The 57671-nt window shown below is 29.7% G+C and carries 52 protein-coding genes (2 of these 52 only partly in view); 21 read left to right on the top strand and 31 right to left on the bottom strand.

What is annotated here, in order from left to right; genetic code table 11:
* From CXF68_RS01060 to CXF68_RS01040, 5 genes are all read right to left on the bottom strand, one after another.
* On the bottom strand, positions 1 to 1171 hold the 5' portion of the coding sequence (locus CXF68_RS01060) for a M3 family metallopeptidase (protein WP_101042515.1). It extends 848 nt beyond the left edge of the window; only the first 1171 of its 2019 coding nucleotides appear in the window; its start codon is at positions 1169 to 1171; its stop codon lies off the left edge, out of view.
* A 175-nt stretch (positions 1172 to 1346) separates the two neighbouring features.
* The gene (purE, locus tag CXF68_RS01055; protein ID WP_101042514.1) at positions 1347 to 1826 is read right to left on the bottom strand and encodes a 5-(carboxyamino)imidazole ribonucleotide mutase; all 480 of its coding nucleotides are present in this window, start codon (positions 1824 to 1826) and stop codon (positions 1347 to 1349) included.
* Positions 1827 to 1851: 25 nt separating this feature from the next.
* Positions 1852 to 2472 (bottom strand): hypothetical protein, encoded by a 621-nt coding sequence (locus tag CXF68_RS01050; protein WP_101042513.1) that lies wholly within the window; start codon positions 2470 to 2472, stop codon positions 1852 to 1854.
* Between the two features lie 13 nt (positions 2473 to 2485).
* Entirely contained in the window at positions 2486 to 3643 is a 1158-nt protein-coding gene (locus tag CXF68_RS01045) for a 5-(carboxyamino)imidazole ribonucleotide synthase (RefSeq protein WP_101042512.1), read from the bottom strand.
* Positions 3644 to 3708: 65 nt separating this feature from the next.
* Positions 3709 to 4134, bottom strand: a complete 426-nt coding sequence (locus tag CXF68_RS01040; protein ID WP_101042511.1) for a hypothetical protein — start codon at positions 4132 to 4134, stop codon at positions 3709 to 3711.
* Positions 4135 to 4242: 108 nt separating this feature from the next.
* On the opposite strand from CXF68_RS01040, the gene greA reads away from it, so the two are divergent.
* From greA to CXF68_RS01025, 3 genes are all read left to right on the top strand, one after another.
* Positions 4243 to 4716 carry a transcription elongation factor GreA gene (gene greA, locus CXF68_RS01035; protein ID WP_101042510.1) on the top strand — a complete coding sequence of 158 codons (474 nt, stop codon included), beginning with the start codon at positions 4243 to 4245 and terminating at the stop codon, positions 4714 to 4716.
* A gap of 80 nt (positions 4717 to 4796) precedes the next feature.
* The gene (locus tag CXF68_RS01030) at positions 4797 to 5189 is read left to right on the top strand and encodes an HIT family protein (protein ID WP_101047278.1); all 393 of its coding nucleotides are present in this window, start codon (positions 4797 to 4799) and stop codon (positions 5187 to 5189) included.
* Between the two features lie 66 nt (positions 5190 to 5255).
* Complete coding sequence (locus CXF68_RS01025; RefSeq protein ID WP_198553737.1) at positions 5256 to 5669, top strand: cupin domain-containing protein; 414 nt, start codon at positions 5256 to 5258, stop codon at positions 5667 to 5669.
* Between the two features lie 28 nt (positions 5670 to 5697).
* Here CXF68_RS01025 and CXF68_RS01020 read toward each other — a convergent pair whose 3' ends face one another.
* The gene (locus CXF68_RS01020) at positions 5698 to 6846 is read right to left on the bottom strand and encodes a HAMP domain-containing sensor histidine kinase (protein ID WP_101042509.1); all 1149 of its coding nucleotides are present in this window, start codon (positions 6844 to 6846) and stop codon (positions 5698 to 5700) included.
* 75 nt (positions 6847 to 6921) lie between these two features.
* On the opposite strand from CXF68_RS01020, the gene CXF68_RS01015 reads away from it, so the two are divergent.
* Positions 6922 to 7782 (top strand): flavin reductase family protein, encoded by an 861-nt coding sequence (locus CXF68_RS01015; protein ID WP_101042508.1) that lies wholly within the window; start codon positions 6922 to 6924, stop codon positions 7780 to 7782.
* An 8-nt stretch (positions 7783 to 7790) separates the two neighbouring features.
* The gene (locus CXF68_RS01010; RefSeq protein ID WP_101042507.1) at positions 7791 to 8156 is read left to right on the top strand and encodes a DUF3127 domain-containing protein; all 366 of its coding nucleotides are present in this window, start codon (positions 7791 to 7793) and stop codon (positions 8154 to 8156) included.
* Between the two features lie 206 nt (positions 8157 to 8362).
* Here CXF68_RS01010 and CXF68_RS01005 read toward each other — a convergent pair whose 3' ends face one another.
* The 3 genes from CXF68_RS01005 to CXF68_RS00995 form a co-directional block, all read right to left on the bottom strand.
* A complete protein-coding gene (locus CXF68_RS01005) occupies positions 8363 to 8617 on the bottom strand; it encodes a DUF1456 family protein (protein WP_101042506.1) in 255 nt (84 codons plus the stop codon).
* Between the two features lie 24 nt (positions 8618 to 8641).
* Complete coding sequence (locus CXF68_RS01000; protein WP_101042505.1) at positions 8642 to 9265, bottom strand: YqaA family protein; 624 nt, start codon at positions 9263 to 9265, stop codon at positions 8642 to 8644.
* Between the two features lie 84 nt (positions 9266 to 9349).
* Positions 9350 to 10906, bottom strand: coding sequence for an NAD(P)/FAD-dependent oxidoreductase (locus CXF68_RS00995; RefSeq protein ID WP_101042504.1), 1557 nt, complete (start codon positions 10904 to 10906; stop codon positions 9350 to 9352).
* Positions 10907 to 11042: 136 nt separating this feature from the next.
* Here CXF68_RS00995 and aat point away from each other — a divergent pair, with 136 nt between their 5' ends.
* On the top strand, positions 11043 to 11666 hold the full coding sequence (gene aat, locus CXF68_RS00990; protein WP_101042503.1) for a leucyl/phenylalanyl-tRNA--protein transferase: 624 nt from the start codon (positions 11043 to 11045) through the stop codon (positions 11664 to 11666).
* Between the two features lie 132 nt (positions 11667 to 11798).
* Here the strand turns inward: aat and CXF68_RS00985 are convergent, their stop codons facing one another.
* The 7 genes from CXF68_RS00985 to CXF68_RS00955 form a co-directional block, all read right to left on the bottom strand.
* Positions 11799 to 12116 carry a hypothetical protein gene (locus tag CXF68_RS00985; protein ID WP_101042502.1) on the bottom strand — a complete coding sequence of 106 codons (318 nt, stop codon included), beginning with the start codon at positions 12114 to 12116 and terminating at the stop codon, positions 11799 to 11801.
* Positions 12117 to 12151: 35 nt separating this feature from the next.
* On the bottom strand, positions 12152 to 12397 hold the full coding sequence (locus CXF68_RS00980; RefSeq protein ID WP_101042501.1) for a hypothetical protein: 246 nt from the start codon (positions 12395 to 12397) through the stop codon (positions 12152 to 12154).
* A 240-nt stretch (positions 12398 to 12637) separates the two neighbouring features.
* Entirely contained in the window at positions 12638 to 13417 is a 780-nt protein-coding gene (locus CXF68_RS00975) for a hypothetical protein (protein ID WP_101042500.1), read from the bottom strand.
* A 295-nt stretch (positions 13418 to 13712) separates the two neighbouring features.
* Positions 13713 to 14630, bottom strand: a complete 918-nt coding sequence (locus CXF68_RS00970) for an alpha/beta fold hydrolase (protein WP_101042499.1) — start codon at positions 14628 to 14630, stop codon at positions 13713 to 13715.
* 231 nt (positions 14631 to 14861) lie between these two features.
* The gene (locus tag CXF68_RS00965) at positions 14862 to 15722 is read right to left on the bottom strand and encodes a DUF3667 domain-containing protein (RefSeq protein WP_101042498.1); all 861 of its coding nucleotides are present in this window, start codon (positions 15720 to 15722) and stop codon (positions 14862 to 14864) included.
* A gap of 5 nt (positions 15723 to 15727) precedes the next feature.
* Positions 15728 to 17668 (bottom strand): CocE/NonD family hydrolase, encoded by a 1941-nt coding sequence (locus CXF68_RS00960; protein ID WP_101042497.1) that lies wholly within the window; start codon positions 17666 to 17668, stop codon positions 15728 to 15730.
* Between the two features lie 131 nt (positions 17669 to 17799).
* Entirely contained in the window at positions 17800 to 20298 is a 2499-nt protein-coding gene (locus CXF68_RS00955) for a zinc-dependent metalloprotease (protein WP_101042496.1), read from the bottom strand.
* 144 nt (positions 20299 to 20442) lie between these two features.
* On the opposite strand from CXF68_RS00955, the gene CXF68_RS00950 reads away from it, so the two are divergent.
* Entirely contained in the window at positions 20443 to 21165 is a 723-nt protein-coding gene (locus CXF68_RS00950; protein WP_101042495.1) for a DJ-1/PfpI family protein, read from the top strand.
* Positions 21166 to 21342: 177 nt separating this feature from the next.
* Here the strand turns inward: CXF68_RS00950 and CXF68_RS00945 are convergent, their stop codons facing one another.
* The 8 genes from CXF68_RS00945 to pelF all read right to left on the bottom strand — a co-directional run bounded on the left by CXF68_RS00945 (position 21343) and on the right by pelF (position 33152).
* Positions 21343 to 21942: a hypothetical protein gene (locus tag CXF68_RS00945; protein ID WP_101042494.1), complete on the bottom strand. Its 600-nt coding sequence runs from the start codon at positions 21940 to 21942 to the stop codon at positions 21343 to 21345.
* Positions 21943 to 21972: 30 nt separating this feature from the next.
* On the bottom strand, positions 21973 to 22374 hold the full coding sequence (locus CXF68_RS00940; protein WP_101042493.1) for an MFS transporter: 402 nt from the start codon (positions 22372 to 22374) through the stop codon (positions 21973 to 21975).
* 8 nt (positions 22375 to 22382) lie between these two features.
* The gene (locus tag CXF68_RS00935; protein ID WP_101042492.1) at positions 22383 to 23510 is read right to left on the bottom strand and encodes a DegT/DnrJ/EryC1/StrS aminotransferase family protein; all 1128 of its coding nucleotides are present in this window, start codon (positions 23508 to 23510) and stop codon (positions 22383 to 22385) included.
* A 50-nt stretch (positions 23511 to 23560) separates the two neighbouring features.
* A complete protein-coding gene (locus tag CXF68_RS00930; protein ID WP_101042491.1) occupies positions 23561 to 27310 on the bottom strand; it encodes a DUF2194 domain-containing protein in 3750 nt (1249 codons plus the stop codon).
* Positions 27307 to 28833 (bottom strand): hypothetical protein, encoded by a 1527-nt coding sequence (locus tag CXF68_RS00925; RefSeq protein ID WP_101042490.1) that lies wholly within the window; start codon positions 28831 to 28833, stop codon positions 27307 to 27309. The genes CXF68_RS00930 and CXF68_RS00925 overlap by 4 nt, the downstream gene beginning before the upstream one ends.
* Positions 28834 to 29277: 444 nt before the next feature.
* Entirely contained in the window at positions 29278 to 29946 is a 669-nt protein-coding gene (locus CXF68_RS00915) for an endo alpha-1,4 polygalactosaminidase (protein WP_255398703.1), read from the bottom strand.
* A gap of 124 nt (positions 29947 to 30070) precedes the next feature.
* On the bottom strand, positions 30071 to 31663 hold the full coding sequence (locus tag CXF68_RS00910; protein ID WP_101042487.1) for a hypothetical protein: 1593 nt from the start codon (positions 31661 to 31663) through the stop codon (positions 30071 to 30073).
* Positions 31644 to 33152, bottom strand: coding sequence for a GT4 family glycosyltransferase PelF (gene pelF / locus CXF68_RS00905; protein WP_101042486.1), 1509 nt, complete (start codon positions 33150 to 33152; stop codon positions 31644 to 31646). The genes CXF68_RS00910 and pelF overlap by 20 nt, the downstream gene beginning before the upstream one ends.
* A gap of 290 nt (positions 33153 to 33442) precedes the next feature.
* On the opposite strand from pelF, the gene CXF68_RS00900 reads away from it, so the two are divergent.
* On the top strand, positions 33443 to 35869 hold the full coding sequence (locus CXF68_RS00900) for an ATP-binding protein (RefSeq protein ID WP_101042485.1): 2427 nt from the start codon (positions 33443 to 33445) through the stop codon (positions 35867 to 35869).
* Here the strand turns inward: CXF68_RS00900 and CXF68_RS00895 are convergent.
* Both CXF68_RS00895 and CXF68_RS00890 read right to left on the bottom strand, forming a co-directional pair.
* Positions 35862 to 37199: a sigma-54 dependent transcriptional regulator gene (locus CXF68_RS00895; protein ID WP_101042484.1), complete on the bottom strand. Its 1338-nt coding sequence runs from the start codon at positions 37197 to 37199 to the stop codon at positions 35862 to 35864. The genes CXF68_RS00900 and CXF68_RS00895 overlap by 8 nt on opposite strands.
* Before the next feature lie 102 nt (positions 37200 to 37301).
* Positions 37302 to 37619, bottom strand: a complete 318-nt coding sequence (locus CXF68_RS00890; protein WP_101042483.1) for a hypothetical protein — start codon at positions 37617 to 37619, stop codon at positions 37302 to 37304.
* Between the two features lie 253 nt (positions 37620 to 37872).
* Here CXF68_RS00890 and CXF68_RS00885 point away from each other — a divergent pair, with 253 nt between their 5' ends.
* Positions 37873 to 40257 carry a penicillin acylase family protein gene (locus CXF68_RS00885; protein WP_101042482.1) on the top strand — a complete coding sequence of 795 codons (2385 nt, stop codon included), beginning with the start codon at positions 37873 to 37875 and terminating at the stop codon, positions 40255 to 40257.
* A gap of 112 nt (positions 40258 to 40369) precedes the next feature.
* Here the strand turns inward: CXF68_RS00885 and CXF68_RS00880 are convergent, their stop codons facing one another.
* The 5 genes from CXF68_RS00880 to CXF68_RS00860 are packed head-to-tail and all read right to left on the bottom strand — an operon-like array spanning position 40370 to position 44692.
* Positions 40370 to 41101 (bottom strand): nitroreductase family protein, encoded by a 732-nt coding sequence (locus CXF68_RS00880; protein ID WP_101042481.1) that lies wholly within the window; start codon positions 41099 to 41101, stop codon positions 40370 to 40372.
* Positions 41102 to 41135: 34 nt separating this feature from the next.
* Entirely contained in the window at positions 41136 to 42509 is a 1374-nt protein-coding gene (locus CXF68_RS00875; RefSeq protein ID WP_101042480.1) for an aldehyde dehydrogenase, read from the bottom strand.
* Between the two features lie 60 nt (positions 42510 to 42569).
* Entirely contained in the window at positions 42570 to 43256 is a 687-nt protein-coding gene (locus tag CXF68_RS00870) for an RluA family pseudouridine synthase (protein ID WP_101042479.1), read from the bottom strand.
* A gap of 33 nt (positions 43257 to 43289) precedes the next feature.
* Positions 43290 to 43901, bottom strand: coding sequence for a ribosome biogenesis GTP-binding protein YihA/YsxC (yihA, locus tag CXF68_RS00865; protein WP_101042478.1), 612 nt, complete (start codon positions 43899 to 43901; stop codon positions 43290 to 43292).
* A gap of 26 nt (positions 43902 to 43927) precedes the next feature.
* Positions 43928 to 44692, bottom strand: a complete 765-nt coding sequence (locus CXF68_RS00860) for an alpha/beta fold hydrolase (protein WP_101042477.1) — start codon at positions 44690 to 44692, stop codon at positions 43928 to 43930.
* Between the two features lie 203 nt (positions 44693 to 44895).
* Between CXF68_RS00860 and mraZ the strand changes: the two genes are divergently transcribed.
* The 12 genes in view from mraZ to ftsA are tightly spaced (at most 16 nt apart) and all read left to right on the top strand, a layout consistent with a single transcriptional unit that may run on beyond the window.
* Positions 44896 to 45363, top strand: a complete 468-nt coding sequence (gene mraZ / locus CXF68_RS00855; RefSeq protein ID WP_101042476.1) for a division/cell wall cluster transcriptional repressor MraZ — start codon at positions 44896 to 44898, stop codon at positions 45361 to 45363.
* Entirely contained in the window at positions 45350 to 46246 is an 897-nt protein-coding gene (gene rsmH, locus CXF68_RS00850) for a 16S rRNA (cytosine(1402)-N(4))-methyltransferase RsmH (RefSeq protein ID WP_101042475.1), read from the top strand. The genes mraZ and rsmH overlap by 14 nt, the downstream gene beginning before the upstream one ends.
* Positions 46246 to 46575 carry an FtsL-like putative cell division protein gene (locus CXF68_RS00845; RefSeq protein WP_101042474.1) on the top strand — a complete coding sequence of 110 codons (330 nt, stop codon included), beginning with the start codon at positions 46246 to 46248 and terminating at the stop codon, positions 46573 to 46575. Before rsmH ends, CXF68_RS00845 begins: the two co-directional genes overlap by 1 nt.
* 6 nt (positions 46576 to 46581) lie before the next feature.
* Positions 46582 to 48597 (top strand): penicillin-binding protein, encoded by a 2016-nt coding sequence (locus tag CXF68_RS00840; protein WP_232771591.1) that lies wholly within the window; start codon positions 46582 to 46584, stop codon positions 48595 to 48597.
* Positions 48598 to 50064 carry a UDP-N-acetylmuramoyl-L-alanyl-D-glutamate--2,6-diaminopimelate ligase gene (locus tag CXF68_RS00835; RefSeq protein WP_101042472.1) on the top strand — a complete coding sequence of 489 codons (1467 nt, stop codon included), beginning with the start codon at positions 48598 to 48600 and terminating at the stop codon, positions 50062 to 50064. It abuts the gene before it with no gap.
* A gap of 1 nt (position 50065) precedes the next feature.
* Positions 50066 to 51292 (top strand): phospho-N-acetylmuramoyl-pentapeptide-transferase, encoded by a 1227-nt coding sequence (gene mraY / locus CXF68_RS00830; protein WP_101042471.1) that lies wholly within the window; start codon positions 50066 to 50068, stop codon positions 51290 to 51292.
* Between the two features lies 1 nt (position 51293).
* Positions 51294 to 52628, top strand: a complete 1335-nt coding sequence (gene murD, locus CXF68_RS00825) for a UDP-N-acetylmuramoyl-L-alanine--D-glutamate ligase (RefSeq protein WP_101042470.1) — start codon at positions 51294 to 51296, stop codon at positions 52626 to 52628.
* Between the two features lie 16 nt (positions 52629 to 52644).
* The gene (locus CXF68_RS00820) at positions 52645 to 53835 is read left to right on the top strand and encodes an FtsW/RodA/SpoVE family cell cycle protein (RefSeq protein ID WP_101042469.1); all 1191 of its coding nucleotides are present in this window, start codon (positions 52645 to 52647) and stop codon (positions 53833 to 53835) included.
* Positions 53819 to 54910 (top strand): undecaprenyldiphospho-muramoylpentapeptide beta-N-acetylglucosaminyltransferase, encoded by a 1092-nt coding sequence (gene murG / locus CXF68_RS00815; RefSeq protein WP_101042468.1) that lies wholly within the window; start codon positions 53819 to 53821, stop codon positions 54908 to 54910. The genes CXF68_RS00820 and murG overlap by 17 nt, the downstream gene beginning before the upstream one ends.
* Positions 54910 to 56256 carry a UDP-N-acetylmuramate--L-alanine ligase gene (gene murC, locus CXF68_RS00810; protein WP_101042467.1) on the top strand — a complete coding sequence of 449 codons (1347 nt, stop codon included), beginning with the start codon at positions 54910 to 54912 and terminating at the stop codon, positions 56254 to 56256. The genes murG and murC overlap by 1 nt, the downstream gene beginning before the upstream one ends.
* A gap of 2 nt (positions 56257 to 56258) precedes the next feature.
* Complete coding sequence (locus tag CXF68_RS00805) at positions 56259 to 56999, top strand: cell division protein FtsQ/DivIB (RefSeq protein WP_101042466.1); 741 nt, start codon at positions 56259 to 56261, stop codon at positions 56997 to 56999.
* Positions 56986 to 57671, top strand: partial view of a cell division protein FtsA gene (gene ftsA, locus CXF68_RS00800; RefSeq protein ID WP_101042465.1) — the 5' portion only. 664 nt of this gene lie beyond the right edge of the window; only the first 686 of its 1350 coding nucleotides appear in the window; it begins with the start codon at positions 56986 to 56988; its stop codon lies off the right edge, out of view. Before CXF68_RS00805 ends, ftsA begins: the two co-directional genes overlap by 14 nt.

Genomic DNA, 57671 nt, shown 5'->3' with positions numbered 1-57671 from the left:
CTGAGTATGTTTTTACATCTTCATGGTATTTATCTATAGAAGTAATTTCTTCAAACTGTAGGTCAAACAATCTACTTGCTATTTCAAAAACACCGTCAATTACGTTTTCTAATTTAAAATAAGGCTTTAGTAGTTCTTGGTCTAAAGAAAAAAGTTCTTTCTTTAGTTTTTCTGAATAGTAAGCGCCATCCCATTTTTGAAGTTGATCTATTCCATCTAACTTCTTAGCGTAAGTTTCTAAATTAGTAAACTCACGTTGTGCAGCTGGTTTGGCTTTTGCTAATAAATCATTAGAAAACGATAAAACTTTATCGGGTGTTTCAGCCATTCGTTCTTCTAAAACAAAATGAGCATGCGTTTTATACCCTAATAAATTAGCTCTTTTATAACGAAGCTTTACAATATCTAAAACAATTTGTTCATTATTGTATTTGTTATCTTGAAAGGCTTTTTTACCAGCCGATATAGCGAAGCTCTTACGTAATTCTCTATTATCAGCATAGGTCATAAAAGGAATATAACTTGGGTAATCTAAAGTAAATACCCAGCCTTCTTTTTCTTTTGATTTTGCTACTTCTTTTGCCGCTTCTTTTACGCTTTCTGGTAATCCTGATAAATCATTTTCGTTAGTTAAGTGCATTTCAAAAGCATTGGTTTCTGCCAATACATTTTCACCAAATTGTAAAGAAAGTTTAGATAAGGCTGCATCTATTTTACGTAATTCAATTTTATCAGTATCATTTAAATTAGCACCATTTCTAGCAAAACTTTTATATTGCTTTTCTAACAACATCGTTTGCTCTGGTGATAAATTTAAGCTGTTTTTAGTATTGTAAACTGTTTTTACTCTTTTAAACAATGCTTCATTTAAAATCATATCATTACTAAATTCACTTAGCCAAGGAGAAACTTCTTTTGCTATTTCTTGAATTTCATCATTAGTTTCTGCTGAGTTTAAATTGAAGAAAATTGATGTAATTTTATTTAATTTTTCACCTGTAAAGTCTAAAGCAACAGTGGTATTTTTAAAAGTTGAATCTTCAGAATTGTTTACAATTGCATCAATTTCTGATTTTGCTATTTTTATTCCTTCTTCAATCGCTGGTTTAAAATCAGCATTTGTAATTTTAGAAAAAGGAGGCGTATTAAAATCTTGTAGTAATGGATTCATTAAATAGGTGCGTTTTAAAATGAATAAAAAAGTAAAAATAATGAAAAATTTAGCAATATAAAGCTGAATTTATTTCAGTTTTACATAAAAACAGATAGCGAAGTGGTTAATCGGATTAAAAAAACCTCGTCAATATTAAAATTGATGAGGTTTGATGATTTTTTAGTGTTCGGTTTTATTTACGAACTCTTTCTGAAGCTTTTTCAACCTTTAGTTTTAAACCTTCCTTGTATGCAATGATTTTATCTAATACAGATTTATTAGAAGCTCCAATAATTTGAGCAGCTAAAATACCTGCATTTTTTGCGCCATCTAAAGCAACTGTAGCTACTGGAACACCTCCTGGCATTTGTAATATTGATAAAACAGAATCCCACCCATCAATAGAATTTCTACTTTTTACTGGTACTCCAATTATAGGTAATGGACTCATACTTGCTACCATTCCTGGTAAGTGAGCAGCTCCACCAGCACCCGCGATAATTACTTTTAAACCACGAGTATGTGCGTTTTTAGAATACTCAACTAATTTTTCAGGTGTTCTGTGTGCAGAAACAATATCTACTTCAATTTGAATATCAAAACTTTCTAAAATATCAATTGCTTCTTGCATGATTGGAAGATCTGAATCGCTTCCCATTATAATTCCTACCATAATTATGTGTTGTTGTGTATGTTTTTTATTTATTTAAATAATTTTTAATACCAAATTCAGGGCTTGAAAAAATTTCTATACCTAAATTTAAAAGATGCTTTTTTACTCCTTCCATTGACGCTTGCGCTAAAAATACAACATCCGCTTTTGTTGCTACTTTTTTTATTTTAGAAGCAATCGTCTTTTCGTATTTTTCAAAATTATTATTCTCAAAATGAATCCAAGATTCAGAACAATCGCAAATTAGTATTTCTATTTCTTTGTTTTTATCATTAGCAATACGTTGTATTAAATTGCTGCTTACTCTCTCGGTAGAACTAGCAGTATAAACGAGTGCTATTTTTTTATATTTTGAAACTAAGTAATTTGTAATAGGGAAATCTATTCTCTTAATATCATTACTGTTATCACATTCTTCACCGTAAGTAGAACATGTGCAAATAATAAGATTTGGATTTATTTTTTTTATATTTTGTAATTCTTTTTTAAAACCTTCAGAATCTAATTGACTATTTTTTAAAGCATAATTAAGTAATTTTTCATTTACATAATGCTTTGTTTGAATGTTTTTATCAAACTTTTTCACTAAATTTTCAAATCTTTCAATATGAACATTCGAAGTATGTAAAAATGCAATTGTGATCAATTTCTTAAGGATTTTACTTAGAAATAACTTTTAATGTTTCTTTAACTTGTTGTGCTATTTTTCGAGCCTCGTTTATATCTTGATTAACGATTGTTACATGTCCCATTTTACGAAAAGGTTTGGTTGTCTTTTTTCCGTAAATATGTGGTGTAACTCCATTAATTTTTAAAACTTCGTTCATGTTCTGGTAAACAACATCTCCTGTGTAACCTTCTTCTCCAACTAAATTTACCATAATACCTGCAACCTTACTTTCGGTATTTCCTAAAGGAAGATCTAAGATGCTTCGTAAATGTTGTTCGAATTGGCTAGTATAACTAGCTTCAATAGAGTAATGGCCAGAATTATGTGTTCTAGGAGCTACTTCGTTAACTAAAATTTCATCAGTTGAAGTTTGAAACATTTCTACAGCTAATAATCCGACGAAGTCTAAAGTGTCAGCTACTTTTAAAGCCACTTCTTGTGCTTTTTTAGCTACCGAATCATTAATTCTTGCAGGACAAATTACATATTCAACTTGGTTTGCTTCTGGATGAAACTCCATTTCAACAACAGGGTATGTTTTAATTTCTCCGCTAGGATTTCTAGCAACAATTACTGCAAGTTCATTTTTAAAAGGAATTAGCTTTTCAGTAATACACTCTACAGCTGGTAAACTATTTAAATCGTTTATGTTTCTAACAATTTTTACACCTGTACCATCATAACCAAATCGTGCCGCTTTCCAAACAAAAGGGAACTCGATACTATTATTCTCGTATGAATGTTTTAATTCTTCTAGGAAAGCATAATGAGAAAAATCAGCAGTAGGAATATTGTTGCTGCTATAAAATTTTTTCTGAAGTGCTTTGTTTTGAATTACTCTTAAGTTAGAAGGTTTTGGGTAAATAGTTAAACCCTCAGCTTCTAGCTTGTCCAGCGCATCAATATTTACATTTTCTATTTCGATAGTTAATACATCTACTTTTTTTCCGAAGTTGTAAACAGTATCAAAATCAAATAAATCTCCTTGATGAAATTCATTACAAATTTGTGCGCAAGGAGCTTCAGCGTTACTGTCTAGAATAACAGTATAAATATCAAATTTTTGTGTTTCAGTAAGTAGCATTCTACCTAATTGCCCGCCACCAAGAACGCCCAATTTAAAGTCAGAAGAAAAATAATTTTTCAAGATAAATATTTTAATGTGTTGTTGTTACCGCAAAAATAAGAATCTAAAGTATAGTATAAATACAATTAACGAGATATTCTTAATTGTGAATTACTAATTTTAGTAACAAAGTACATTAGGGCAGCACAACCTTTATTGTCAATTGGTGCACCATTGGCTAAATAATTATACTTTTTATTATCACATGGTTCACTATCGCAAGGTGTTGTAATATAAATACCGTCAAAAATCATTAAACCGCTACAATTAGCTTCAGGACATTGTCTGTCAAAAGCTTTGTAGCTATTATTACCTGTTCTAAAAAGATAAACATTTCTTCCTTGAATTGTGTTTTTAGAACTTCCGTTAGGAACTAATAACCCTTGAAATTCAGGTAGTGTTAAATCTACAATAGCATTCATTTCTATTCCTCTAAAACAGTCGTTAACAGTTGTGTTGTCACTACAGCTTAAAGCTGTAACTAAACTTAATAAATAAAGTATTTTTCTCATTGTTTTAAAATAGAGTTATATCTCTAACGCTACGAATTTACAAATATTTTGTATATTTGTAAAGCAATCTCATTCCTATCGGTATGAGATTTTTAAAGTTAAAAAATTATGAGTGAAGTATCATATTATAGTGTAGAAGGATTAAAAAAATTAAAAGATGAATTATCACATTTAGAGCATACTGAAAGACCAAGGGTATCTCAAGAGATAGGTGATGCTATAGATAAAGGAGATTTAAGTGAAAATGCAGAGTATCATGCAGCAAAAGAAGAGCAGTCTTTATTAGAAACTAAAATAGCTAAACTTAAAAATGTAGTTGCGAGTGCACGTATTATTGATGAGAGTCAGTTAGATACCTCTAAAATATTAATCCACTCTATTGTGAAATTAAAAAATACAACTAATGGGATGGAGTTTACATATACTTTAGTTGCAGATTCTGAGACTGATATTAAAAATGGAAAACTGTCAGTAAATTCTCCAATAGGAAAAGGTTTATTAGGAAAGAGTTTAGGTGATATTACAGAAATTAAAGTGCCAAACGGAGTTATGAAGTTTGAAGTTATGAATATTTCTCGCTAATATTTTTGAAAATATTTTTAGATAAAAGCGTTGCATTTGCAACGCTTTTTTTATTTTTACTAAACGATAAAACAAGAAACATGGCAAGTATTTTTACTAAAATAATTTCAGGAGAAATTCCTTCATATAAAATAGCAGAAAACGATAATTTTATTGCTTTTTTAGATATTAATCCGAATGCAAAAGGGCATACGTTGGTTGTTCCTAAAAGAGAAGAAAACAAAATCTTTGATTTATCGAAAGAAGAATATAGTAAGTTGATGTCTTTTTCTTACCGAGTAGCAAAAGCTATCGAAAAAACAATTCCATGCAAGCGTGTTGGTATGAGTGTAATAGGATTAGAAGTGCCGCATGTACATGTGCATTTAATTCCTTTAAATACAATGGCAGATATTCAGTTTATAGAAAAAGTAAAATTATCTAATGAAGAATTTATTGAAGTAACTAAAGCAATTTCTAGTAATTTTGAATAATGTATTAAGCCCTTTTTGATGTGAAGTTTAATAAATAGGTAAGGTAAATTTATTTAAAAACAAGAAATGAATACTAAAATTATACTATTATGTTTTACAGCAATCTATTTATTAGGGTGTAAAACAAAATCAACGAAAATAGAAGTAGTAACATTAGTTAAGACATCTAATAGTTGGAATGGAGATACACTTCCGAAATACCTTGAAGGTAAACCAGAAATTACTATTTTAAAGATAACAATTCCAGCTAAAACAAAATTAGAATTACATAAACATTCTGAGATTAATGCAGGTGTTTTATTAAAAGGGAAGCTAAAGGTTATTAGTGAAAGTAAGGATACATTATATTTAAATGCTGGTGATCCAATTGTTGAGTTAGTAGATAAATGGCATTATGGAGAAAATAATGAAAATGAGTCTGCTGAAATAATTGTTTTTTATGCAGGTATTAAAGGTACTCCTATTACTACAATTAAATAAAGGTATAAATGATTAAAAAATAAGTTATTTATATTTTATTCAATTGAATTTCAAAAGAAGTTCCTTTTCCTAAATCTGATTTTTGTACGAATATTTTTCCACTGTGATAATCTTCAATAATACGTTTAGAAAGTGATAAACCTAATCCCCAACCACGTTTTTTTGTAGTAAACCCAGGTTTGAATATTTGTTTAAATTGCGATTTGTTAATTCCTTTACCAGAATCGGTAACAGTAATTTTTACAAGTTTATTTGTTTCTTTAATAGTCAAACTAATGCTACCTTTTCCTTGCATAGCATCAATAGCATTTTTAATTAAATTTTCTATAACCCAACCATACAGTTCAATATTTAGCAGTGTTGAAAGTTCTATTTTATCCGAAGAGAAAGAGAATTTAATTTGTTTAGAACTTCTTGATTTTAAATAATTAAAAGCTAATTCTGTTTCAGAAACGATATTGTATTTTTTTAGTTTGGGTAAAGAGCCAATTTTAGAAAAGCGATTGGCAATAGTACTTAATCGATCAACATCTTTTTCAATTTCAATAATATATTCTTCATTAACATTTTCAGATCTTAAAATTTCGATCCAACCTAATAAAGAAGATAAAGGAGTACCAATTTGATGTGCTGTTTCTTTAGCCATACCTGTCCAAAGCTTATTGTGTTCAGCTACTTTACTAGATTTATAAACCATATATACAATGGTTAAAAAGAGCCCTAAAATTAACAGTAATGCTAAAGGGTAATATTTTAGCTTGTATAGTAAATCAGAGTTTCTGTAATATAAGTATTGAGTAATTCCAAAGTATTCAATAATAATAGGATCGTTCTGTCCTTTCATTACTGTTAACTGCTCTTGTAAATATATTGTTTTTTTAGATTTTATAGAATCTAAATTTCTATGTATATCTATAGTTCCATCTTTATTAACAAGAATTGTAGGTACATTTTCAATCGTTTGGTAAACCTTATTAATTAAATTGGTGTTTTCATTTAAATCAGGGTTTGAAGCTAATTCTTTAAAAGCAGCTGCGAAAATTTTTATTTTGCCTCTTTCTTCTTCTTTAAATTTTTGAAAAAATACGTAGGTGTTCCATAAAATAAATGAAACAATTATTAAAGAAGTAAAAACAATAATTCGTTTTATCCAGTAAGTATTATTGAAAAATGTCATTAGCCAAATATAAACTATTATGTAGAATAACTTAATTTGTAAAAGCGTAGTATATTTACACTAAAAAAAAACAATATGTTAACACTCGATCCAAAAGAGTTACCAGTAGGTAAATTACATGCTTATTTGTTAGGAGCTATTGCGCCTAGACCAATTGCTTTTGCAAGTACAATTGATAAAGATGGAAACCCGAATTTATCACCTTTTAGTTTTTTTAATGTTTTTGGAGCAAACCCACCAATGTTAATTTTTTCTCCAGCACGAAGTGTAAGAGGTAATAAAACAAAACATACTTTAGATAATGCTGAAGATACTAAAGAGGTTGTGATTAATGTTGTTAACTATGATATTGTACAGCAAATGTCGTTAAGTAGTACAATGTACCCTAAAGGAGTAAATGAGTTTGAAAAGGCAGGATTTACAATGTTACCATCTGAAGAGGTAAAACCTTTTAGAGTAGCAGAATCGCCAGTGCAGTTTGAATGTAAAGTAACAGATATTATTTATACAGGAACCGAAGGTGGAGCTGGTAATTTAATAGTTTGTGAAGTAGTTAAATTACATGTTAATGAAGCTGTTTTAGCAGAAGACGGAAGTATAGATCAACACAAAATAGATTTAGTCGCTAGGGCAGGAGGTAGTTATTATACGCGTGCTAGAGATGGTTTTTTTGAGATACCTAAACCAATTTCTACACTAGGTATTGGAGTAGATCAAATTCCAACAGAAATTAGAGATAGTGCTGTTTTAACAGGTAATAATTTAGGTATGCTAGGTAATGTAGAGCAATTGCCAAGTGAAGAAAGTGTTAATAACTTTGCCGTAGAACACCCAAAATATGTTTCGCTTTCAACTGAAAAAAAACATACATTTGCACAAGATTATTTAAAGAGTAATGATGTAGAGAGTGCTTGGAAAGTACTTTTAATTAAATAGATAAGAAAATGGAAGTTATAGGGAAGATTAAATTAATTAACGAAGCACAAACATTTGGAGCTAGCGGATTTAGAAAACGTGAATTAGTTGTAACTACTGATGAGCAATATCCACAAATGATCATGATTGAGTTTGTACAGGATAAATGTGATATTTTAAATACTTATGCTGTTGGTCAAGATGTAAAAGTTTCTATTAATTTAAGAGGTAGAGAATGGATTAACCCAGAAGGAGTTGCAAAATACTTTAACTCTGTTCAAGGATGGAGAATTGAAAGCTTAGCACAAGCTGCTGCTCAAAATACACCACCTGTAGATCAGTTTCAACCAGCTCCAGATTTATCAGCTAACGAACCAGACGATTTACCTTTTTAATAAAAAAGGATATAAAAATAAAAAAGAGAGCTTTTAGCTCTCTTTTTTATTTTGCAGAAATCTGTATTTATTCTTACGGAAATTACGTTTTTTAATGTAACGCTTACGCATATATTTGTAAAATTATCATTCAGGTTTATCATGTTGAATGAAGGTTTTATGTAGAAAATAAAACCTTCTGATTTTAAATCAGAAGGTTTTTGTTATTAAGTAGTTTTTGGTTTTTCTTTTTTAGGCATTGGCCCCCTCAAATGAATGACCAAACCATTTAAGAAATTTCTAAGAATTTGATCTCCACACTCCATGTATTTAGGATGTTCTTCATTTCTGAAAAGCGCACCTAATTCTCCTTTAGAAACTTTAAAGTCTACTAAAGCACAAATTTCAACAATATCTGTATCACGTAACTTGTGTGCTACTCTTAATTTTTTAAAAATATCGTTATTTGATAAGCCTCCCATAAATTTGTGTTTAATATTATTAATTTAATTAACGATGCTGAAAATAGCCAAAGCATAGATGGCAAAACGTAAAAAACGGAATAGCCCAAAAATAACTACATTTTTAAACGGATACTTAATCATACCTGCTGTTAAACAACTGATTGCAAAAGGTAAGGGCAGTAATGCACCAACCAAAATTAAAATACCTCCCCACTTACTCGTGTTTTTGAGGTTTTTAGCCATTTTAACTTCTAAATAGTTTTTTATTGACTTAATTTTTAAAGAAGCCCTTCCTATAAAATAAGCTGTTAAGCCACCTAAATAAGATAAGGTTGCTAAAATTGATAAATTTAAAACTGGATTTGCCGTTTTTTTTGCCCAAGCAATAAAAATCTCTGGAGGTATTAAGCCTAATATAGTTTCAGAAACAAAAAAAGTAATTAATATACCAAGTATAGAAAAAGTTTCGGTAACTACTTGTAAAGCATCGTTGAGGTTGTACACGTATCTGTTGAATAAAAATACAACTGTAACCGCTATTAATATTGGTAAAAAAGCTTTTTTTAAACTTTCCCAAATAAACATATAAAAACCAGTACGTTGATAGTAATTGTGTAAACGTTTTACGTGCGGGTTTTTCTTTTTTTTGTTTCTTTTTTTCTCCACTTTTATTTACTTGATTCTCCAAACATCTTTTAGAGAAGACAAAAATACAAGGTAATTAGAGATAAATCAAAGAAATATCGTTAATTATAAGTTAGCAATTGCCGCTTCAGCACAACGTTCACCATCCATTGCTGCTGATATAATTCCTCCAGCATAACCACCACCTTCACCACAAGGAAACAAACCTTCAATTTCAGGATGTTCTAAATTTTCTTTTCTAGGAATGTTTACGGGCGATGAAGTACGAGATTCTACACCAATAATATTCGCTTCAGCAGTATAATATCCGTGCATTTTTTTTCCGAACGCATCAAAACCTTTACGTAACCTACCTCCAATTATTTTTGGAAGTAATGAATGTAACGGAGAAGATTTTAATCCTGGTTGATATGAAGTTTCATTTAAAGATGAAGATAAATTACCTTCAACAAAATCGGTTAAACGTTGTGCAGGTGCAACCTGACTTTTTCCACCAGCATTAAAAGCTATTTTTTCTAAATCTTTTTGAAACTCTAATCCTTTTAAAGCTCCGAAATGTTCGTATTTCTTAAAATCTTTATCAATATTTAATTCTACTACAATTCCTGAATTCGCAAACTTGTTATTTCTACGAGAAGGAGACATTCCGTTTACAACAACTTCACCATTTGCGGTTGCAGCAGGTACAATAAATCCACCAGGACACATGCAAAATGAATATACACCTCTGTTGTTTACTTGTTGTACTAAACTATAAGCAGCTGCAGGCAGTAACTCATCTCTTTGTCCAGAACAACTGTATTGAATCTGATCAATAATTTCTTGAGGGTGCTCTACACGAACTCCCATTGCAAATGACTTCGCTTTTAATAAAATGTCTTTTTTATTCAGTAGCTCATAAATATCTCTAGCGGAATGCCCTGTTGCTAAAATAACAGCATTTACTGTCATTTCATTTCCGTTTAGTAATTGTATGGCTTGTATTTTATTGTTTTTAACTACGAAATCTGTAACACGTGTGTTAAAATGAACTTCACCACCATATTTTATAATATTCTCACGAATGTTTTGAATAATTTTAGGCAGTTTGTTTGTTCCAATGTGAGGATGTGCATCAATTAAAATATCATCAGCAGCACCATGATGTACTAAGTTTTCAAAGATTCGACGAACATCACCACGTTTTAAACTACGCGTATATAGTTTTCCGTCAGAATACGTTCCTGCACCACCTTCGCCAAAGCAATAATTAGAATCTTCGTTTACAAAGTGTTCTTGATTAATAGCACGTAAATCTCTACGACGATCTTGTACATTTTTACCACGTTCTAAAACAATAGGTTTGTAACCTAGTTCTATACAGCGCAGCGCAGCATACATACCTGCGGGACCAAAACCAATAATGTGAACCTCTTTTGCTTTCGAAACATCTTTATATTCGAAAACATAATCTGGTGTATCAGGCAAAGGTTCGTTAATATATACAGCTATTTTATAGTTAAAAATAACATCTTTTTTACGAGCATCAATAGATTTACGCAACACCTTTACAGCTGTTATCGTAGAAAGAGCGATGTCTAATTTTCTAGAAGCTTTCTTTTTTAGAATATCTTCTTTCTTTTCTTCTATTAAATTAACACGTAGTTGAAGTTCTTTTACCATGTTGCAAAATTATGGAAATTTGAATTGATACGTTTTCATTTTGTTAAGAATTATAAAAATGAAATGAACGTTGTCGTTTTATCAGTTATAGTGATAAGAACTATGCTATATTTGTAGGCTTTATTATTGTATTTATATGATTTGGTTACCTGAAGAAATAGTATTTCCACCCCACGAATTTGCAAACGAAGATGGTGTTTTAGCTTTTGGCGGAGATTTATCTGCTGAACGTTTGATTTATGCTTATAAAAATGGAATTTTCCCTTGGTTTAACGAAGGGGAACCTATTGTTTGGTATTCGCCACCAGAACGTATGGTGTTATTTCCTGATGAGTTAAGAGTATCAAAATCGATGCGTCAGGTATTGCGAAAAAATAATTTTACGATAACAGAAAACAAGGCTTTTAAAGAGGTGATTTTTAATTGCCGCCATATTGATAGAAATGATCAATTAGGTACTTGGATTACTGACGATATGGAGCATGCTTATATTAATTTACACGAAAAAGGAATTACAAAATCTATTGAAGTTTGGATGAATGATACATTAGTTGCTGGTTTATACGGTGTTGATTTAAACAACGGTGTTTTTTGTGGCGAAAGTATGTTTAGCAAAGCAAGTAATATGAGTAAAGTTGCTTTTATATATTTAGTGAAAAATTGCGGTTATAAATTGATAGATTGCCAAGTACACAATGAACATCTAGAAAGTTTGGGCGCTGGTGAGATTGATAGAAGTGAGTTTTTGAAATGGTTGTAGATGTTTAGTTATTGTATTTGAGTAAGATTTAATTGTGTATTTCAGTAATTAAATTAGCAAATACAAACCGAATAGAAAATTCGCTAGGCTAGAACACTAATAAAAAATTATATATAGTGTTGTAAAAAGGTTTTACTCAATATATTCTGTTCTCGGTGTTGGTGGATATATTTCCATTCTCCTATTAATATATATGTTCAGGTTTAAAGAGTCAGAAGTTACTTCTTGAGTTTCATTAAATACTTTGGTTACTTTCAAAATTAAATTTTCCAATTCATTTATTTCACTTGTTAATGAAATTACAAGTTTTTCAGATGAGTCAGAATATCTATCATTTTCTCCAGAATTGAGTAAATCTTTTTTCATTACAGTTTTTAACTCGAGAATAGGATAGTCTTTTTCTTTTTTTATACTATCTTTTGATATACTTAAAATGTTTTTAAATTTCAAAAGTACAGGGAAACATTGGCCAAAAGTTGTTGAAATTAAATAATTATATTTTTACTTTCAATTTTTAAATAAGCCTTTTTCCCATGATAATTTAAAATTTCAAGATTATCAACTAATTGATTAAAATTTTCAAATGTTTTTATGTCTATAAATTGATGATTTTTATTTTTAGAAAATTTAGGTTTATTAGGATAATAAAATTCTTGTGAAATTAATTTTTCATTGTTTTTACAAGAAATTAGAATTAACGATGTAAAAATTATTTTTATAAAGTATCTCAATTTATAATGTTTTACAATGATTAAGATATCCGTTGTCTTAATGATGGATATGGCACGATAACGAAGTTAGCAGTTTTTGAGCTAAGAATCAAACTAAAAGCTGAACCTCGTAATTAAATTATGAGGTTGGTTATAAGTAAGAGTATTTATAATACGATTTTTCTAGAATAGAAAACTCATTACTAGAATCCGAAAATACAGTATGATATAATTACTAAGATTTTAATAGAAACATTTAAGTTAGTTGATTACATTACTTATACTTTTCAATGGTCCCGAATTTAATTTTTTCCAATTAGGAATATCGGCCATAGCTATTAATGCGTTGTTTTTTTGCGTGTTTGAAATTATTTGAAATTCATTTGGGATTTTTGATTTATCAATATATAAAAAAATGATAATATCGACTAAAAAGAGTCCAAAAGAATGCTTTGAAAATTCGTAAGCTGTAAAAATACCTCTTGAATATTCGTTTTTCACAATACATTTGAAGAAATACGAATCAAAATTGGTTTCATCCTGAATATTCTTTAATGTTTCAGTTAGTTTTTTATGTGATAATGTTAAATTAGAATTTAAGAAAGTTCTTAAAATTTCTTCATTAAGTTTAGGGAGTTTAAAGTTTGAAAATTCATGTCTGTTAGAGATACTCGCTCTCCAGACTAAAGAATAGTTAAAAAGTTTTATTGCATTAAATGGGACTTTAAAACACTCTAGAATAGTGTTTTTTTGAATGGTATGAATTTTAAATTTATCTTTTTCATTACTGTAATTATGTATGCTTTTTAATTTCAACGAAAAATAATGTTCAAGTTTAGCAAATCTTTCTTCACAGTCTGAGCAGAAAATATAATCTTCTTTAGGGGAGTCTTGTATTTTTTTCGATTTACCATTAACATCTATTTTAACCCCATATCTAGGATTTGTAGATTCAAACAATCTTTTACCCATGAATTTTGGAATAATATGAGAGTTTTTTTTATCAGCATTTTTCGTTAAACATAATTTGCATTTTTGCATAATTTTTAATTTGATAAATCACTATAAAGATGTCCATCATTTTAATAATGAACATCATACGATAACGAAGTTAGCTGTTTTTGAATCAATAATCAAACTAACCTAAAAAGTAAAACCTCGTAATTAAATTATGAAGTTTGTTATGAATATTAGTGTCTATAATACGGTTGTTTTAAAACATAAAATTGGATGCTAGAATCCATAAGTATGGCATGTGTTTTAATTATCATCATAATCAATAGAGGCAATCAGTTAAGTACTTGTCAAAGTAATTAATTTATAGATGGTGTGGTTTTTATTCGTTTAGATATGATATAATTGCTTTATTAACCAATTCAGGTTTTTCGATATTTACCCAATGTGCAGAATTTTTAATTCCGATAACTTTAGAGCCAGGAATTAATTTTTTAGCCTTTTTTGCATTTGAAAAAGGAAAACTAACATCATCTTCACCCCAAATAAATAAAATTGGCTTTCCTTCTTTTCCAATTTTCTTCCAACCTTCTAAATTATCTATAACAGGTGAGTATTTTAACGCTGATAAAGCAGAACGAGTATAACCATCGTAATTTGCATACTTTTCCCAATAGTCAACAGCCCAATTATAATTCTTTTTATCATAGAGGTAATTCTCAACTTTTGGTTTTAGAATGTTTTGTCCAAAAAAGTAAAAAACTGCTTGCGATAAAATAGGAACTTTAATCAAGCTTGAAGGCTTGTTTTCGTCAGATGGCCAACCAGCTGGTCCAACAAAGACTAATTTTTCAACTCTATTTGGATACTTAAGTGTATAATCAGATGCAATTACGCAACCAAAAGATGAGCCAATTAAACTAACTTTTTTTGAATCAATAAATTCAATTAGGTCGTTTAATTGATTTCTAAAAATTTCAATTTTTAAATCAACTCTAGGTCTATCAGAGAGTCCTCTTCCCCATAAATCATATAAAACAACTTTATAACCTGCATGCACAAGCGAATCTATATTCGGATTCCAACATTCCATATAACCATTGAATCCGTGTATTAAAATTAAAGTATTCTGGTTCTCGCTACCATAAACCTTGTAACGCATTTTTCCTAATTCCAAATTTAAATATTCGTCACCTGAACTGTCTTGAGCTATTTTCAGTTCGTTTGTATCTTCGTTATAGTAGTTGTAAATCAGAATTGAAATAACTACTAACAATAAAAGGAATATGTGTTTTTTCATATTAGGCTTTAATTTTTTTGGAGTCACAGTTAGTGATTAAGATATCCGTTGTTTTAATGATGGTATCGTACGATAACGAATTTAGTCGTTTTTAGGTCAAGAATCAAAGGATAATTAAAAGCAAAACCTCATAATTAAATTATGAGGTTTGTTATGAATAAGAGTGATTATAATACGGTTATTTTAGAACATAAAATTTGATGTTAGAATCTTAGAAAAAAAGTATGTGTTTTAAGATTTTAGATTAATTAGGTTAGGGAAAAATTTACCAATTATAACCCCGATAATACTTCCTAGTATTAAAATAATAATAGTCATTAGAATTAACACGCCTATAAAACGTAATAGTTTTAATATGGATTTTCCAAAACCAAGTTTATATAATTTGCTAAAACAGTAAAGGTAATATACTAATGTAGCTAGAATACTATAGGTTAAAAGACTAGGGTGAATAAGCATACCTAAAATAAAAGAAAGTAAAGTTAGAAACATTGTTGTTCCTAGAATATAGGAATTTATTACAATATGCTCTCCGAAATTGTGAGGTTTAGTATAAGTAAACTTACTTAATAATGCATAAAAGGGAAGGAACAGGAATGTAATAATATTAAAATTTCGTAGTATAAAACCAGCCCAGCTATCCAGATAATGTAATTGTTTTTTTGCAAACTGTTGTTTGACCTTAAGTTTATTAAATTCTTCTGTAGATAAGTTTTTAATTGTAGATAAATCTTTATTAGCTAGTTCTTTAATCTCTTTAGTTTGAGATTGGTTTACTGTTGCTTGCATTTTTAAATAATCTTTAGAAAAGAAATTAAAAATAATTAACGACAATGCCGCACCAACAGCTAGATATGCAAATGGATTTACATAACGTTTTCTTATCCCGTTTAAATATTCATTTAGGACCTCATTCGGTGCTAAAAACATTTTTTTTAAGGTGTTAAAAAACATGCTATTAAAGCCTAACATAGAAAAAAGTTCGACCATTAAAAACTTAAAAGTAATTCGGCTTTTAATAATCTTCGCTCCACAATTGTCACAAAAAAGAGCATTATTTTCTATTATTTCATTACAGTTTTTACAATTCATTATTTTTATTTTAAAACAGAAAATTCAATACTAGAGTCTGAAAACACAGTATGTGTTTGCGTTTTAAAATCTTTTTCAGTGGCCTTGTAAATATTGTGAACATAAGTTTGCGGATTCAAATCAATTAACGGAAACCATGTGCTTTGTACCTGTATTTGTAATTTATGACCTTTTTTAAACGTGTGAAAGACATCTTGTAATTTTATATTTACAGCAGTTTTCTTATTAGGAGTAAACGGTTCTGGTTTTGCAAAACTATTTCTAAAACGACCACGCATTACTTCACTACGAACCATCATGTGATAATTACTTAGTTTTAAATGCGATTGCATTTCTTTATTGTCATTTTTTAAATCAGCAGGATGTACATCAATTACTTTTACAATCCAATCAGCAGCAGAACCTGTAGTTGCTACATTCAGTTTTGCTAAAATATCTCCAGAAAGTGTAAAATCTTCGGTTAACTCTTCAGTTTGAAAAACTAAAACATCAGGTCTTCTTGCTGCAAAACGCTGATCATCGGTCATGTATTTACGAGGTGTAAAAATTGTTTTAATATCTTCAGAATACGGAACAGGATGTTTAATGTCACTAACGAAGTTGATTGGTTTAATATATTTTTTATGAACAGGAGGAACAATTATTAATTTTTGATTTTCTGATAAAAAGAACACTTCTTTTTTAGTGTTTTCTGGAGGCCAAACATCATACGATTTCCATTCTTTTTTACCAGTATCAAAAACATAAGCTTCTGGTAACCCACTATTTTTAGAACCATCTCCTTTTAAGAAATGATTAAAGAATTTCGTTTCTATTTCTTTTTGAAATTTTAAAGAAATTGAATCTCCAAAATAATAATTTCCTACTTTGTTTTGCACTTTGTTTCTAGCCCATCCGCCATGATCCCAAGGACCAAAAACTAAGGTATTGTAATTGTTTGGTTGATGTTTTTCAATATTTTTATAGGTTTCTAAAGGTCCGTATAAATCTTCTGCATCAAATTCTCCTGCAACAATCATTGTTGCTACTGTAGATGGTACTTTATTTAAATGTTGAATAATACCTTTGCTTTGCCAAATTGAATCGTAATTAGGGTGTTCTACCATTTCTTTCCAGAAAAAATCATCAATTCTGTCTTTATTTTCAGCAGTAGCAACATCTAATTTATCATATTGAAAATATTCGTTTAAGTTTTTTAAAGGACCTTTATCTAAGAAAAATTGATATTGATCTTGGGTTTTCATTTCTGGAAAAGAATACCAAGCAGAATCTGTTGGTTGGTCTTTGTAAGTACCAAATAAAGGAATCGCATTAAAATAGCTTAGTAAAAAAGCACCATTATGATGAAAATCATCAAAAAAGAAATCTCCAATACATGCTTGTGGTGAGGCTGCTTTTAAAGCAGGATGTGCATCAATCGTTGAAATAGTAGCGTAATGCCCAGGATATGAAATTCCCCAAGTACCTACTTTACCGTTATTGTTTGTTATATTTTTTACTAACCAGTCAATTGTGTCATAAGTATCACTAGTCTCATCAGTTTGTTTAGCTGTTTTATTCGGAATATAAGCACGCATATTATCATACACGCCTTCGCTCATCCAACGACCACGAACATCTTGATATACTACAATATTTCCTTCTTTCATTAAGTTTAAATTCGGACCAATTTTGGTTCTAAATTTATCGTCACCATAAGGTCTACAACTATAAGGGGTACGTTGTAGTAAAATAGGATATACTTTACTAGTGTCTTTAGGTGAATAAATAGTTGTATGTAATTTATTACCATCTCTCATGGGAATATTTACTTCTTTTTTATTATAATTATCTTTAACGTAAGTATCTTTTATAGTTGCTTTTGCTTCTTTTTCAGTTGCTGTTTTTGGAGTGCAACTACTAATAAAAAGTAAAAGAATTATTGATAGTTTAAAAAGGTATTTCATAGAATTTTGTTGTTTGAAAAGGTAAATATAAAAAAAATGAAGTTGTATTAAAGCAGATTTAAAAAATCGGAGATAATACAACTTCAAAGAAGTTTTTTAAAAGGATTGTTTTTGTTAAAAAAGCATATTCTTTATTTAGGATCTAAAATGCTGTCAATTCTATCAATAGCATCTTGTAAGTGATAACGATTTAGCGTGTTTTTTGTAGTTGTAAGACCACGTTTTATATCACGTTTTAAACGTTTTAATTCACCTCTTACCACAGGCTTAATATCAGATTGGTTAATGTTAACAGCAGTTTGCTTAAAATAACCACCGTTATTTGATCCTTTTTGACTTTTAGCTTTGTTTAATAAGAAATTTAAACGGTCTAAATGCGCACGTTGTAAATTTCTACGATACGTATCAATAGCTTTGTTATTATATAATTCACTCCAAACACCTTTACGTAAATCGGTCATCATACTTAAAAGAGTATATGCGCTAGCTCCGTTTAATGTTTCGTTTTCAATCATACGAGCCAATCTACCCGTTTTTAAAATACGATTTAAGGTTCTTACTTGTAGCGACCTAATTCGTTCTTCAGAACCAGAAAATTCAGTTTTACTGAAAATTGTTTTGTTTAACAACCAAGTTGGAGTTTTAAATAATTCATCATTAACAAAACGAACTGCATTTTTTTGATGATTTTTATCTACATGTGTATATACTGCTCCATTTTGTCCTGCCGCTTTATAGTTTTCGTAAACACCACCAATATTAGAACTTACATGTCCCATATAGCGATTAAATTGACCTAACAATTGTCCGTACATTGTTTTTAACTCATCGTACGTTTCTCCATCTTTAGTTGTCCATTCTTCTAAACGAGGTAAAATTCTTTGTAAGTTTTTAATACCATATTTACTTGCTTTTATAGCATCGTCACCTAAATCTTCAGTTTGAGAACTAGGGTCTATAACATTGCGTACTTGTTGATGACCAAATCGGTATATAGGGTTTCCTGCTTTGTCAAGAATCCATTTATTTAAAGTTTCTTTTTCCTCTTTAGCAGTGGTGTTGAATATAGGACGGTATCCCCAGCTAATAGCGTATTTATCATAAGGCCCAATGTTTGGCATTAATGCCACGCCTTTGTCTTCAGGTTGTGCTACGTAATTAAAACGAGCATAGTCCATTATTGAAGGAGCAGTACCGTTCTTTTTAGTAAAAGACGCAGAACGTAAAGAATCTACAGGGTATGCAACAGAACTTCCCATATTATGTGGTAATCCGATTGTATGACCAACTTCATGAGAAGAAACAAAACGAATTAAACGTCCCATTACTTCTTCTTTAAATTTATTACTTCTAGCATCTGGGTTTATTGCTGCTGTTTGAATAAAAAACCAGTTATGTAATAAAGACATTACATTATGATACCAGTTAATGTCAGATTCAAGAATTTCACCAGATCTAGGATCACTAACATGAGGTCCGTTTGCATTTGGAATAGGCGAAGCTAAATAGCGAACTACAGAGTAACGAACATCTTCAGGGCTCCATTCAGGATCTTCTTCTTTAGTAGGAGCATCTTTTGCAATTATTGCATTTTTAAAACCAGCAGCTTCAAATGCAACTTGCCAGTCTTCTATACCTTGTTTTATATATTTACGCCATTCTTTAGGAGTAGCGTTATCTATATAATATACTATTTGTTTTTTAGGTTCAACTAATTCACCTTTTTTAAACTTTTCAAGATCTTCATCTTTAACTTCTAAACGCCATCTGTCAAGGTATTTAACAGATTTGCTTTTTTGAGCATCTAATCCATAATCTGTTTGAGATCTAGCAAACCATCCTACTCGTTGGTCGAAATAACGACGCTTCATTGGTGTTTTTGGAAGCAAAATCATAGAATTACTTAATTCCATAGAAACGGCACCAACACTTCTGTTTGAAGGGGCAGCGCTAGATATGTATGTTTTCACATTTCTAACTTCAATGTTTTTAGGATAACTACTAATACGTTCTATATAAGAACGGTTTTTATCCATTTTAGAAATTTTATATTGTTTTCTCTTATTTTGAGGAAAGCCAATAGCTTTTACGTCTGAGTTGAATAAAGAAGAAACGTCAATTACCGTAGCAGTAGAATCTTTACTAAAAGCTTTTATAGGAAAAGAATATAATATAGGTTCGAAATTAGAATTTACAACCGCTTTATGAACAGGAAGTAATGTATCGGCTACAACGTTATAAGAAACGACTTTTAATAATATTTTTTTTTGTTTTTTTTGCCAACGCAAGACTTGAGTGTTTTGTTTACCACCTCCAAAACCAATGCCGTTAGCTGTTTTAGCAATACGAGTCACCATTAACATTTCTCTATTTAATAGAGAATTTGGTATTTCGAATAAAAACTGTTGGTCTTTAGAATGTACTTTAAATAATCCTTCGTCAGTTTTATGCTTTTTAGTAACAACTTTAGCATATGGCTTAATAGCATTTTTATCTGGTTTGCTTTTAGGCTTTGTTTGAGTTACTTCTTTACTGTTTTTTTTCTTTTTTTTACGTTGTGCATTTAAGTTTAACGAAAAAATTATAAGAAACACAGTAAGAAGTACTTTAGAAAGTAATCTTTTAGTCATGAATATGTTTTTAAAAAATTTTGTCGAATTTATTGAATTACTACCCGTAAAATCATAATTAAATGTTAAAGGGGTAAAGGGGACTCTTAATATTGACACAACATACATTTTATATGTATTTTTAAACATTATTAAATAAACGATATGAAACGTATATTATATTTATGTGTATTAGTTGTTACTTTTAGCTGTGTAACTAAAGAGAGTAAAGAAGAAAAAGTATTCCCAGATATAAAAGAAGGTAGGTATAATGTTGCTTTTTTAATTATGGATGGAACTTTTAATACAGAGCTAACAGCTCCTTTCGATATTTTTCAGCACACTATATTTAGAAAAGGAATTAAACAAATGAATGTGTTTACTGTTGCAAATACAAACGCCCCTGTTACAACTTTTGAAGGAATGAGAATTCTTCCTGACTTTAATTATTTAAAAGATAGTTTACCTAAGATTGATATTTTGGTAGTACCAAGTGCAGAACATCATTTAGATTCTGATTTAGAGAATAAGGATCTGATTAGTTTTGTGCAAAGAGTTGATAAGGAAGCTGAGTTTGTAACTTCTCATTGTGACGGCGCTTTTGTACTTGCAAAAGCTGGTGTTTTAAAAGGAAAGATATCTACAACATTTCCTTCAGATATTGATAAAATGCGCAAGATGTTTCCTGATTTAAATATTAAAAAAGAAGTGCTTTTTGTTCATGATGGTAAATATATTACGTCAGCAGGAGGAGCAAAGTCTTTTGAAGCTGCTTTATATTTATGTGAATATTTATATGGTAAAGAAATAACAAAATCTTTAGCAGGTGGTTTGGTGATAGATTGGGACGTTAATAAAGTGCCACATTTAATAGTTGGTAAAGAGTAATGATAAAACTTTAGATTGTTATTTTATATATCTCAATAAGAGATATATAAAACTTAAAAAGCGAACTTAATTAAGTTCGCTTTTTAAGTTATTTTCAATTTTAAAAGTTGATTTATTTTATCTCTTTACGGAACTAAAAGAATTAAATAAAAATATTCCAAAGTTTTAGAATTATTTCTATTCTACTAATTTCCAGGTTTGTTTACTTTGAAAGTCATAAAACTCAATAATTCCTCCTGGTATTGCTCGTTTTATAAACCCAATTTTTGGGTTAGCATTAATAGTATCTTTAGATATAACTATAACTTTGTCATAAGTTTTATTATTTAATTCATATTTAAAGTAATAATCTACATTTAAATCATTTGTATGATAATTAACATCACTTATTTGTTTTACTTTAAAAAAATCTTCTTCTAAAGGAGCTTCTAGCAGTGAAATTTCTATATATGCATCTTCCTCATCTATATAATTACTCCCTTGACTAGTTCTTTCTTTTATTTTATAACCTTGATTTATATTTGTTTCATATCCTTGTGATATTTGACAAAATTCTGATGTTTTTCCATCTTTTCCTTCAACTTTTTTTACATACAAATCGATAACTTTGAATTCCAGAATATTTTGATTACTCTTAAACTTAATAGTTTCATTTAATTTAAAATCTAATAATTCTTCGCAGCTATGTGAGTCCTTAGTAGGAGGGAATTCCAGAATATTACAAGAACAAAGACAAGTTGCAAAGAAAAGTGAATAAATAATTTTTATTAATTTCATAGTTCAATTTTTAATATAATGCTAGTTTAGTTATTTCCTAATTTCTAAAAGAGGAAATATTTTCTCTTCTTTAGGAGCTAAAAGAATCATATAAAATAAAAGAATTACACCAAAAAGAATAAAATCAGGCTTTAAAAAAAGAATAGAGAAACAAGCGACTTCTAATACTGCCCATTTATAAATAGAAGCATTTTGGTAGATCATGAATTTTTCATCATCACTAGTATCCTTCTTTATATTTTTTAAAACTTTTTTAAATATAAAATTACTTAGTACGTAAGCAACTGCAGGAATAAAAGAATATATTAAAGAAGAATCATCTATTTCTAAATTTAAAATATTTTTAAAATCACCTATTAAAAAATAGGCTAAAGTTACTCCCGCAACTAATGCAAGGTGAATTATTTTAAGTGTTTTTATTTTTTGATTCATAGCTATTTTTAAGAAACAAAATCATTAATTGTTTTTGTAATAAACATTAATTGCTCTTCATCTAATTCAGTATGCATAGGTAAAGAAATTACTTCGTCAATTAATTGATTGGTAATAGCGAAATTGTTTTCATTATAGCGCTCATCTTTATATGCTTTCTGTGCATGTAAAGGTACTGGGTAATAAATTGCATTCGGAATATTATTATCTAATAAGTATTGATGTAATTCATCTCGTTTACCATTTGTTATTCTTAAAGTATATTGATGAAAAACATGAGTGGTAAAAACGCTAATAGCAGGCGTAATGATATTCGAGTTAGTAGAAAAAGCTTCAGAATAATACATTGCAGCTTTTCTACGCGCATCACAAAAATTATCTAATAAAGGTAATTTTATTTGTAAAACAGCAGCTTGTAAACTATCTAAACGAGAATTTACCCCAACTACATCGTGGTAATAACGTTTGTACATTCCGTGATTTACAATACCTCTTATTGTATGAGCTAAATCATCATCATTTGTAAAAATAGCACCACCATCACCATAACAACCTAAGTTTTTAGAAGGGAAAAATGAAGTTGTTCCTATATGTCCAATAGTTCCAGATTTCTTTTTTGTTCCGTCAGAGAATGTATAATCAGCTCCAATTGCTTGCGCGTTATCTTCAATAACAAATAAGTTATGCTCTTTAGCAATTTGCATTACCGCTTCCATATTAGCACATTGCCCAAATAAATGAACAGGTACAATTGCTTTTGTTTTTGGTGTAATTGCTTTTTTTAATGCTTCAATATCAATATTAAAAGTATCTGGTTCAACATCAACTAAAACAGGAGTTAACTTTAATAAAGCAATAACCTCTACGGTTGCAGCAAAAGTAAAATCGGCAGTAATAACTTCGTCACCTTGTTCTAAGCCTAATCCCATCATTGCAATTTGTAAAGCATCGGTTCCGTTAGCGCACGGAATTACATGTTTTACATCTAAATATTTTTCTAAATCACTTCCAAACCCTTTAACTTCGGGGCCACCAATATAATAGGCTGTGTCTAAGACACTATCAAAAGCTTTATTTACTTGTGGTTTTATTTTTGCGTACTGACCTTGTAGGTCAACCATTTGAATTTTTTTCATAAAACGAAAATTTAGAGTTCAAAAATACGATATTCTTAGTATAATTTTTACTATTTGATATAGTAAGTTAAACCAACATTAAAAGAGTTTGAGTAGTATTGTTTATTTAAAAACAATTCTCCTTTAAAGTTTACAATAAAATATTTTTTAAGTTGAAAATTAACCTGAGATCTAAACCTTGTAAAAAGACCTGCATGACTGTCAGAAAAAGTTAAAGCATCTATAAAAACATTAGTCTTATCTACATCTGTATTAAATAGATATTGAAAACCACCACCACCAAAAAGTCTTTTTTTAAGCATAAAAAAAGGCAAACCACTTGTGAAATTGGTAGAGCCTAAAGCATAAGATCCTTCTATTGTTGCTCTTATTTGTTGAGAACCAAATTTATAAATCGGCTGATTAGCGGCTACATTATATGAAATGTTTTTTTGATGATTAGAATAATAATTTGACTCTATATACATAAGTAAATTAGCCCTGTTTTTAAAAACTCTTTCGGCATATATACCAAATTGATTTTTATAAAGATTTTCATTATAGGCAACACTATTTTTTACAGGAAAAACATTATAACTTAAAGAAATAAAATTCTTTTTTAAATTGTAACTACCTCCCATACCAAATTTGTAATAATACTTTCCTTTATCAGTTTCAACTCTTAATTTAGTATAATAATTTAGCTTATTATTTAGCATTCTTGAGTTTTCAAACTTATATTGAAGACCATATAATTCTTTACCTCTACTTACTTTATTGTTTGACGCTATTAAGGTATTCGTTGCTGATAAACTATGTACATGTAATTTTTTAGAAACCTTACTATATGTAATTGATTTATCAAAATAAGCTATATCATTTCTATAAGTATCTAAAGAAGATGTAAAACTTATTGAATTGTTTGTCTGTAAAACAATTAAACGTTTTATGTTTTCTTTTACTTTATCTAAAAGAAAAGAGGTGTCATAATTGTTTATTATATCTTCTTGTAAATTAATGTCTTGATATTTTAGTATACCATTAAGCTCTTTTTGAATACTATTATAATCAGAATAATCACTGTTTATTGTGGAGGCTATTATCCATGATTCTTTAATTTTTTTTCTAGATAAGTAAAAATAACTCATTGTTATTTTTGCTAAATCATCATTTTTATTGTGTTGAATATAAGTATTGTAATAGTTCTCTAACTCAGCATATTTTTTTGAATTAAAAAGCCAATATAGTTTAGTGTTTATTGGTATTTCATTTGTTAAATGTGCCCATGCTAAAGCTTTTTTTATATTTCCTTTTTTATGAAAGTGCCAAGCAATATCCTTCGCTATTTCTTTATAATCATTTGAAGGGGGGAGTTCATTTAAAACGGCTATGGTTTCTGGTTGTTTGTTCCATAAAAGCAATGATATATATGCTACTTTGTTTTTAGAAGTAGGGTTTAATGTTGCTCTTATTTTAAATTTATCAATAATAGCTTTTAAATTATCTTTGGTATTAAAATTTTTAATATAAATATTTATGAGTGCTAGTTTTATTTTAGAAGTAGTGGCTGTTAAAATTTGTCTGCCTAACCATTTTTCTCTATCTCCTTTAGAGAAATACCATATTACCTTAGCTAATTCTTCAGAAAGCATCGCCGTTTCATAATTTTTATTTATGTAATAGTATTGTTCTAAATCAGACCAAAATTGATGTTCTTTCTTTTCCCAGCTACAATATTTAGCATATGTTTTCCATTTTTCTTTGTCAATTTTTTTACTTGAAAGCAATTCTTTACGAAGCAGTTTCATTTTTTGACTTACGGTAATAAAAGAAGCCTCCTTTTCTTTAAAATTAATGTAGGTATTGTAGTCTTGTAGTGTTTTATAGAATCCTATTCTATCTTTTTGTAGTTTGTTTTTATAAAGAGGTATTTTAATTTCTTGTGTATCTGTTTTAATATTTAGTAACACTCCTTTATGAATTGGTAAAGATGAAAAAAGAATATTTTTTTCCTTTAAATAAGTTATTAAAGCTCCTTTCTTTTTATTGGAAATATATAAAAACCAATCTTGTTTATGTTTTTCTTTTTTTAAATTACTAACAGTATAAAAATGTTTTTCTATTGTATGTTTATAACTATTGCTTCTTATGTTTGTAACTGTTTTTCCAGCAGTTCTTACATCCGGAAATGTTGTGAGAGGATAATTCTTCTTATGTGTTTTTATTAGATTATCGAATTGTTGATACATTCCTTCAATCCCTTTTTTATTCTTTTCTTTCCAATTAAGATTTAAACTATTTCTATAGCTAAATTTACCCCTCGTTTTAGCATTATCTTCACTCGGGATTTGGTAAATATCATCAGGGTGAACGAAGTGTGACCAAATACCTGTGAATAAATAAACAGATTCTTTTAAATATTTTTTTGAGTTATTTAAATAGAAACCTGATGTTACTCTAGGGAAATCAAACAAATTTCTTGAATAAGGTTCAGGATCGTATTCTCTACCTCCACCTTTAATAAATTCACCAGTGTAAAGACTACACATGTATTTTATTGATGATAGGTGTCTGTTTAAAGACGCTATTCCAAATTTATCAATGTAATTTGATGGAGGAATATATGAGGTAGGTAGTTTTTTATAGTCGTTTAGGGTCCATATTTTTTTTACAGTTTGAAGCGCAATTTCTGTGTTTTTAGGGGTCCAGTTTTTTTTGAGCAGTGAAACATGATTGTATCCATGAAAACCTAATTCGTGATTATTGTCTAATAATGCATTTGTTAGTAAATGGGGAATTGGTATGTTATTTAGCTTTGAGCTATTCCATTCTTTGAGTGAAAAAGGTGGAACGGTGTTTTCTTCGTAATCAAAAATAATAGTTGCAGTATATTTCAGCGTATGTTTTTTTGCTAATTTTAGCATATCTGGCCACCAAATTTTATTCACGAATTCTTGATTTGATACATTAAATTCACTTACGACAGGTTCTCTTTTAAAAGGATAAGTTGGACTTGGAAAATCATCTAGAAAAATTGTGTTTACATTGGCTATAGGGTAAGGAACTTCTTCTAATGTAGAGAGTAATGAAGAAAATAAAATTCCTCGTTCGAATTTTGATATTTCTAAACTAGAGTTATAAAAAATAACTTTCCCCAAACCTATACTGTTTTCAAGAATCACAGGATATGTTTTTTCATTAACAGATGGAATAATTACGTTTATGTTTTTAGTAAAACTTTTTTTACTAAAACCATAATGTATTACATCTTCATATAGTGTAGATGTATTAAGGTTAGGTAAAAAATCATTCTTAAAAAAAAAGCCTTTTGCAGTGTTATTATAAACGTGTTGATTTCTATTTTTCTTAAGACCTATTAAATAATTAAACCTTTTGTCATTAATTGTATTAGTTATTATAATAGAACCTCCATTATTAACAAAACTTAATATTTTCTGAATAGCATTATTAGATAAATCGGTTGTTTTATTAATGCAAATTGTTTTGATAGATGGAGCAATTTCATAATTGTCTTTATTAATTTTTTTGGGTGTAATAATACCAAATGGAAATTTTGTATAATCACATAGTTTTTTTGTGTTTTTATAAGTAATATTTGTATTTAAGTCTTCTTCTTTTATAAGATAACTAATTATAGGTTGAGATGTTTCATTATAGAAATTACTTGAAGAGAATTCTTTTTTTGAAGAATTATTTATATTTTCGATTGAACCCTTATCTACAATAAAGTAATTGTTTAGTATTAAAAATACAAATGATAATGTGGCTGTGACTTGTATGAATAAAAATATTTTTTTCATGATTTTTTATCGTAAAATAATATTTCGTTAATATTACTACTACCTTTTTTATTAACTATTTCATAGACTCGAAGTCTGTTTGTTTCGATGTATACTTTAATATTTCTTTTTCTATTTTTTAAAGTATTTATTATCGTTTTATTTATTTTTAATTGTGGTAAACCTGTTAGAATTCCTATTCTATTAACATTTTTGTCAACACCAAGAATTTCAAAAAGAAATACACTGTGTGGTAAAATTATTTCTGGCTTTTTTTTTAGAAATTTTTTATCTTTTATATGGGAAAAATAGATAGAATCTCTTTTTAAATAATTTATACTAAAATCAGTATAAGTAGTAAAAAAGTGGCTGTTTTCACTAAATAAAGCTGCTTTGTCATGATTAATTATTGCATATGTATATGGTAAATGTGTGCTAGTTATTTTGCTGTAAGCATTTAAAAGTTCTCTATTTGTTTCATTCGAGATTTTTAAACTTAAGAAAAGATCTTTTTGAGTATACACTAAGTAAAATAAAGACAGTGAGATAAAAGATGCCGTAACAATATTTCTTGTTTTAATAAGTTTTAAGGGTAATAGATTAATAATGTTAACTACATTTATACCAATTACCATTGGTGTAAAAACACTAAAAATTAAAAAAAGTAAACTATGATCTATTAAATAATGGTCTACTTGATATAGTATTGCTAAGAGGAGATAAAATAAAGAAGTGATTAATAAAATACTATTTTTCTTTATAAGAAGAGTGCTTACAATACCTATAAAGCATAAAAGCATCGTTATTTTTATAAGGTTGATATAAGGAAAAAGTAAGTTAGCCGTTTTTGAAAAGGCAGATATTTGAATAAAGCTACTTTTAATAAAGAACCAAATATTAAAATCTCCATGATTATAAAATATCATGTATGCAGATAAAACGAATATCATAGAAGTTATAAAATAAAATAATAATAGTGCTTTTTGTTTAATGTGCTTATTAGAATCGTATAAGAAAATAAGTAAGAGGAAAAGAGTGAATACAATGATAACTCCTGAAAAAGAGATTAAAAAAGAAGCTATTAAAATAGCGTGTATATAAACTAATTTTGTTTTATTATTAAAATGGAAATCTTGAGTTTTAATTAAAACAATTAAAAGAGGGAGTAATAAAAATAAAGCGGAAAAAATATTATGATGTTTTAAAATGTAGTTAACATCTAAAGGAGATAAATTAATTGCACCTATGAAAACAAAAGAAAAAAGGAGAGAAATTAAGTTTTCTTTTTTAGGGCTAGATTTTTTTACAACCCAATATATAATTATAGATAAAAGTATAGTTTGAATAATTCCAAAAAACTGTAAAGACATTCCTGTACTAACTTTTGATATTTTACTGAATAAATCAATAAGAACAAATTCTCCAGTTTCTACGTAGTTGCTGTTAAACCATTGATTACTAGGCAGTGAATTTGTTTTTTTAAAGTTATCGAACCAGTTTTCAGAAAAAAGATAAACATCGTTCTTATAAAAAAAAAATCTCAATAATGGTGTAGCAATAGTTATTAGTACTATTGAGAATATATCTGAAATTTCTTTTCTTGAAAACCTTTTTTTTTGATTATATGATTTAAGGTATTTTATTTTTTCAGGTTCTTCTATAAAAGAGATTGATTTAATTAGTAAATTATTAACCGCAATTTTTATTGAACCATAAATTTTAGTTAGGTTTTTAAAGTTTCTGAAGTCAAGAATAAAAAATAAAGAAACAAGAAATAAATAATTAAAAGATTATAATTATTAAATTGTACTAGTAAGAAAACTGTAATTATACTAATACTAATATATTTACTAGTATTAATAATTAGAAAATCTGAAAATAAAATTTCTTTTTTTGAATCTATTTTTTTTTTAAAAAAATAGAATAAAAGAGCAATAGAAAGAAATCTTATCAAATTATAATATATAGCAATTTCAAAAGTTTCCATTTTAGTTGAAGGTTGGTTTTTTTTGTAGATTAATTTGACCTATGAAAACAGGCCAATCGTATTTATTTAATTTCCTTTTTATTTTATTGCACTTTCTCTTACTCTCGGTGTATTCAATTAATAAGATGGGTAATTTATAATCTTCTTCTATTTTTTTTAATCGCTCTATAATTTTTTTACTTTCTTTTTTTTCTCGAAATAGATATTTTTTTTTCTCGAAATTATAATTAGTTATAACAGATTCTATAGCTACTGAATTAATAAAAGTATGTGTTTGTTTTATAATAGCTAACCCTGCATTTTGCATTAAGTATATTTCAGGAAAACGGCTTTTAATAGTTGTTAGAAATTCAACTAATTTTTTTGTTTGTTTTTTTTGTTTACCATAAGGACCGTAATTGTCAATATTGTCTAAAAAAAGGCCGTCAAAGCCTTTAGTTAGCTTTTCTTGAATGTTTTTTAGTAAAATTTCTTGAAGAGGTTTTTGATTTAAATCAAGATAATAACTGTCCCAAATAGTGTTTTTTCCTTCTAATGTGTAGTTTTTGGCTTCTTTAAAAAAAGAAACGTACTTATGGATTTCTCCTAGAGAGATATAGCATAAAACTTTCTCGTTTTTTTGTTTTAGTTGTGTTATTTCTTCTTTTGTATAATGAACCTCTTCAAGAATTACATACTTGAAATTGGTGATTTGATGTACAGGTACTTTTCCATAACATAGAAAAATAGTATCAATGTTTGAATTACAGAAGCTTTTTGTAGAAAAAAGAAGGCTTATAGGTAGAATGTAATATTTAATAAGGTGTATGATAATCGATGTTTTTTAAGATGTTAATATTTTCTTTTAATGTAAGCCCCGCAAATAAAATAGCGCCTGCTAATAATCCATAAACACTATCTTCATAAGAAAATAACCTGCTTAATGTAAAACCAAATATGATATTGGAGACGCAAGCCATGAAAAGTATTTCGAGCGCTTTTTTTTGTCGTTTTAATACGGTTAAATAAGAGGTGTTTAATATACCCCAACAAATAAAAAAATAAGCAAGCATACCTATTTGCGCTACTTTTATGTTTGTGTACTTAATTGGTTCTGAGAAAAAATAATTATACCCCCATTTACCATAAATAATATATTGTACAAGTATAAAAATTGGAATTGCAGTACTACATAATAACAATACATTTTTTAAGTATAAATCGTGTACGTTTTTTTTATATGATATGATATCAGTAAGCTTAGTGTTTTTACGTTTTTTGTTTAAATTTCTAATAAAATAAGTACTGTTATATTCTATAGAACCAGCTAATAATAAGAAGAATATAATAGCTAAATCCATACCTATCTCGTAGTCTTTTTCATAATAAACAGGAAAAAAGAAGTTACTTATTTTATAGCTAGACCATGCTATTATTCTATCTATAAAAAAGAATAGATTAATAAGAAGACCATATAAAAAGAAATAAAAATTATTATAAAAAAGAACTCCTATTCTATATTTTTTATTTTTACTCTTTTTTGCTTTTTTAAATTTAAAATATATGAGTATGAAAATTATAACGATGGCTATAGCCAGTAGTAATCCTATAAAATGTATTTGATAGATATTTAATTTACTCTCTTTAATTAAATAGATACCTAAAAAGGTTGGGAAAGTTGTGGATATAAAGATTATTATGCGGCTTTTTAACACATGAAGAGGAGCAAACACTAAAAAAAGAAAGCCAATTAAAAATGCATAAATTGATGTAAAAAGAACCATTTTATGGGGATAGAAAGGAATTAAATAGTTTAAAATATTTAAAAATAAGAGTACACTTATTAAAATAAAAAGACCTTGCTTGATTAGGTAGAAAGTCATTTTTCTAACCATAGAAAAGTCATTTAAATAATAGTGTTTAGATATTTCGTTACCAATTACTTGTATGGTACCACCACTTAATACCATTCCTAAAATAACACCTAAAATAACGGTTGTAGATTGTAATTTATTAAATCCAACAAAAGCATAAAGAGAAGAACCAAACAAGATGATGGTTATTAGTTGAATAACAAAAGCTAATAAATAAGAAGTATTTGATAAATAAGATTTAATAAAAAGAGAGGCTTCATAAAAAAAGCCTTCTTTTTCTTTTTTTATATTTAATTCTTCTTGAATTTCTTGCTCATTTTTAAGATCATTATATATATCTAAACTAAGCTCTTTAAAAATGCCAATAGCTAAAGATTTAATGTCTTTAAAATTATAGTAAACAGCAGTGTCTTTATCTTTTATACCAAAAGATTCAATAATAGCAATAACAACATCAACAGAAACAGGTTTTCCTATTTTATGCTGAACTTGTTTAAGTATTATTGTGTAGTTTCTAATGTAATTGTTCGGCATAGTCCTCAATTTTTTCTTTTACCATTAGATCTTCATATAGGTCTTCATATGATTTGATGATTTTATCTATAGTAAAATTCTCAAGAACTCTTTTTCTTGCATTTCGTCCCATTTGAAGTCTTATATCTTTATTTTGTAACAGGTAAATTACCTTGTCACCTAAATCTTCAAATTTTTTCGGTTCACATATAAATCCTGTAGATTCTGTAATAGCTTCACTTACACCACCAACATCTGTTGCTACAACTGGTATTCCGCAACTCATAGATTCTATTACTGTATATGGAAAACCTTCTGAAATAGAAGTAAGAATAGAAATGTCTCCTTCTAGAAACGCTTTGTGAGGAGCTCCGTGATGTCCAGCTAAAATGAAATTTTTTGTAAGTTTAAGCTCTTTAATTAAGTCATTACATCCTTGAGTATATTCTGGATCTGCGTTTTTATCTCCATAAACCAAAAATTGTACATTTGGAATAGTCTTTTTTACATAACCACATGTTCTAATCATTGTGAAAATGTCTTTTAAAGAAAAAATTCTAGCAATAGCGACAACAGTAGGTATGTTTTTTAGGTGTTTAGGTTTGTCACCAAAGGTAAACTCATTTTCATTTACACCATTGTAAATTATTTTCGATTTTTCTTTTGATAAGCCATAATTAAATTCCCATTTTGTGTTAAACTTATTAACAGACACAACTTTATCTGCTTTAGCAAAAGCAAGTTTTGTTATGGATTTGGAGGATCTAATCATAAGATTTTTAAGAAAAAAAGAATGAGTAGAGCTATTTGTGTAAATCATGAGTTCTCTAATAAATACGCCATGTTCGGTAGCTAAAATTGAGCTACCATGTTCTTTTTTAGCTATTAAAGCTGGAATAATAGGAGAACCTGTGATTGTAATATGAGCGATATCTATTTTAGGAATTGGTATAGATAGTGTCATTAAAATTTTACTAATCCAATTTAGAGAAAATGTAATATCATTTAATGTTGTTGTTTCTAAGGTTTCTAATGATTCTTCTTCTATTAAAATAACTTTAAATTCAGTCCAAACATCTAAGCTTTTTAAGGTTTTATCAAAGTCATACTCTTGAAAATAATCATATAAATTATAAATTGAAGTTTCTAAGACCTCTAAATCACAATTATTACTAATTAAATTTTTTATAAAAGATCTAAAATGATTTATAAAATTATTTTTAATAATAATATCTGTAGTTTTAAACTTTTTTTCTATAATTCTTGTATAAGAAGTATTATAATCAATAAGATCAAAAGGATGGTCAGTAGTCCAAAGAGGAAGTTGAGTAATACTTTTAATATTAGGACTAAGCAGATATTTAGATTTATTTTCAAAATTGGAGTTTAATGAATATAAATGAAAATCAATATTTTTGGCTAAATTACATAAAGTATGTGCCCAATTAGAAACACCTCCGTAATTATAAGGGTAAGTTCCCTCGGTAATAAGTAATACCCTCTTGTTCATGAGTTAATGTTATATACAATACAATTAATTAAGGGGATAATTTTTTTTGGCTGCAAAAGTATGCAATAAAATATTCAATAAAACGTAATTTATTTTTTACTTACGCTTTTAAGACACTTTTTTAAATAAAGAGTCACAAATTAAGTTTAATTAAATGTTAATTTTACCTTTGGAATTTTTTAGTAATTTTCAAAAATGGTCGTGTGGCTGGAACAGCAAAATTTTAAAAAAAGAGTTTTTGTAAATTTAGTAAAAGAGATTATGAGTATTAAAAAGAGGTATTTATTTTTATGAAATCATCAAAACAGAAAATTGCTTTTAAAGTTTTAATAGGATATTTAATACTTGGTGTTTTGGCTACTATTTCAGGGGGGTTATTACTCTCCGAAATTAAAACTTTTACAAAATTACAAAGACAAGGGGTTTTAGACGGAAAGAAAATTATACAAACCGGAAGTTTAATTGCTAAAGTCTATGAAAATGAAAATTTAGGTAGGGCAGCTATTCAGTTAAACTCAACTAAAAGATTTAAGGAGTATGTTTATGAGAATAAACAATTATTATTGAAAATTGATTCACTTAATTTTATTGTAAATAATGGCTCTCAAAAATTTATTCTAGACAGTATTAAGTTAGTTTTAACCAGAAAGCGTAAAAACATTACGGGTTTAAAGAGGTTAAAATTACAAAAGAATTCAGATGAATCTATTAATGAAGCTCTAGATAAATTAGGGTCTATAGATTTATTATTAGGTGGTGGTTCAGTTAAAAAAATTGTAGAGAACTCTTCATTTTTAGATGAAAAAACCCTTAAGAATTTAGAAGAATATCTTCATACAATAAATCAACAAGATGCCAATGTTAATATTAATAAAGTTGATCAAAAACAAATAGATTCTCTAGTTTCTATTTCTAAAAATATACTTAAAAAGGCACAGAGGGAAACAAATAACAAACGTAGATCTTTACGTGCAAAAGAGAGAGTATTGATTAAAAATGATTTAATTATTTCGAGGAAATTAAGAGAAATGTTAAATGTTTTAGAGAAAGATGTTATCATTTATACAAAAAATATTTACAAAGAGCGAGAAGAAACTCTTAACCGAAGTAAGAATATTATTCTATTTGCAGCGGCAATTGGTTTTATTATTATACTTCTTTTTTCATTTATTATTTTAGACGATTTCTGGAAAAGCCAGCATTATAGAAAGGAATTAGAGCAGGCAAATTCGATAGCTTCATCGCTTTTAAATAGTAGAGAACAATTGATGTTTATGGTGAGTCATGATTTAAGAACCCCTTTAAGTACCATTATTGGTTATAGCGAGTTACTTCAAAAAGAAGCACAAAATGTTAAAGAGAAAAATTATATAGAGCATATTCAGAATGCATCTGTATATATGAGGCAGTTGGTTGCCGATCTTTTAGAATTTTCTAAATTAGAAAGTGGAGAAGTTGGCGTAGAGTCTATTTCTTTTGATTTAAAAAAATACTTGACAGAAGTTGTAGATAATACCGAAAATTTAGTAAAAGATAAGCCTGTTTCTGTGATCTTAAAACATGATGAAACAATAGCTTCGCCTATTATTAGTGACCCGTTTAGAATAAAGCAAATTTTATATAATTTAGTAACTAACGCTAGTAAATTTACAGAAGAAGGGTTTATTACAATTAACAGTAGTATTGAAAAAGAGAATGCTAAAACTTATTTAAAAATAATAGTGAGTGATACAGGTGTTGGTATTGATAAAGATCAACAACAAAATGTTTTTAAAGCTTTTACTCAGATTGAAACAGGAAGTAATGACCGAAATGGTTTTGGTTTGGGGTTAACTATTTCTAATCGGCTTGCTGAATTATTAGGAGGGAAGTTAACTTTAAGTAGTAATTTAGGGGAAGGAAGTGTATTTACATTAAAGATTCCTGTAGCTTTTTCAGAAGAATCATTACATGAGTCTTCGATATCAAATGAAGGTGCCGTTTTTAGTTTAAAAGCTATTGTTGTTGAAGATGATGTAGCTATGGGAACGCTTTTAAAGGAGAAACTGGAACAATTAGGAGTAAAAGTTTATCTTTTTAATAATGCACAAACTGCTTTAAAAAGTGTTAGTGAAATATATTACGACTTGGTTTTAACAGACATTCAACTTCCGAAAATGAATGGTTTTCATTTCATGGAAACTCTAAAAAATCATGATTCATACAGTAATCAACCAATAATAGCGATGACAGGTAGGACTAGTTTATCTATGAAGGAGTATGTTAAAGCAGGTTTTTCTGATGTGTTAATAAAACCATTTCATCTTAATAAATTAGAGAGTATTTTACAAAAATATTTCAGTAGTTGTATTTTAAAACCCAATAGTATTAGTGAAATCGAGAATAAAGTAAAAGAAACAAGTTTTTTTGATGTTGTTTCTTTAGGGGCTTTTCTAGATAATGATGCGCTTTTGATACAGAGTACGTTGAGCCTCTTTTTAAAAGAGACTCAAAATGATTTTTTACTATTAGAGAAAGCACAAATAAATAATGATTTAAAAATATTTAATGACGTTAGCCATAAAATGATAAGTATGTTTAGGCAAATAAATGCTGTAACACTCGTTCCTTTTTTAGAAGTGTTTGAAACTGGTGAAAAAATTGATAGTATTCTTTTTGCTGATTTTAAAAAAATATTTAATGAGTTTATTTTAGAGCTAGAAAATTACCTTAGTTAAGATCGTATTCTTTTATTTTATTATAAAGTGTTTTTCTTGTAATGCTTAATAATTTTGCAGCTTGAGTTTTATTATTATCTGCTTCTTCTAGAGCTCTTATAATAAGTTTTTTCTCATTTTCTTTGGTAGAAAATTTTTTAGAAACGTTAGATTGATTTTTAACGTTAAATAACCCTTCTGGAAGTACATTTTTTTCGATGATTTCAGTTTGTGATAATAAGGTTGCTCTTTTTATAATATTAGATAACTCACGTAAGTTACCAGGCCATTGATAGCCTTGAAATAAGGCAAGTACTTCTTTAGAGAAACCAACAATAGATTTATTGAGTTCTTTATTTGCTTTATCTAAAAAAAAATCAGCATATAAAATTAAATCATCATTCCTGTCTTTTAAACTAGGTACTTTTATCGAAAATTCATTTAAACGATGATATAAATCTTCTCGAAAGTTACCTTCTTCAACAGCGAGTAATAGGTCTTCATTTGTAGCTGTAATTAAACGGATATCAACTTTTATTTCTTGACTACTTCCTAAAGGTTTAATTTTCCTTTCTTGTAAGGCGCGTAATAATTGTACTTGGCTCTCGTAGTTTAAATTCCCTACTTCATCTAAAAATAAAGTGCCTTCATTAGCAGCTTCAAAATGTCCTTTTTTATCATTTGTAGCACCAGTAAATGAACCTTTTTTATGTCCGAAAAATTCACTTGAAGCAATTTCTTTAGGTATAGCTCCACAATCTACAGCAATAAAAGGTTTGTTGTTTCGTGTGCTTTCTGTATGAATTGTTTGAGCAACAACTTCTTTTCCTGTCCCACTTTCTCCTGTTATAAGAACAGACATATCGGTAGGGGCTACTAAATGAATATATTCATACAGTGTTTTTGATGTAGCGCTTATTCCTGAAACAAATTTAATACTAGCGTTTTGTTCTTTTGTTTTATTTGTTAAAGAAGAGGTGTTATTAGTAGGTTTTTCTTCTAAAGCATTATTAATAACCTCTAAAACTTCATCAGGATTAAAAGGTTTTGAAATGTAATCAAATGCACCCTGTTTTATTGCTTGAACTGCTGTTGAAATTTCAGCATAACTAGTCATTAAAACTACGGGGATATCATTATTGTTTTTTTTGATTTGTTTTAAAAAGGTGATGCCATCGCCGTCAGGAAGACGTAAATCGGTAAACACTAAATTGTAGTTTTCCTTTTTTAATAAGGAAGAAGCACTGCTTATTGTATAGCTAACATCTATAATGTAATCGTGACGCTCAAGGAAACGTTTTAAGATATTAGAAAAAGTAATGTCATCTTCTACTAGTAAAATTTTTTTCATAAAAAGTGTTTAATTTTTAAAGCAACTCTTTATTAAAATAAAAAAGAACGCTTTTTAAAAGAACGTTCTTTTTCAATTAAAATTCAAATAAAAATACGTTTTTTATTTTTTATTTTTCAATTCTTTTTCATCTAGTAAGTTACCTTCTTTATTTGTGTAAACAATTGTTGGTTTGTTACCTGAAAGAAGTTCAAACTTGTACTGTTCCTTGCTGTTTACAAAAGCTTTACTGATAGTAGCTTTCGGAAAATACTCTTTAATGGTTTTTGCTACTACAGCAGGTATTTTTTTAATAGAAACCTCTTTAAAGTCGTCGTTTACTATAGAAGAAGTGATTTCGATAGGGAATAGGTTGTTAGAAGTTGCATATGTTGAAACTCCACTTGCTAAGATTGCTGTTGCTAAAAATAATTTTCTCATGATTTAAGTTTTTATTGTTCGGTTTATATATAGAAATAAATGTGCCATTTGTTTTTTTTAAATATGTTTTAATGGTTATTCCATTGCTTGTTAGTTGTTTGTGGTTTTTCGGGTGTTTATTCTTTTAAGTAACTATGTGTAAAGAGTGTGTAATCCAGTAGGTGTATTGTGTAATTATTACTCCATTAATGAATATTATTGATTTGTATAGACGAACCATATTTCTATTATCTTTGAAGAAAACCCTTAGTTAATGAAGTTATTTAAAAAACTTTTTAAAATTGTATTATTACTCTTTGTTTTAATAATTGTTGGAGTTTGGTTGTTTTCTTTGACATTGCATCCAACATATAATGGGACATTAGAGTTCGCTAATATTTCTGATAAAGTTACGGTGCACTATGATGAAGTTGGTGTTCCGCATATTAATGCTCAAAATCAACAAGATGCTTATACAGCATTGGGGTATGTGCATGCACAAGATAGATTGTGGCAAATGGAATTGGTTAGAAGAATATCAGCAGGAAGATTAGCAGAGGTTTTCGGAAAAGATCTAGTACGTACAGATAGATTTTTCCTAGGGTTAGGGATTGAAGAAGCTGCTGAAAAAACAATTGAAAATTTAGATAAAACGTCTGAAGCTTATAAAATGACCGCAGCTTATTTAAATGGGGTGAATCAGTTTATAAATGAAGGTGCAACACCATTAGAGTTTTATTTGACTGGTATTAAAAAAGAGAAATATACAATTAAAGATGTATATAATGTTTTTGGTTATATGGCATTTAGTTTTGCTGTCGCCCACAAAACAGATCCATTATTAACAGAAGTTAAAGAAAAATTAGGAGATGCTTATTTTGATGAATTAAATGGAGCAAATTATAAGAACTTAACTCTTATTAAGAATGAAAAGAATTCAGAAATAAAAGGAGCGTTTGCAAAAGCAATGAATACTTTACTTGATAAATTGCCAATTTCACCATTTATTGGAAGTAATTCTTGGGTTTTAGGGCCTGAAAAAACAAAAAATGGGAAAGTTATTTTTGCAAACGATCCACACATTGGTTTTTCACAACCCTCTGTTTGGTATCAATCACATATTAAAACACCAACCTATGAAATTTATGGATTTAATTTAGCTTTAACGCCATTTCCGCTATTAGGTCATAATAGGAGTTATGCCTACGGATTAACAATGTTTGAGAATGATGATGTTGATTTTTATTACGAACAGAATAATCCTGATAATAAGCAAGAATATAAAACTATTGATGGTTATAGAAAATATAAATTAATTGATAAAACGATTAAAGTAAAAAATAGTGTTGATACTACTTTTCAAATTAAGGTAACTAAACATGGTCCAATAATGAATAATTTAATTGATTTTATTAGAGATGAACGTCCTATTGCAATGCAATGGATTTACACTAAGTTAAATAATCAATTATTAGAAACAAGTTATGAGATGTCACATGCAAAATCATTATCTGAATTTAAAAAAGGAGCAAGTAAATTACATGCACCAGGCTTAAATATAATGTATGGAGATGCTAAAAATAATATTGCATGGTTTGCTTCAGGTAAATTATATAAATACAGAGATGGTATAAATACGAAGTTAATTTTAGATGGAGCCTCAGGTAAAGATGAAATAAAAAGATGGTTAGATTTTGAAGAGAATCCGCAAGCAATAAATCCTAAATTAAATTATGTGTATTCTGCAAACAATCAACCAGATTCTATTGCAGGTATTTTATACCCAGGGTATTATTTAGTAGAGGATAGAGCAAGAAGAATTGTGGAGTTGTTAGCGCCTAAAAATGATTGGACAAAAGAAGATGTTACAAAAATGATTTATGATGTAACCTCACCAACAGCTCCTGAAACAGCTAAGAAATTAATTGAAGCATTAACTATTACTGAATTTTCAGCAAGTGATAAAAAAGCAATTGAAATACTAAAGAAATGGAATGGTTACTATGGTAAAGATGAGGTTGCTCCTGTAATTTATAATCGTTTATTATACGAATTTCAAAAGAATACTTTTAAAGATGAAATGGGTGAGGCATATGTACAATTTGTAAATACCCCTTTCGTAGAAAAAGTAGTCCCTGTTCAAGCGGGAAGAATAAAATCTATTTGGTGGGATGATATTTCAACAAAAGAAAAAGTAGAAACGAGAAAAGATATTATTACTAAATCGTTTAAAAATACATTCTCTTTTTTACAAAAACAATTGGGAGGAAATGTTGATGATTGGAAATGGAATAGAGTTGCTTCTGTAGAGTATCAGCATCCAATAGGAAAAGCTGGGGGAGTATTGAGAAAATTATTTAATGTAGGTCCTTTTAAAACAAATGGAGGTGATCAGGTAATAAATAACCAAATTTATGATATTGATAGTACGGGGATATATAAGGTAAAAGCAGGCCCTTCAACGCGAAGAATTGTAGATTTTTCTGATGTAGAAAACAGCTTGGCAATTTTACCAACAGGTCAATCAGGTAATGTATTTAGTGAGCACTATAAAGATCAAGCTAAAAAATATGTAGACGGTAAGTTTGAGAAAATGAAAATTAATCAGTCCGAAATAGAAAAAAGTAAAAATATGTTGGTGCTTTTACCGAAGAAGTAATTGTTGTTGTTCTGCTGAAAATTATGTTTATCATTGCTAGATACGAAGTGATCTGTAGTTTATAGAAAAATAACTTTTTACATTGTTTCGTATCTATAAATGAATAAGGTTTTTAAATCTCCTTATAAACTTCTTCGAAAGGAATTCTAAAACGCTCACCATACACACCTTTCTCTGTTCTGATACCACAGCTAACAATCATGTTTATTTCTGCACCTCGTGGAATATTTAATAGGCGTTTTACTCGCCAAGTATCAGAACCTTCCATAGGGCAGGTATCGTAGCCTTCGGCAGCCATTGATAGCATGAAAGTTTGTGCTGCAAGGCCAGCAGTTTTATGAGAAACAATCCTCATATCGCTATTACGAATTTCACGATACATTGGTTTAAATAATCCAACAATTAAAACCATTAAGTATTTTAGGTAGCCTAAAATACCAAATAAATCGGAGTATACAAAAGGAATAATTTTCCCATAATAATTACGAGCTACTTTTTCTCTACTACTTTGTTTAGCTTCCAGATTGTTTTTTCCGAATGTAGTATCCATAAAAGCTAAATTAGCTTTAGCACGCTTACGCCACAAATCTTTTCGCGTAACAAAAATAACTAATTGTTGCGCTGTTTTCGCTGCACTCTGATTAAAACATAAAGGAGCAATTTTGACAATCGTTTCTTTAGAGGTAATATGATAAAATTCCCATAACTGCATGTTACTACTTGTAGGTGCTAAACTTGCTTGTTTAATACACTTCTTTACAATATTAGTATCAATGGTTCTTTCTGTATCGTATATTCTAACAGAACGGCGGTAATTAATAGCTTCTGAAACAGTTTTAGACATGCTTTATGTTTTTTTGAATAGAGATGGTGGTTACTTATCCTATTTTTAGTAAAGTTCTTAATTGTTTTAGTTTTCCTTTGTAAGGAGCGTAACGAGTTGGTACATCTAGCCAGTTACCTCTGGTAACTACGCCTTTGCTATGAGAAAAAACATCAAAAGTTTTTTTTCCGTGATAGCTACCAATTCCACTCTCTCCAACACCACCAAAAGGCAATCGATGATTTGCAAAATGAACCATCGTGTCGTTAATTGTTCCACCACCAAAAGAATATTTTTCAATTATTTTTTTAGCAAAACTTTTACGAGTTGTAAAAACATACAATGCTAAAGGTTTGTCGTATTTAGTAATAATAGCATCAAATTCTTCTTCGTTTTTATATGAAATTAATGGTAATATTGGTCCAAAAATTTCTCCTTTCATTACTTCGCTATCTAAACTAGGTTCGTTTATAATGGTAGGAGCAATATAATTATCATCTCTATCTGTTTTACCGCCAACTAAATATTTCTCGCCTTTTAACATAAGTGCTAAACGATCAAAATTACGAGTATTTACAATTCTTGGGTAATCTTCTGATTTTTGAGGGTTTTTACCGTAAGCTTTAATTAACTCTTCTTTAAAATGTTTTACAAATGCTTCTTTTATATCTGAGTGAATTAATAAGTAATCAGGAGCAATACAGGTTTGCCCTCCGTTAATAAATTTACCCCAAACTAATCGTTTAGCGGTAAGTTTAATATTGGCGGTATCGTCAACAATACAAGGGCTTTTTCCGCCTAGCTCTAAGGTTACGGGTGTAAGGTGTTCGGCAGCCGCTTTGGCTACTATTTTTCCTACGGGAACACTTCCTGTAAAGAAAATATAATCCCAATGCTGCATAAGTAGTTCTTGAGACGTTTCTACACCTCCTTCTATTACTGAAACATGGTTTTTATCAAAAACAGATTCAATAATTTCTTTGGTAATTTTACTTACATGTGGTGTTAATTCTGAAGGTTTTAAAATTACAGTATTTCCTGCAGCTATTGCTCCTAAAAGAGGTGCAAAAGCCAACTGATAAGGGTAGTTCCAGGGAGCGATAATTAATACAGTTCCGTATGGTTCCTTATATATTTTTGCTGAAGATGGAAAATTTAATAGAGAAGGTAAGATTCGTTTTGGTTTGCACCAAGAATCTAGATTCTTTAGAGTCATTTTTAATTCAGCTAATACGATAGAAGTCTCAGTCATTATAACTTCGTATTCTGATTTTTTAAAATCATCATACAGTGCTTTTACAATATCTCTTTCTCTCCTTATAAGTTCTTTTTGAAGCTTTTTTAAAGCGTTTTTTCTAAAGGAAATATCTTTAGTTTGTTGTGTCGAAAAAAAGTTTTTTTGTGCTTGAGCTAATTCAGGAATACGCATAGTTAGAATTTGTTTAAAGGTACAAATTTAACTGATTGTTTTAAAGATGTTTTTTAGGTGTTACAAGCAAGCGTCCCAGATAGGTTCTTTTGGAGTTGGTGCGGTAACTTTAATAAGTTCTTTACTTACTGGGTGAATAAATTCAATTTTTCGTGCATGTAAATGAATACTACCATCTTTATTGCTTCTTTTTGCACCGTATTTTAAATCACCTTTAATACTTGAGCCTATGTTAGATAACTGTACTCGTATTTGATGATGGCGACCAGTTTCTAAATCAACTTCAATTAATGAATAGTTTTCTAGTTTTTTAAGAACAGTGTAATGAAGAATTGCTTTTTTGCTACCGTCAATTTCTTTTAAATAGGCGGTAGATTTATTATTTTTAGGATTTTTCTTTAGGAAGTTAATCAGGGTATCTGCTGATTTTTTAGGTTGATTTTTTACAACAGCCCAATACGTTTTTTTGATGGTCTTTTCACGTAGCATTTTATTTAACCGTTCTAATGCTTTTGAAGTACGAGCATATATAACAACGCCAGAAGTTGGTCTGTCTAAGCGATGAACAGTACCCAAATAAACGGCACCAGGTTTATTATATTTATCTTTAATATATTCTTTTAAAACGTCAGAGAGTGGTTTGTCACCAGTTTTGTCGCCTTGTACAATGTCTCCAGCTCTTTTGTTAACAATTATTAAATGATTGTCTTCGTGTAAAACTTGTAAATTGTTTTTAGTAGAATGCATTTTTAAATATAACGTTAAGCACGGTAAAAGAGATTATTTAAAATCTTTAGCAACATCTTGATTTATTCCGTCAATAAAACTTAAGAATTCATCACGACCTAATCCTGTAGCAGAAGAGGTAAGAAACGATGTAGGTAATGTTTCCCAGTATTGTAATAATTTCTTTTTATAAGCAACAATTTGAGTATTTATCTTAGAACTACCCAATTTGTCTGCTTTGGTGAAAACAATACAAAACGGAATTTGATTTTTACTTAAAAATTGCATGAACTCTAAATCTATTTTTTGCGGATCATGACGAGAATCTATTAGTACAAAAGTACAAACTAATTGCTCTCTTTCTTTAAAGTAGTTTTCTATAAAAAATTGAAAAATAGTTCTTTTCTTTTTTGATATTTGTGCGTAGCCATAACCAGGTAAATCGACTAAAAACCATTCTTTATTGATGTTGAAATGGTTAATAAGTTGTGTTTTCCCAGGTTTTCCAGATATTTTTGCTAAATCTTTACGAGCCATTAACATGTTGATCAATGAAGATTTACCAACGTTTGAACGACCTATAAAAGCATACTCAGGTATTCTGTCTTTGGGTGCTTTCATAACATTGCTGTTACTCATCACAAAATCTGCAGATTTTATTTTCATAAAAATAAGTTAAGCTGTTTGCGCTATTATATATTTCGCTTAGAAAGCCAGTTTTCTAAAATTGCGTTAAATTCTTCAGGAGTTTCCATCATTGCAGCATGCCCACATTTATCAATCCAAAATAAATCTGAATCAGGTAATAATTTATGGAAATCTTCAGCAACTTCAGGAGGAGTTACACCATCTTGTTTTCCCCAAATAAGACATGCTGGTTGGTGCATGTTTGGTAAATCATTTGCCATGTTGTGCCTAATCGCACTTTTGGCAATAGATAATGTTTTTAAAGCCTTAATTCTGTCATTTACAATCTCATAAATGTCATCAACAAGTTCTTTTGTAGCTACTTTTGGGTCGTAAAAAACTTCTTGAGCTTTTGTTTCGATATATTCGTAATTACCTCTTTTAGGATAACTATCTCCCATAGATTTTTCATACAAGCCAGAACTACCAGTTAAAACGAGTGCATCTACATCGTTGGGGTAGTGTTTTGTATAGTACAAAGCAATATGACCACCTAAAGAATTTCCTAAAAGAACAACGTCTTTAAGGTTTTTGTATTCAATAAAATCGTGTAAATGCTCTGCTAAGTTTTTTACATTTGTTTTTAACAAAGGCATCGTGTATAAAGGTAGTTCAGGAATTAAAACATGATACCCTTTTTTTGAGAAATATTTAAAAGTTTCATCAAAATTACTAAGGGCTCCCATTAAACCGTGTAATACGATTAATGCTCTTCCTTTCCCTGCTTCTGCATATGTAAAATTACCTTCTTTCTTTAAAAATTCAGTCATTAATGTATAGGATTTGACTCAACCACAAATGTAGTCCTTTTTTGTTGAATTCTTGGTTTTATTATTTGCTGCATGTTTAAGATATTAAAACGCCTTGTATTCAGTTTTTTAGCTAAAAAGCCAAAACTTATGAACAAAGTGGTTAAAAGTGGTAAAAAGTGGTAAATATTTTTTATTTTTGATGCAAACTATGAATACTTGGTGTGGTAAATTTAATTGGAACATATGAATGTAAAATAGATGCTAAAGGGAGGGTGATGATGTCATCAGCTTTTAAGAAGCAGCTATCTTCTGTGTTACAGGATGGGTTTGTTGTAAAGAGATCAGTTTTTCAACCATGTTTGGAGTTGTATCCGATAGGTGAGTGGAATTTAATGATGCAAAAGATTAATAAGTTAAATCGATTTGTAAAGAAGAATAATGATTTTATTAGGCGGTTTACTGCAGGTGTAAAACCTGTTGAGGTAGATACGGCTGGTAGGGTGTTAATTCCAAAAGACTTATGTCAATTCGCAGGTATAGCTAAGCAGGTGGTGTTTTCGTCAGCTGTTAATATTATTGAAATTTGGGATAAGGATAGGTATGAAAAAGTAATAGACGATGCTGTTGTTAATTTTGCAGATTTGGCAGAAGAGGTGATGGGTAATATAGATGTAGATGAGTTATCATAATCCGGTTTTATTGAAAGAGAGTGTAGATGCACTTAATATTAAAGAAGATGGTGTGTATGTAGATGTGACTTTTGGTGGCGGTGGTCATTCGAGAGAAATATTAAGCAGGTTGGGAGTGAATGGAAAGTTGTTTGCTTTTGATCAGGATCCAGATGCGCAAGGGAATAAAATTGAGGATGATCGATTTGTGTTAATAGGTGAGAATTTTCGATTTATTTCGAGGTTTTTGCGTTTTTATGGTGTTCGGAAAGTTGATGGTGTTTTGGCAGATTTAGGCGTGTCTTCGCATCAGTTTGATGAAGCTGAAAGAGGTTTTTCTACTCGATTTGATGCTGACTTGGATATGAGGATGGATCAGAAATCTGATTTGTCAGCAAAGAAAATTATCAATAAATACAGTGAAGAGCGGTTAGCTGATGTATTGTTTTTGTACGGAGAGTTGAGGAATGCAAGAGCTTTGTCTAAAAAAATTATTTCGGCTAGAGAAGAAGAAGAAATTAATACTAGTTTTCAGTTGAAAGAAGTGTTAAAAGAGTTTCTTCCGCAAGCAAAAGAGCATAAGATTTTGGCGCAAATATTTCAGGCGGTAAGAATTGAAGTGAATCAAGAGCTGGAGGTGTTGAAGGAGTTTTTAGAGCAAATGCCTGGTTTGTTAAGTGAAGAAGGACGTTTAAGTGTTATTTCGTATCACTCGTTAGAAGATAGGTTGGTAAAGCGATTTATAAGAACAGGACTGTTTGCAGGGGAGCCAGAAAAAGATTTTTACGGAAATATTAGTGTTCCTTTAAAGAAGGTAGGGAAAATGATTATTCCAACCAAGGAGGAGATAAAAGTGAATAATAGAGCGAGAAGTGCGAAGCTACGAGCGGCAACATTAAAGTAATGTCTAGAGTAAAAGATAGTATTTATGGGATATTACAAGGGCGGTTTTTAACAGATGATAGCTCTTTTAATAATTGGAGAATATTAATTTTTGTTGTAGCGCTATTGTTAATAATGATATCAAGCTCACATAGTTTAGATGCTAAGGTGGTTAAGATAGCTGAGTTGAATAAGATGAAAAGGGAGTTTCGGGCTGAGGATTTTGATACGAGCACGGAATTAACAAGGATGAAATTAGAAAGTAATATTCGGAAAAGGGTTAAGTCTAAAGGGTTGTTTCCTGCAGAAAAGCCACCGCAAAAAATAAAAGTAACAACTAATAAAGAGTAAATAGAAATGGTAATAAAGAAAAGTATATTAAACAAACTCTATGTGGTTGTGGTTTTAATGACGCTTTTCTTCGTGGTTATTGTTTTTAGGATTTTTAATCTTCAGTATGTAGAGGGAGATAAGTACCGTAAGCTTTCTCAAGAGAAAACTGAAAGAAACGATACCATATTTGCAAATAGAGGTAATGTGTATGCTGCTGATGGTAATTTATTGGCTACTTCAATGTCAAAATACACGATTCGAATGGATGCTGTGGCGGTAAAGTCAGAAGTGTTTGAGAAAAATATACGAGCGCTTTCTGAGGCTTTGTCAAAACTATTAGGAAAGCCAACTAGTTATTATCAGAAAAAAATAAGAGAAGCGAAAACGCGTAAAAACCGTTATTTATTAATTGCTCGTGGTATCGGTTATAATGATTATGTAAAGATGAAAAGCTTCCCTATTTTTAAATTAGGGGTTTATAGAGGTGGTTTTATTGCAGATCAAAAGACGATTCGAGTACATCCTATAGGGAAAATAGCAGCGAGAACAATCGGTTATGATAATTCAAAAGGAGGTGCAGGGATTGAAGGTGCTTTTGCTGATTATATGCAAGGAGAAAACGGTTGGAGATTAAAGCAGAAGATAGCTAAAGGGCAATGGAGACCGATTAATGATGTAAACGAAAAGGAGCCGATTGATGGTAGTGATGTTATAACTACAATTGATGTGAATATTCAAGACATAACGCATCATGCATTGTTAAAGCAGTTAGAGTATTTTGAAGCAGATCATGGTTGTGCGGTTGTGATGGAGGTTAAAACTGGAAAAATAAAAGCTATTGCAAATCTTGGTGTAACTTCAAAAGGGAAGTATTACGAGAAAAGAAATTATGCGGTTTGGGAAAGTCATGAACCGGGGTCTACCTTTAAGTTGGCAAGTTTAATGGCTGCATTAGAAGATAAAGTAGCTGATACATCTGATATTATTGATTGTGAAAAAGGGAAGATTTTTATAAATAATAGAAAGGTACAGGATAGTAGAAGAGGAGGGCATGGAAAAATTTCATTAGCTCGTGTTTTTGAAGTTTCATCAAATGTTGGTATTGTGAAAACAATTCAAAAGCATTATGATAAGAATCCGAAAAAATTTATAAAACGAATAAAATCATTTGGTTTAGATCAATTAACAGGTGTTAAAATAAAAGGAGAAGGGAAGCCGTATATTCCAAACCCTTCAGAAAAGAGTTGGAGTCCGATTTCATTAGAATGGATGGCTTTTGGAGGATATGGTGTTTCTGTAACTGCATTACAAATGTTGGCTTTTTATAACGGGGTGGCTAATAACGGAAAATTAGTGAAACCATATTTTGTAAAAGAATTAAGAGTTGGAGGGAAAGTAGAGAAAAGCTTTGGAACTGAGGTTTTAAAAGAAAAGATAGCGTCTCAGGTTACTATAGATAAAGTTCGAAAAATAATGAAGAACGTTGTCGTTAAAGGAACTGCTGAGAGAATATATTCTTCTAATTTTTCTATGGCAGGAAAAACAGGGACAGCTAAAAAATGGATACCTAAGCATAAGGATAAAACAGGTAAAACAATTTACGGTCATTATTCCAATAAAAAATATGTGGCTTCATTTGCAGGTTTTTTTCCTGCAGAGAATCCTAAATATTCATGCATTGTAGTTGTTCATAGTCCTAAGAAAGAAAAAGGTTATTATGGGGGTATAGTTGCAGCACCAGTTTTTAAAGAAATTGCTCAGAAAATTTACACAACAACTCCGGTAAATAATCAATTGGTATCTGATAAAATATCATCAGCAAGTGTTGATAAGGAATATCAGAATTATTATGAAAAATTAAGAAAGTATAAAACAATTATGCCTAAAGTTATAGGAATGAGTGGGATGGATGCAATTGCGTTGTTAGAAAATATGGGGATGAAAGTTAAGTTTTCTGGAATGGGAAAAGTGACTGAGCAATCTATAGGTAAGGGAGTAAAGTTAACAAAGGGAGCAACAGTTTATTTAAAGTTATCATAATTGAAGAATTTAAAAGACATATTATTTAAAGTATCTGTAAATAAAATTTATGGAGATACAAATGTGCTAATCAATAAGATTCAGTTTGATAGTCGATTGATACAAGATAAAGACGTATTTGTTGCTCAAAGAGGAGTTACCGTTGATGGACATCAATTCATAGAGAAAGCATTGAGTTTAGGTGCGACTGTTGTTGTTTGTGAAATCGTTCCAGTAAATAAAAAAGAAGGTGTAACGTATATAGAAGTTGAAGATTCTAATACAGCTTTGGCAGTTATGGCTGCTGGTTTTTACGAAAATCCATCAGCTAAATTACAGTTGGTTGGTATTACTGGTACAAACGGTAAAACAACTATTGCTACATTATTATATAACTTATTTAAAAAAGCAGGATATAAGGTCGGTTTACTATCAACAGTTAAAGTAATGGTGGGTGATGAAGAGCATAAAGCGACACATACAACGCCAGATTCACTAGCGATAAATAAGTATTTATCGTTAATGGTTGAAGAAGGAGTGGATTATTGTTTTATGGAGGTGAGTTCTCATGGAATTCATCAAAAGCGTACCGAGGGTTTGCGCTTTACAGGAGGTGTTTTTACAAATTTATCTCACGATCATTTAGATTATCATGAGACATTTGCAGCGTATAGAGATGTGAAAAAATCATTTTTTGATTCGTTACCTAAAACAGCATTTGCTTTGGTGAATATAGATGATAAAAACGGGCAAATAATGCTGCAAAATACCAAAGCTAATAAACAAACCTATGCTTTAAAAACGGTGGGTGACTTTAAAGCAAAGGTTTTAGAAAAACGTTTTTCAGGAAGTCTGTTAACGATAAATAATATTGAGATTTGGACGAAGTTAATAGGGGAGTTTAATGCGTCTAATTTATTAGCAATTTTTGGAGTCGCAGATTTATTAGGCTTAGAAAAAATTGAAACGCTAAGGCTTATAAGTGAGTTAGAAAGTGTTAGTGGGCGTTTTGAATATACTATTTCAAAAGAAGGGGTAACAGCAATTGTTGATTATGCACATACGCCAGATGCACTTAAGAATGTATTGCAAACTATAAATGATATTCGTACAGGAAATGAAAAAGTAATAACTGTTGTTGGTTGTGGAGGTAATAGAGATAAAACAAAACGACCTAAAATGGCAATGATAGCTTCTCAATTAAGTAGTCAGGCAATATTAACTTCTGATAATCCAAGAAATGAAGATGCTCAGGTTATTATTGATGAGATGGAGAAAGGAGTGTCAGCAGAAAATTATAAAAAAACATTGTCAATTTTAAATAGAAAGCAAGCTATAAAAACAGCATGCAAATTGGCGGTAACAGGAGATATAATATTGATTGCAGGAAAAGGACATGAAAATTATCAGGAAATAAATGGTGTAAAGCATCATTTTGATGATTTGGAAGAAGTGGTGAATTGTTTTAATCAATTAATAAACTCATAAAATGCTGTATTATATATTTCAATATTTAGAAAGTGAATTTAATCTTACGGGAGCAAGTGTGTTTCAGTTTATTACGTTTAGGGCAGCTACAGCTTTTATATTGTCTTTATTGATATCAATGATTTTTGGAAAAAAAATCATTAATTATTTAAGAAGACTTCAGGTAGGAGAAACGGTAAGGGATTTAGGATTAGCGGGTCAGGTTCAAAAAGCAGGAACCCCAACTATGGGAGGGGTTATTATAATTCTTGCAACTTTGGTTCCGGTTCTTTTAATGGCGAAGCTAGAAAATATTTACATCATAATCTTGTTAATAACCACTGTTTGGATGGGTTTAATAGGCTTTACAGATGATTACATAAAAGTATTTAAAAAAGACAAAGCTGGACTAAAAGGAAAGTTTAAGGTTTTAGGTCAGGTAGGGTTAGGTGTAATTGTAGGAGCGATGTTGTATTTTCATCCAGATGTAACAATTAAAGAACAGTTGCCTACTTCACAGCAAATAGTGCAAGAGAGTGGAAAAGTAAAAGTATTTGGAGAAGCTCATAAATCAACAAAAACAACAGTGCCATTTTTAAAAGACAATGAATTAGACTATGCAAAAGTGTTTAATTTTTTAGGAGATGATTACGCAGGTTATGGATGGATTGTTTTCATATTTGTGGTTGTTTTTATTGTAACAGGAGTTTCAAATGGAGCGAATCTAACTGATGGTATAGATGGGTTGGCAGCAGGAACATCAGCAATTATTGTTGTTGTTTTAGCAATACTAGCATGGATTTCTGGAAACATAATTTTCGCTGATTATCTTGATGTAATGTACATTCCTAACTCTGGAGAAATGACGGTGTTTATTTTTGCCTTTGCAGGTGCTTTAATAGGGTTTCTTTGGTATAATACATTTCCTGCTCAGGTGTTTATGGGGGATACAGGAAGTTTAACTATTGGGGGTGTAATAGCGGTTATTGCAATAGCCATTAGAAAAGAATTATTATTACCTGTTTTAGCAGGTGTTTTTGTAGTTGAAAACCTATCAGTAATACTTCAAGTTTTTTATTTTAAATATACAAAAAAGAGATTTGGAGAAGGAAGAAGGATTTTTAAAATGGCGCCATTACATCACCATTATCAAAAATTAAATTATCACGAGACTAAAATAGTTACCCGTTTTTGGATTGTAGGAATTTTGTTAGCAGTATTAACAATTGTAACCTTAAAATTAAGATAAGATGAAGCGGTTAGTGGTTCTTGGTGGTGGAGAAAGTGGTGTAGGAGCTGCGTTACTGGGGAAACAAAAAGGATTTGATGTTTTTGTTTCTGATAAAGGAAGTATTTCTGATAAATATAAAAAAGTATTAGTAGTTAATTTAATTGATTTTGAAGAGTATCAGCATACCGAAAATAAAATTTTTAATGCTAATGTGGTTGTAAAAAGCCCTGGTATTCCTGATAAGATTGCTTTAATACAGCAATTAAATTTAAAAGGGATAAGTGTAATTTCTGAGATTGAATTTGCATCTGAATTTACTGATGCAACAGTGATTGGTGTAACTGGTTCAAACGGAAAAACAACAACAACGATGCTTTTGGGGCATGTGCTTAAAAAAGCAGGGCTAAAAATAGGTGTTGGAGGAAATATAGGAGACAGTTTTGCGAAGCAGGTTGCTGAGCAAAGTTATGAAGAATATGTGTTAGAGTTAAGTAGCTTTCAGTTAGATGGAATAATTGATTTTAAGCCGCATATAGCGATTATGACAAACATATCGCCTGATCATTTAGATCGGTATGATTATGATTACGATAAATATATAAAATCAAAGTTTCGAATAACAAAAAATCAAACAGAAAACGATTTTTTAATATACGATGCAGATGATGAAGCCATGCAGAATTGGCTAGGTAAAAATAAAGTTAACGCAAAAAAAATTCCGTTTTCAGTAGAAAAAGAATTGGAGTATGGAGTTTTTTTAAGGCAAGATAAAATAATTATGAAATTAAAAACAGAAGATATATTGATGAATGTTTCTGAATTAACATTACAAGGAAAACACAATACTAAAAATGCAATGGCTGTGGCTATGGCTGCGAGATTGTTGAAAGTAAGAAAAGAAGCAATTGCAGAGAGTTTGTCTGATTTTGAAGGTGTTGAACATCGTTTAGAAAATGTGCAAAAAATTAATGGCGTACAGTTTATTAACGATAGTAAGGCTACGAATGTTAATGCTGTTTTTTATGCTTTAGAATGTATGGATGGTCCAACAGTTTGGATTGTTGGTGGTGTTGATAAGGGAAATGATTATGCAGATTTATTACCGTTAGTAAGAGAGAAAGTGAAAGCAATTGTTTGCTTAGGTTTAGATAATCAAAAAATCATTGAAACATTTGGTAATGTTGTAGATATTTTGGTAGAGACAGCAGGAGCAGAAGAGGCTGTAAAAGTAGCAAATAAGGTAGCTAAAAACGGAGATGTAGTTTTGTTATCTCCAGCTTGTGCTAGTTTCGATTTATTTGAGAGCTACGAAGATAGAGGTGATAAATTTAAGGAAGCAGTTAAAAGTTTATAAAAAAGTAAATTGATTAATGAAAACCATTTTTCAACATATAAAAGGAGATAGGGCTATATGGGCAATTGTTGCTGTATTGGCTATATTTTCATTTATGCCAATATATAGTGCAAGTACCAATTTAGTTTATGTGGTTGGTAATGGGTCTACTTTTGGGCATTTAGTAAAGCATATAGTATTATTAATTACTGGTTTTGCTGTAATTTATGGGGTGCATAGAATTCCTTATAGATACTTTAGTGGGGGTGCTGTTTTAATGATACCTGTAGTAATTTTGTTGCTGGTGTTTACGTTGGCGCAAGGAAAAGTTATTGGAGGGGCAAATGCAAGTCGGTGGATTCGGATTCCGTTTGTTGGTATTGGTTTTCAAACCTCTACATTAGCGGGCTTGGTGTTAATGGTTTACGTTTCTAGGTATTTAGCAAAAAATAAAGAAAAAGTAATTGTATTTAAAGAGAGTTTGTTGCAGTTGTGGTTGCCAGTAGGTTTGGTATTGGTTTTAGTGCTTCCTGCAAATTTTTCGACAACAGCTATTGTTTTTTCAATGATATTGTTGTTAACTTATATAGGAGGATATCCGTTAAAGTATATAGGTTACATAGTTAGTATGGGGCTGTTTTCTTTGTTGTTTTTTATATTAGTAGCAAAAGCTTTTCCAGATGCAATGCCTAATCGTGTAAATACTTGGCAGAGTAGAATTGAAGGCTTCTCTAGGCCAGAAGGAAAAGAAAATTACCAAGTCGAAAAAGCTAAAATAGCGATAGCTACGGGTGGAGTGATAGGTAAAGGTCCTGGTAAAAGTGTACAGAAAAATTTTTTACCACAATCTTCGTCAGATTTTATTTATGCAATTATTGTAGAAGAATATGGATTTGTGGGAGCTGTAGTGGTTATGTTTATTTATTTTTTATTGTTACTTCGGATTTTAATTACAGCAAAAAAAGCAACTACAGTTTTTGCGACATTAATGGTTGTAGGAGTTGGGGTTCCGATTGTTTTTCAAGCGATGATTAATATGGCGGTAGCAGTAAATATATTACCAGTAACAGGGCAAACACTTCCGTTAATTAGTAGTGGAGGTACTTCTATTTGGATGACTTGTTTTGCGTTGGGAATGATATTAAGTGTAAGTGCCTCTAAGAATGAAACTGAAGAAACAATTTTAGATGATAATCCTTTAGATATTTTACATGAAACAATCGATTAACATTATTATAAGTGGAGGTGGAACGGGAGGACATATATATCCTGCAATTGCAATTGCAAATGAAGTAAAGTTGCGGTATCCGGAAGCTAACATTTTGTTTGTGGGAGCGAGTGATAAGATGGAGATGGAAAAAGTGCCACAAGCAGGGTATGATATTAAAGGATTATGGATATCAGGGATTCAAAGAAAACTTACTTTTAATAACCTATTATTTCCTTTTAAGTTATTAAGTAGTTTATGGAGTGCTTATAGAATTATTAAAAAGTTTAAACCAAATATTGTTGTTGGTACTGGTGGTTTTGCTAGTGGACCTACACTTATGGTTGCTAGTGGAAAAGGTATTCCGACAGTAATACAAGAGCAGAATTCATATCCAGGGATTACGAATAAATTACTAAGTAAAAAAGCAAGTAAAATATGTGTAGCTTATGATAATTTAGAGCGTTTTTTTCCTGAAGATAAAATTATAAAAACAGGAAACCCTATTCGGCAAGATTTGTTACTTGTTCATGCTAAAAAAGAAGAAGGTGGAACGTTTTTTGAGTTAGATAAAACAAAAAAAACAATTTTGGTTTTAGGAGGAAGTTTAGGTGCTCGAAAAATTAATCAATTAATTGAAGCAAATCTGACGTTTTTTAAAGAGCAAGGAGTTCAATTAATTTGGCAATGCGGTAAGTTGTATTTTGAGGAATATAAAAAATATAATGAAGTTGATAATGTGCAAGTGCATCAATTTTTAAATAGAATGGATTTAGCTTATGCGGCAACAGATTTTGTTGTTTCGAGAGCAGGCGCAAGTTCTGTTTCAGAATTGTGTGTAGTTGGGAAGCCAACAATTTTTATACCCTCGCCTAATGTAGCTGAAGATCATCAAACTAAAAATGCAAAATCTATAGTAGATAAACATGGGGCAATTTTAGTTAAAGAAAATGAACTAGAAACTTTTCCTATTGTAGTTGAAACATTATTAAAAGATAAGGGAAAACAGCAAAGTTTAAGTGAGTGTATAAATGAATTAGCGTTGCCAAATGCAACGAATGATATAGTTAACGAAATAGAAAAATTAATAGGTTAGTGAATTTTAAAACGATACATAGCGTTTATTTTATTGGAGTTGGGGGTATTGGTATGAGTGCTATTGCTCGTTATTTTTCTATAAACGGAAAAAAAGTTTTTGGTTACGATAAAACACCAAGCCCAATAACAAAAGGTTTAGAAGATATTGGGGTGGAAATTCATTTTAATGATGCCGTTAAAAATATACCTATTTCGTGTTTAAATAAGGAGAAAACATTGGTAGTGTACACTCCAGCAATTCCAAGTGATCATAAAGAGCTAAATTATTTTATAAATAATGAGTTTACGCTTTTAAAAAGAGCTGATGTTTTAGGTGAAATAACTAAAAACACTTTCTGTTTGGCTGTTGCGGGAACTCATGGTAAAACGACAACTTCATCAATTTTAGGGCATATTATGCAGCCTCATAAAGCAACTTCTTTTTTAGGAGGAATTGCAGAGAACTATAATTCTAATTTGATATTAGGGGAGGATAAAGTATCGGTTGTTGAGGCAGATGAATTTGATAGATCTTTTTTAAAGTTGTCACCAAATATTGCATGCGTTATCTCTATGGATGCAGACCATTTAGATATTTACGGTGAAAATGAAATATTGCAGCAAACGTTTAGAGATTTTTCGAATATGGTTTCTGATACTTTAATTGTAGCAAAAGGATTGCCATTAGAAGGATTGACTTACGCAGTAAATGAATCAGCAGATTATGAAGCGCATAATGTTAGGGTTGGTAAAGGGAAGTATGTTTTTGATGTAAAAACTCCAACGGCTGAAATAAAAAATATAGAGTTTAATTTGCCAGGAAAGCATAATATGATGAATGCTTTAGTGGCATTAGCAATGGCAGATGTTTATGGTGTTTCATTGAATGATATAAAAGTTCAATTGAAAACTTTTATAGGAGTTAAACGTAGATTTTCATATAAAATTAGAACAGATGATGTTGTGTTAATTGATGATTATGCACATCATCCAACAGAAATAAGTGCCGTCTCAGATTCAATACGTGAAATGTACCCGAATGAGAAAGTGTTGGCAGTTTTTCAACCGCATTTATATAGTAGAACAAAAGATTTTGCTGACGATTTTGCAAAAGCACTTTCAAAATTTGATGAAGTTTTATTGTTGGATATTTATCCAGCAAGAGAGTTATCTATAGAAGGGGTTACATCTTCTTGGTTGTTAGAAAAAGTAAATTTAGTAAATAAAAAATTAATATCTAAAGAGAAATTAAGTGACGAAATTTTAAAATCTGAGTCAAAAATAGTAGCGATGTTAGGGGCCGGAGATATTGGATTGTTAGTAGATGAAGTAAAGATTAATTTAGAAAATAAATTTAAAATATAGAAATGAAAAAAGTAGCTACATATTTGTTTTTTTTCTTGCTGTTAATCTTTTTGAGCTTTTTATATAGCTTCACAACTGATAGAAATGGTGTAAGAAAGGTAGAAGAAACGGTAGTTGAGTTTGAAGCTGGAGATAATAACTTTTTGACGCACAGTATAGTTGATAAATTGTTAATACAAAATAAAGAATTTGTTAAAAATCAACCAAAAAGAGTAGTAAATTTACACTTTTTAGAGACAAATGTTTCGGCGAACCCATATGTTGAAAAAGCAGTCGTTTTTTTAAACGTAAATGGGGTGTTAAAAACGGTGATAAAACAGCGTAAACCAATAGCGCGTATTGTTGATAAGAGTAAATCTTATTATATTGATAAATACGGAATAGAAATTCCGTTATCAGTAAATTTTTCAGCAAGAGTGCCATTAGTTTCAGGTATAAAGGAGTCTGAAGATATCAACGAACTAATAAAGCTAATAAAAGTAATTGAAAGCAATGATTTTTTAGTAAAAGAAGTTATTGCAATTCAAAAAAATGCTCAAAACGAATATGTTTTTACTGTTCGTAGCGGGTCGTATAAAATTATTTTTGGAAAGCTTGAAAATGAAAATGAGAAAATAAAAAAACTTATTGCATTTTATAATAAAGCATTGGTAGATAAAACGATTAAAAATTATAAGACAATAAATGTAAAATACCACAACCAAGTTGTGTGCACAAAACAAAGTCTAAATGGAGAACAATAAAATAGCAGTAGGTTTAGATATTGGTACAACAAAAATTGTTGCCATGATTGGTCGTAAGAACGAGTACGATAAATTAGAGGTTTTAGGTATTGGTAAAGCCAAAAGTTTAGGTGTAAAAAGAGGTGTGGTAAATAACATTACGCAAACAATTAAATCTATACAACAAGCCATTGATGAAGCAGAAAGTGTTTCTGGACAGAAAATAGAAAATGTAGTTGTTGGTATTGCAGGACAACATATTAGAAGTTTACATCATAGTGATTATATTACAAGAGAAAAATCAGATGAAGTAATTAATGATGATGATATTGAAAGTTTAGTAGGTCAAGTTCATAAATTAGTAATGCTTCCTGGTGAAGAAATTATTCATGTATTACCACAAGACTATAAAGTAGATAGCCAATCGGAAATTAAAGAGCCGATAGGGATGTATGGTGGGCGATTAGAAGCTAATTTTCATGTAGTGGTTGGTCAAGTTTCGTCTATTAGAAATATTGGTAGATGTGTAAAAAGTGCAGGGTTAAGTTTATCAGACATTACTTTAGAGCCATTAGCATCAGCATCAGCAGTATTAAGTCAAGAAGAAAAAGAAGCAGGAGTCGCTTTGATTGATATCGGTGGTGGTACTACTGATTTAGCAATATTTAAAGACGGTATTATTCGTCATACAGC

The organism is Tenacibaculum sp. Bg11-29, from assembly GCF_002836595.1.
Classification (GTDB): domain Bacteria; phylum Bacteroidota; class Bacteroidia; order Flavobacteriales; family Flavobacteriaceae; genus Polaribacter.
This window is presented reverse-complemented; position numbering and strand designations above follow the sequence as displayed.

What these genes read in the sequence shown, in the direction of transcription:
- purE (WP_101042514.1), bottom strand. Translation starts at nt 1,826, where the DNA reads ATGGTAGGAATTATAATGGGAAGCGATTCAGATCTTCCAATCATGCAA.
- CXF68_RS01040 (WP_101042511.1), bottom strand. Translation starts at nt 4,134, where the DNA reads ATGAGAAAAATACTTTATTTATTAAGTTTAGTTACAGCTTTAAGCTGT.
- greA (WP_101042510.1), top strand. Translation starts at nt 4,243, where the DNA reads ATGAGTGAAGTATCATATTATAGTGTAGAAGGATTAAAAAAATTAAAA.
- CXF68_RS01030 (WP_101047278.1), top strand. Translation starts at nt 4,797, where the DNA reads ATGGCAAGTATTTTTACTAAAATAATTTCAGGAGAAATTCCTTCATAT.
- CXF68_RS01025 (WP_198553737.1), top strand. Translation starts at nt 5,256, where the DNA reads ATGAATACTAAAATTATACTATTATGTTTTACAGCAATCTATTTATTA.
- CXF68_RS01020 (WP_101042509.1), bottom strand. Translation starts at nt 6,846, where the DNA reads ATGACATTTTTCAATAATACTTACTGGATAAAACGAATTATTGTTTTT.
- CXF68_RS01015 (WP_101042508.1), top strand. Translation starts at nt 6,922, where the DNA reads ATGTTAACACTCGATCCAAAAGAGTTACCAGTAGGTAAATTACATGCT.
- CXF68_RS01010 (WP_101042507.1), top strand. Translation starts at nt 7,791, where the DNA reads ATGGAAGTTATAGGGAAGATTAAATTAATTAACGAAGCACAAACATTT.
- CXF68_RS01005 (WP_101042506.1), bottom strand. Translation starts at nt 8,617, where the DNA reads ATGGGAGGCTTATCAAATAACGATATTTTTAAAAAATTAAGAGTAGCA.
- CXF68_RS00995 (WP_101042504.1), bottom strand. Translation starts at nt 10,906, where the DNA reads ATGGTAAAAGAACTTCAACTACGTGTTAATTTAATAGAAGAAAAGAAA.
- aat (WP_101042503.1), top strand. Translation starts at nt 11,043, where the DNA reads ATGATTTGGTTACCTGAAGAAATAGTATTTCCACCCCACGAATTTGCA.
- CXF68_RS00975 (WP_101042500.1), bottom strand. Translation starts at nt 13,417, where the DNA reads ATGCAAAAATGCAAATTATGTTTAACGAAAAATGCTGATAAAAAAAAC.
- CXF68_RS00970 (WP_101042499.1), bottom strand. Translation starts at nt 14,630, where the DNA reads ATGAAAAAACACATATTCCTTTTATTGTTAGTAGTTATTTCAATTCTG.
- CXF68_RS00965 (WP_101042498.1), bottom strand. Translation starts at nt 15,722, where the DNA reads ATGAATTGTAAAAACTGTAATGAAATAATAGAAAATAATGCTCTTTTT.
- CXF68_RS00960 (WP_101042497.1), bottom strand. Translation starts at nt 17,668, where the DNA reads ATGAAATACCTTTTTAAACTATCAATAATTCTTTTACTTTTTATTAGT.
- CXF68_RS00955 (WP_101042496.1), bottom strand. Translation starts at nt 20,298, where the DNA reads ATGACTAAAAGATTACTTTCTAAAGTACTTCTTACTGTGTTTCTTATA.
- CXF68_RS00950 (WP_101042495.1), top strand. Translation starts at nt 20,443, where the DNA reads ATGAAACGTATATTATATTTATGTGTATTAGTTGTTACTTTTAGCTGT.
- CXF68_RS00945 (WP_101042494.1), bottom strand. Translation starts at nt 21,942, where the DNA reads ATGAAATTAATAAAAATTATTTATTCACTTTTCTTTGCAACTTGTCTT.
- CXF68_RS00940 (WP_101042493.1), bottom strand. Translation starts at nt 22,374, where the DNA reads ATGAATCAAAAAATAAAAACACTTAAAATAATTCACCTTGCATTAGTT.
- CXF68_RS00935 (WP_101042492.1), bottom strand. Translation starts at nt 23,510, where the DNA reads ATGAAAAAAATTCAAATGGTTGACCTACAAGGTCAGTACGCAAAAATA.
- CXF68_RS00930 (WP_101042491.1), bottom strand. Translation starts at nt 27,310, where the DNA reads ATGAAAAAAATATTTTTATTCATACAAGTCACAGCCACATTATCATTT.
- CXF68_RS00910 (WP_101042487.1), bottom strand. Translation starts at nt 31,663, where the DNA reads ATGCCGAACAATTACATTAGAAACTACACAATAATACTTAAACAAGTT.
- pelF (WP_101042486.1), bottom strand. Translation starts at nt 33,152, where the DNA reads ATGAACAAGAGGGTATTACTTATTACCGAGGGAACTTACCCTTATAAT.
- CXF68_RS00900 (WP_101042485.1), top strand. Translation starts at nt 33,443, where the DNA reads ATGAAATCATCAAAACAGAAAATTGCTTTTAAAGTTTTAATAGGATAT.
- CXF68_RS00895 (WP_101042484.1), bottom strand. Translation starts at nt 37,199, where the DNA reads ATGAAAAAAATTTTACTAGTAGAAGATGACATTACTTTTTCTAATATC.
- CXF68_RS00890 (WP_101042483.1), bottom strand. Translation starts at nt 37,619, where the DNA reads ATGAGAAAATTATTTTTAGCAACAGCAATCTTAGCAAGTGGAGTTTCA.
- CXF68_RS00885 (WP_101042482.1), top strand. Translation starts at nt 37,873, where the DNA reads ATGAAGTTATTTAAAAAACTTTTTAAAATTGTATTATTACTCTTTGTT.
- CXF68_RS00880 (WP_101042481.1), bottom strand. Translation starts at nt 41,101, where the DNA reads ATGTCTAAAACTGTTTCAGAAGCTATTAATTACCGCCGTTCTGTTAGA.
- CXF68_RS00875 (WP_101042480.1), bottom strand. Translation starts at nt 42,509, where the DNA reads ATGCGTATTCCTGAATTAGCTCAAGCACAAAAAAACTTTTTTTCGACA.
- CXF68_RS00870 (WP_101042479.1), bottom strand. Translation starts at nt 43,256, where the DNA reads ATGCATTCTACTAAAAACAATTTACAAGTTTTACACGAAGACAATCAT.
- yihA (WP_101042478.1), bottom strand. Translation starts at nt 43,901, where the DNA reads ATGAAAATAAAATCTGCAGATTTTGTGATGAGTAACAGCAATGTTATG.
- CXF68_RS00860 (WP_101042477.1), bottom strand. Translation starts at nt 44,692, where the DNA reads ATGACTGAATTTTTAAAGAAAGAAGGTAATTTTACATATGCAGAAGCA.
- rsmH (WP_101042475.1), top strand. Translation starts at nt 45,350, where the DNA reads ATGAGTTATCATAATCCGGTTTTATTGAAAGAGAGTGTAGATGCACTT.
- CXF68_RS00845 (WP_101042474.1), top strand. Translation starts at nt 46,246, where the DNA reads ATGTCTAGAGTAAAAGATAGTATTTATGGGATATTACAAGGGCGGTTT.
- CXF68_RS00840 (WP_232771591.1), top strand. Translation starts at nt 46,582, where the DNA reads ATGGTAATAAAGAAAAGTATATTAAACAAACTCTATGTGGTTGTGGTT.
- mraY (WP_101042471.1), top strand. Translation starts at nt 50,066, where the DNA reads ATGCTGTATTATATATTTCAATATTTAGAAAGTGAATTTAATCTTACG.
- murD (WP_101042470.1), top strand. Translation starts at nt 51,294, where the DNA reads ATGAAGCGGTTAGTGGTTCTTGGTGGTGGAGAAAGTGGTGTAGGAGCT.
- CXF68_RS00820 (WP_101042469.1), top strand. Translation starts at nt 52,645, where the DNA reads ATGAAAACCATTTTTCAACATATAAAAGGAGATAGGGCTATATGGGCA.
- murG (WP_101042468.1), top strand. Translation starts at nt 53,819, where the DNA reads ATGAAACAATCGATTAACATTATTATAAGTGGAGGTGGAACGGGAGGA.
- CXF68_RS00805 (WP_101042466.1), top strand. Translation starts at nt 56,259, where the DNA reads ATGAAAAAAGTAGCTACATATTTGTTTTTTTTCTTGCTGTTAATCTTT.